Source organism: Streptomyces sp. NPDC012935 (assembly GCF_042900345.1).
Taxonomy (GTDB): Bacteria; Actinomycetota; Actinomycetes; order Streptomycetales; family Streptomycetaceae; genus Streptomyces.
On sequence record NZ_JBIBBC010000004.1, the window covers coordinates 269,819 to 327,489 of the forward strand.

At 71.0% G+C, this 57,671-nt stretch carries 47 protein-coding genes and 2 tRNA genes; 17 read left to right on the forward strand and 32 right to left on the reverse strand.

Annotation, left to right across the window (positions count from 1 at the left end):
* The 4 genes from ACFY5C_RS13065 to ACFY5C_RS13080 form a co-directional block, all read left to right on the forward strand.
* Positions 1–236: PhoH family protein (locus tag ACFY5C_RS13065; protein WP_389443818.1), on the forward strand; the 236-nt coding region annotated here is incomplete at its 5' end.
* Positions 237–251: 15 nt separating this feature from the next.
* On the forward strand, positions 252–749 hold the full coding sequence (gene ybeY, locus ACFY5C_RS13070; protein WP_004001382.1) for an rRNA maturation RNase YbeY: 498 nt from the start codon (positions 252–254) through the stop codon (positions 747–749).
* Entirely contained in the window at positions 746–2,053 is a 1,308-nt protein-coding gene (locus ACFY5C_RS13075; RefSeq protein ID WP_389443820.1) for a hemolysin family protein, read from the forward strand. The genes ybeY and ACFY5C_RS13075 overlap by 4 nt, the downstream gene beginning before the upstream one ends.
* Before the next feature lie 20 nt (positions 2,054–2,073).
* A complete protein-coding gene (locus ACFY5C_RS13080) occupies positions 2,074–2,433 on the forward strand; it encodes an MmcQ/YjbR family DNA-binding protein (RefSeq protein WP_362382373.1) in 360 nt (119 codons plus the stop codon).
* On the opposite strand, the gene ACFY5C_RS13085 is transcribed toward ACFY5C_RS13080, so the two are convergent.
* Positions 2,395–3,852 carry an MFS transporter gene (locus tag ACFY5C_RS13085; protein ID WP_389443822.1) on the reverse strand — a complete coding sequence of 486 codons (1,458 nt, stop codon included), beginning with the start codon at positions 3,850–3,852 and terminating at the stop codon, positions 2,395–2,397. The genes ACFY5C_RS13080 and ACFY5C_RS13085 overlap by 39 nt on opposite strands.
* Positions 3,853–4,009: 157 nt before the next feature.
* Here ACFY5C_RS13085 and ACFY5C_RS13090 point away from each other — a divergent pair, with 157 nt between their 5' ends.
* Both ACFY5C_RS13090 and ACFY5C_RS13095 read left to right on the forward strand, forming a co-directional pair.
* The gene (locus ACFY5C_RS13090; protein ID WP_389444133.1) at positions 4,010–4,831 is read left to right on the forward strand and encodes a helix-turn-helix transcriptional regulator; all 822 of its coding nucleotides are present in this window, start codon (positions 4,010–4,012) and stop codon (positions 4,829–4,831) included.
* Between the two features lie 28 nt (positions 4,832–4,859).
* Positions 4,860–5,213, forward strand: a complete 354-nt coding sequence (locus tag ACFY5C_RS13095; RefSeq protein WP_389443824.1) for a cytidine deaminase — start codon at positions 4,860–4,862, stop codon at positions 5,211–5,213.
* A gap of 58 nt (positions 5,214–5,271) precedes the next feature.
* On the opposite strand, the gene ACFY5C_RS13100 is transcribed toward ACFY5C_RS13095, so the two are convergent.
* On the reverse strand, positions 5,272–5,661 hold the full coding sequence (locus ACFY5C_RS13100) for a nuclear transport factor 2 family protein (RefSeq protein ID WP_389443826.1): 390 nt from the start codon (positions 5,659–5,661) through the stop codon (positions 5,272–5,274).
* A 112-nt stretch (positions 5,662–5,773) separates the two neighbouring features.
* Here ACFY5C_RS13100 and ACFY5C_RS13105 point away from each other — a divergent pair, with 112 nt between their 5' ends.
* Positions 5,774–6,577 carry a VOC family protein gene (locus ACFY5C_RS13105; RefSeq protein ID WP_389443827.1) on the forward strand — a complete coding sequence of 268 codons (804 nt, stop codon included), beginning with the start codon at positions 5,774–5,776 and terminating at the stop codon, positions 6,575–6,577.
* A 371-nt stretch (positions 6,578–6,948) separates the two neighbouring features.
* Here ACFY5C_RS13105 and ACFY5C_RS13110 read toward each other — a convergent pair whose 3' ends face one another.
* The 3 genes from ACFY5C_RS13110 to ACFY5C_RS13120 all read right to left on the reverse strand — a co-directional run bounded on the left by ACFY5C_RS13110 (position 6,949) and on the right by ACFY5C_RS13120 (position 10,511).
* Positions 6,949–8,106 carry a carbohydrate kinase family protein gene (locus ACFY5C_RS13110; protein ID WP_389443829.1) on the reverse strand — a complete coding sequence of 386 codons (1,158 nt, stop codon included), beginning with the start codon at positions 8,104–8,106 and terminating at the stop codon, positions 6,949–6,951.
* Positions 8,107–8,328: 222 nt separating this feature from the next.
* Complete coding sequence (locus ACFY5C_RS13115; protein WP_389443831.1) at positions 8,329–9,618, reverse strand: glucarate dehydratase family protein; 1,290 nt, start codon at positions 9,616–9,618, stop codon at positions 8,329–8,331.
* A complete protein-coding gene (locus ACFY5C_RS13120) occupies positions 9,615–10,511 on the reverse strand; it encodes a 5-dehydro-4-deoxyglucarate dehydratase (protein ID WP_389444135.1) in 897 nt (298 codons plus the stop codon). Before ACFY5C_RS13120 ends, ACFY5C_RS13115 begins: the two co-directional genes overlap by 4 nt.
* A 210-nt stretch (positions 10,512–10,721) precedes the next feature.
* On the opposite strand from ACFY5C_RS13120, the gene ACFY5C_RS13125 reads away from it, so the two are divergent.
* Positions 10,722–11,504 (forward strand): IclR family transcriptional regulator, encoded by a 783-nt coding sequence (locus ACFY5C_RS13125; protein ID WP_389443833.1) that lies wholly within the window; start codon positions 10,722–10,724, stop codon positions 11,502–11,504.
* A 370-nt stretch (positions 11,505–11,874) separates the two neighbouring features.
* Positions 11,875–13,119 carry an MFS transporter gene (locus ACFY5C_RS13130; protein WP_389443835.1) on the forward strand — a complete coding sequence of 415 codons (1,245 nt, stop codon included), beginning with the start codon at positions 11,875–11,877 and terminating at the stop codon, positions 13,117–13,119.
* A gap of 9 nt (positions 13,120–13,128) precedes the next feature.
* On the opposite strand, the gene ACFY5C_RS13135 is transcribed toward ACFY5C_RS13130, so the two are convergent.
* From ACFY5C_RS13135 to hrcA, 10 genes are all read right to left on the reverse strand, one after another.
* On the reverse strand, positions 13,129–14,121 hold the full coding sequence (locus ACFY5C_RS13135) for an adenosine deaminase (RefSeq protein ID WP_389443836.1): 993 nt from the start codon (positions 14,119–14,121) through the stop codon (positions 13,129–13,131).
* 20 nt (positions 14,122–14,141) lie between these two features.
* Positions 14,142–15,047, reverse strand: coding sequence for a ribonuclease Z (locus ACFY5C_RS13140; RefSeq protein WP_389443838.1), 906 nt, complete (start codon positions 15,045–15,047; stop codon positions 14,142–14,144).
* Between the two features lie 12 nt (positions 15,048–15,059).
* Entirely contained in the window at positions 15,060–15,413 is a 354-nt protein-coding gene (locus ACFY5C_RS13145) for a histidine triad nucleotide-binding protein (RefSeq protein WP_389443840.1), read from the reverse strand.
* 262 nt (positions 15,414–15,675) lie between these two features.
* Positions 15,676–18,906 (reverse strand): S41 family peptidase, encoded by a 3,231-nt coding sequence (locus tag ACFY5C_RS13150; protein WP_389443842.1) that lies wholly within the window; start codon positions 18,904–18,906, stop codon positions 15,676–15,678.
* Between the two features lie 75 nt (positions 18,907–18,981).
* Complete coding sequence (locus ACFY5C_RS13155) at positions 18,982–19,539, reverse strand: hypothetical protein (RefSeq protein WP_389443844.1); 558 nt, start codon at positions 19,537–19,539, stop codon at positions 18,982–18,984.
* A 90-nt stretch (positions 19,540–19,629) separates the two neighbouring features.
* Positions 19,630–20,022, reverse strand: a complete 393-nt coding sequence (locus ACFY5C_RS13160; RefSeq protein ID WP_389443846.1) for a VOC family protein — start codon at positions 20,020–20,022, stop codon at positions 19,630–19,632.
* An 18-nt stretch (positions 20,023–20,040) separates the two neighbouring features.
* Positions 20,041–20,796, reverse strand: coding sequence for a 16S rRNA (uracil(1498)-N(3))-methyltransferase (locus ACFY5C_RS13165; RefSeq protein ID WP_389443848.1), 756 nt, complete (start codon positions 20,794–20,796; stop codon positions 20,041–20,043).
* On the reverse strand, positions 20,793–21,878 hold the full coding sequence (locus tag ACFY5C_RS13170) for a nitronate monooxygenase (protein WP_389443850.1): 1,086 nt from the start codon (positions 21,876–21,878) through the stop codon (positions 20,793–20,795). The genes ACFY5C_RS13165 and ACFY5C_RS13170 overlap by 4 nt, the downstream gene beginning before the upstream one ends.
* Before the next feature lie 167 nt (positions 21,879–22,045).
* Entirely contained in the window at positions 22,046–23,182 is a 1,137-nt protein-coding gene (gene dnaJ / locus ACFY5C_RS13175; RefSeq protein ID WP_383611045.1) for a molecular chaperone DnaJ, read from the reverse strand.
* A complete protein-coding gene (hrcA, locus tag ACFY5C_RS13180) occupies positions 23,183–24,199 on the reverse strand; it encodes a heat-inducible transcriptional repressor HrcA (RefSeq protein ID WP_328881715.1) in 1,017 nt (338 codons plus the stop codon).
* A 162-nt stretch (positions 24,200–24,361) separates the two neighbouring features.
* On the opposite strand from hrcA, the gene ACFY5C_RS13185 reads away from it, so the two are divergent.
* Positions 24,362–25,099, forward strand: coding sequence for an MBL fold metallo-hydrolase (locus tag ACFY5C_RS13185; protein WP_389443858.1), 738 nt, complete (start codon positions 24,362–24,364; stop codon positions 25,097–25,099).
* Between the two features lie 42 nt (positions 25,100–25,141).
* Entirely contained in the window at positions 25,142–25,957 is an 816-nt protein-coding gene (locus tag ACFY5C_RS13190) for a DUF3097 domain-containing protein (RefSeq protein ID WP_389443859.1), read from the forward strand.
* Here the strand turns inward: ACFY5C_RS13190 and ACFY5C_RS13195 are convergent.
* From ACFY5C_RS13195 to ACFY5C_RS13205, 3 genes are all read right to left on the reverse strand, one after another.
* Entirely contained in the window at positions 25,935–26,489 is a 555-nt protein-coding gene (locus ACFY5C_RS13195; protein ID WP_389443861.1) for a Uma2 family endonuclease, read from the reverse strand. The genes ACFY5C_RS13190 and ACFY5C_RS13195 overlap by 23 nt on opposite strands.
* Before the next feature lie 82 nt (positions 26,490–26,571).
* Entirely contained in the window at positions 26,572–27,804 is a 1,233-nt protein-coding gene (gene hemW / locus ACFY5C_RS13200; protein WP_389443863.1) for a radical SAM family heme chaperone HemW, read from the reverse strand.
* Positions 27,805–27,854: 50 nt separating this feature from the next.
* Entirely contained in the window at positions 27,855–29,798 is a 1,944-nt protein-coding gene (locus tag ACFY5C_RS13205; protein WP_389443865.1) for a SpoIIE family protein phosphatase, read from the reverse strand.
* 102 nt (positions 29,799–29,900) lie between these two features.
* Here ACFY5C_RS13205 and ACFY5C_RS13210 point away from each other — a divergent pair, with 102 nt between their 5' ends.
* Both ACFY5C_RS13210 and ACFY5C_RS13215 read left to right on the forward strand, forming a co-directional pair.
* Positions 29,901–34,046: a HAMP domain-containing protein gene (locus tag ACFY5C_RS13210; RefSeq protein ID WP_389443867.1), complete on the forward strand. Its 4,146-nt coding sequence runs from the start codon at positions 29,901–29,903 to the stop codon at positions 34,044–34,046.
* Between the two features lie 12 nt (positions 34,047–34,058).
* Positions 34,059–34,625, forward strand: a complete 567-nt coding sequence (locus ACFY5C_RS13215; RefSeq protein WP_389443869.1) for a two-component system response regulator — start codon at positions 34,059–34,061, stop codon at positions 34,623–34,625.
* A 92-nt stretch (positions 34,626–34,717) separates the two neighbouring features.
* Here the strand turns inward: ACFY5C_RS13215 and ACFY5C_RS13220 are convergent, their stop codons facing one another.
* Entirely contained in the window at positions 34,718–36,592 is a 1,875-nt protein-coding gene (locus ACFY5C_RS13220) for an AMP-dependent synthetase/ligase (protein ID WP_389443871.1), read from the reverse strand.
* A gap of 241 nt (positions 36,593–36,833) precedes the next feature.
* On the reverse strand, positions 36,834–38,702 hold the full coding sequence (lepA, locus tag ACFY5C_RS13225) for a translation elongation factor 4 (RefSeq protein WP_389443873.1): 1,869 nt from the start codon (positions 38,700–38,702) through the stop codon (positions 36,834–36,836).
* A gap of 220 nt (positions 38,703–38,922) precedes the next feature.
* Here lepA and rpsT point away from each other — a divergent pair, with 220 nt between their 5' ends.
* Positions 38,923–39,189: a 30S ribosomal protein S20 gene (gene rpsT, locus ACFY5C_RS13230; protein WP_383611074.1), complete on the forward strand. Its 267-nt coding sequence runs from the start codon at positions 38,923–38,925 to the stop codon at positions 39,187–39,189.
* Positions 39,190–39,373: 184 nt separating this feature from the next.
* On the opposite strand, the gene ACFY5C_RS13235 is transcribed toward rpsT, so the two are convergent.
* From ACFY5C_RS13235 to leuS, 9 genes are all read right to left on the reverse strand, one after another.
* The gene (locus tag ACFY5C_RS13235; protein WP_389443875.1) at positions 39,374–39,772 is read right to left on the reverse strand and encodes a nuclear transport factor 2 family protein; all 399 of its coding nucleotides are present in this window, start codon (positions 39,770–39,772) and stop codon (positions 39,374–39,376) included.
* 64 nt (positions 39,773–39,836) lie between these two features.
* Positions 39,837–40,826, reverse strand: coding sequence for a DNA polymerase III subunit delta (gene holA / locus ACFY5C_RS13240; RefSeq protein ID WP_389443876.1), 990 nt, complete (start codon positions 40,824–40,826; stop codon positions 39,837–39,839).
* Between the two features lie 597 nt (positions 40,827–41,423).
* A complete protein-coding gene (locus ACFY5C_RS13245; RefSeq protein WP_389443878.1) occupies positions 41,424–41,669 on the reverse strand; it encodes a hypothetical protein in 246 nt (81 codons plus the stop codon).
* A gap of 79 nt (positions 41,670–41,748) precedes the next feature.
* Complete coding sequence (locus ACFY5C_RS13250) at positions 41,749–42,588, reverse strand: arylamine N-acetyltransferase (RefSeq protein ID WP_389443880.1); 840 nt, start codon at positions 42,586–42,588, stop codon at positions 41,749–41,751.
* 4 nt (positions 42,589–42,592) lie between these two features.
* Positions 42,593–44,899: a ComEC/Rec2 family competence protein gene (locus tag ACFY5C_RS13255; protein ID WP_389443882.1), complete on the reverse strand. Its 2,307-nt coding sequence runs from the start codon at positions 44,897–44,899 to the stop codon at positions 42,593–42,595.
* Between the two features lie 605 nt (positions 44,900–45,504).
* Positions 45,505–46,335 carry a helix-hairpin-helix domain-containing protein gene (locus ACFY5C_RS13260; protein ID WP_389443884.1) on the reverse strand — a complete coding sequence of 277 codons (831 nt, stop codon included), beginning with the start codon at positions 46,333–46,335 and terminating at the stop codon, positions 45,505–45,507.
* Between the two features lie 665 nt (positions 46,336–47,000).
* On the reverse strand, positions 47,001–47,846 hold the full coding sequence (locus tag ACFY5C_RS13265) for a DegV family protein (RefSeq protein ID WP_389443886.1): 846 nt from the start codon (positions 47,844–47,846) through the stop codon (positions 47,001–47,003).
* Between the two features lie 92 nt (positions 47,847–47,938).
* Positions 47,939–48,730, reverse strand: coding sequence for a hypothetical protein (locus tag ACFY5C_RS13270; protein WP_389443888.1), 792 nt, complete (start codon positions 48,728–48,730; stop codon positions 47,939–47,941).
* A gap of 169 nt (positions 48,731–48,899) precedes the next feature.
* Complete coding sequence (gene leuS / locus ACFY5C_RS13275; RefSeq protein WP_389443889.1) at positions 48,900–51,782, reverse strand: leucine--tRNA ligase; 2,883 nt, start codon at positions 51,780–51,782, stop codon at positions 48,900–48,902.
* 613 nt (positions 51,783–52,395) lie between these two features.
* On the opposite strand from leuS, the gene ACFY5C_RS13280 reads away from it, so the two are divergent.
* Positions 52,396–53,619, forward strand: coding sequence for a cytochrome b/b6 domain-containing protein (locus tag ACFY5C_RS13280; RefSeq protein WP_389444137.1), 1,224 nt, complete (start codon positions 52,396–52,398; stop codon positions 53,617–53,619).
* Entirely contained in the window at positions 53,616–55,226 is a 1,611-nt protein-coding gene (locus ACFY5C_RS13285) for an NADH-ubiquinone oxidoreductase-F iron-sulfur binding region domain-containing protein (protein ID WP_389443891.1), read from the forward strand. The genes ACFY5C_RS13280 and ACFY5C_RS13285 overlap by 4 nt, the downstream gene beginning before the upstream one ends.
* A gap of 115 nt (positions 55,227–55,341) precedes the next feature.
* Here the strand turns inward: ACFY5C_RS13285 and ACFY5C_RS13290 are convergent.
* Positions 55,342–55,414: transfer RNA gene (locus tag ACFY5C_RS13290), tRNA-Ala, on the reverse strand.
* 125 nt (positions 55,415–55,539) lie between these two features.
* On the opposite strand from ACFY5C_RS13290, the gene ACFY5C_RS13295 reads away from it, so the two are divergent.
* On the forward strand, positions 55,540–56,781 hold the full coding sequence (locus ACFY5C_RS13295) for a glycosyltransferase 87 family protein (protein ID WP_389443893.1): 1,242 nt from the start codon (positions 55,540–55,542) through the stop codon (positions 56,779–56,781).
* Here ACFY5C_RS13295 and ACFY5C_RS13300 read toward each other — a convergent pair.
* Positions 56,760–56,993: a hypothetical protein gene (locus ACFY5C_RS13300; protein WP_003976229.1), complete on the reverse strand. Its 234-nt coding sequence runs from the start codon at positions 56,991–56,993 to the stop codon at positions 56,760–56,762. The genes ACFY5C_RS13295 and ACFY5C_RS13300 overlap by 22 nt on opposite strands.
* A 438-nt stretch (positions 56,994–57,431) precedes the next feature.
* A tRNA-Ala gene (locus ACFY5C_RS13305) sits at positions 57,432–57,504 on the reverse strand.
* Between the last annotated feature and the right edge of the window lie 167 nt (positions 57,505–57,671).

The window sequence follows — 57,671 nt, forward strand, 5'->3', positions numbered from 1 at the left end:
GTGACGTCACCCAGGTCGACCTCCCGGACGGCACCAAGTCCGGTCTGCGGCAGGTGCAGGACATCCTGGACGGCGTCGACGACGTGCACTTCTCGCGGCTGTCGTCCCACGATGTCGTCCGGCACAAGCTGGTCGGCCGTATCGTCGACGCGTACGAGAAGTTCGACAACACGCACGGCACCCAGAACGGCACGCACAAGGGCCGCGGCGGCAAGGCCGGGCACAAGGGGAAGTAGAGAACACGCGCGACCATGTCGATCGACGTCAACAACGAGTCCGGAACCGAGGTCGACGAGCAGGCGATCCTCGACATCGCCCGCTACGCCCTCGCGCGGATGCGCATCCACCCGCTCTCCGAGCTCTCGGTGATCGTCGTGGACGCCGACGCCATGGAGCAGCTTCACATCCAGTGGATGGACCTGCCGGGTCCGACGGATGTCATGTCCTTTCCGATGGATGAGCTGCGACCGCCTTCGAAGGACGACGACGAGCCTCCGCAGGGGCTCCTCGGTGACATCGTGCTGTGCCCCGAAGTCGCCGCCAAGCAGGGGGCCGAGGCGCCCACGCAGCACTCCATGGACGAGGAGCTCCAGTTGCTCACCGTCCATGGCGTGCTGCATCTGCTCGGGTACGACCACGAGGAGCCCGACGAGAAGGCCGAGATGTTCGGCCTGCAGGCCGCCATCGTGGACGGCTGGCGTACGGAGAAGGGCCTGACCGGCCCCTCCCCGGCCCCGACCGTGTCATGAGCCTCCCCCTCGTCTCCGGCGCGATCGCCCTGGTGGTCGTCGCCTGGCTCGCCGCCTGCGCGGAGGCGGGCCTGGCGCGCGTCTCCAGCTTCCGCGCCGAGGAAGCCGTACGCAGCGGGCGCCGCGGCAGCGAGAAGCTCGCGCTCGTCGCGGCCGACCCGACCCGCTATCTGAACGTGGCGCTGCTGGTGCGCGTGGCCTGCGAGATGGCCGCCGCCTCGCTCGTCACCTACGCCTGCCTCCAGGAGTTCGACAGCACCACCGAGGCGCTGCTGGTCGCGATAGCGGTCATGGTGCTGGTGTCGTACGTCGCCGTCGGTGTCTCCCCGCGCACCATCGGCCGCCAGCACCCGCTGAACACGGCGACGGCGGCGGCGTACGTGCTGCTGCCGCTCGCGCGGATCATGGGGCCGATCCCCCCTCTGCTGATCCTCATCGGCAACGCGCTCACCCCCGGCAAGGGCTTCCGCCGCGGCCCGTTCGCCTCCGAGGCGGAGCTGCGGGCGCTGGTCGACCTCGCCGAGAAGGAGTCGCTGATCGAGGACGAGGAGCGCCGCATGGTGCACTCGATCTTCGAGCTGGGCGACACGCTGGTGCGTGAGGTCATGGTCCCGCGGACCGACCTCGTCGTCATCGAGCGCTACAAGACCATCCGCCAGGCCCTCACCCTCGCCCTGCGCTCCGGTTTCTCGCGTATCCCGGTCGTAGGGGAGAGCGAGGACGACGTGGTCGGGATGGTGTATCTGAAGGACCTGGCCCGCAAGACGCACATCTCCCGGGACGCGGAGAGCGAGCTGGTGTCGACGGCGATGCGGCCCGCCGTCTTCGTACCGGACACCAAGAACGCCGGTGACCTGCTGCGCGAGATGCAGAAGGAGCGCAACCACGTCGCCGTCGTCATCGACGAGTACGGCGGCACCGCCGGCATCGTCACCATCGAGGACATCCTCGAGGAGATCGTCGGCGAGATCACCGACGAGTACGACCGTGAGCTGCCGCCGGTGGAGGAACTCGGCGAGGACCGCTACCGCGTCACCGCCCGCCTGGACATCACCGACCTCGGCGAGCTGTACGGCCTCGACGAGTACGACGACGAGGACGTCGAGACGGTCGGCGGGCTGCTGGCGAAGGCACTCGGCCGCGTCCCGATCGCCGGTGCGTCGTCCCTGGTCGAGCTCCCGGACGCCCGGGAACTCCGCCTGACCGCGGAGGCGTCGGCCGGTCGCCGGAACAAGATCGTGACCGTGCTCGTGGAGCCGGTGGGTCCGGCCGGCCACCTGGGCGAGAAGACCAGGGCCGAGTGACGGAGTGACGGAGTGACGGAGTGAACCCTCAGGAGCTGCGTGCGTTCTGCCTGTCCTTCAACGCGACCGTGGAGGACTTCCCGTTCAACCCGGAGACCTCGGTCTTCAAGGTGCTGGGCAAGCTCTTCGCCCTGACGAACCTGGACGCCCGGCCCCTGACGGTCAACCTCAAGTGCGACCCGGAGGACGCGGTCCGCCTGCGCGGCGAGTATCCGGGGCTCATCGTCCCCGGCTATCACATGAACAAGCGGCACTGGAACACGGTGACCGTCGACGGCGAGCTCCCGGACCGTTTCGTCCGGGAGCTCGTCGAGGACTCGTACGACCTGGTCGTGGCGGGCCTACCGAGAGCCGACCGGCTCCGCCTCGACCGCCCCTGAGCCACTCTCCCTCCGCAGGCCGACGGCGATCAGGACCGCGGCGACCAGGACGATCGCCGCGTCGAGCGCCAGCACGGTGCGGGTGCCGGAGAGCAGGTCACCGGAGGTCGTCGCGAGGACACCCAGCAGCGGGATGCCGATCGTGATGCCGACCTGCTGGGTCGAGGTGACCAGGCCGGTGGCCAGACCCTGCTCCTCGTCGGGGACGCCGGAGGTGACGGTCAGGCCGTAGGAGATGATCGCGCCCAGGTGGAACATGCTCGCCAGCGAGACTGCGGCCGTGACGAGCCAGACGGACCAGACGTGCGCGTTCAGGAACAGCAGGGCGACACCGAAGGCACCCTGGCCGGCGAGCGAGACGACCAGGATGCGGCGCGCGCCGAGACGGCTGATGAACCTCGGCGTGAGCGAGCCGGCGATCACCGACATGACGCCCTGCACGCCGAAGACCAGGCCCGTCTCCCAGGCCGACAGCCCGAGCACTTCCTGCAGGTACAGGGTGAGGACGAAGACCACCGTCGACATCATCGAGAAGGTGACCAGACCGCCCAGGTTGCCCCATGCCACGGTGCGGCGGCGCAGCATGGGCAGGGAGACGAGCGGTGACTCGGTGCGGGACTCGACGACCACGAAGGCCGCCAGGAGCGCGAGGCCCGCGATCAGGGTCGCGATGACGTCGGCGCGGGCGAAGCCGTGGTCGGCCGCCGTCGTGAGGGCGTAGATCAAGGACAGCAGACCGCCGGTGACGGTGATCGCGCCGGGCACGTCCAGGTGCGGGCGCTGCGGGGTGCGGGACTCGGGCAGCAGGCCGGGCGCGAGCGGCAGCACGACCAGGGCGAAGACGGCGAGCAGGCCCATCGTGGAGCGCCAGCCGAGCGCGTCGGTCAGGACGCCGCCCGCGACCACGCCGATGGTGAAGCCGAGGGACATCAGCGTCCCGGAGATGCCGAGGGCGCGGTCCCGGGCGGGGCCTTCGGCGAAGGTGGTGGTCAGCAGGGACATGCCCGTCGGGACGATGAGCGCGGCACCGAGACCCTGCAGGGCGCGTCCCGCGAGGAACGACGCCGGGTCCCATGCGAACGTCGCGAGCACCGAGGCCGCGGCGAACAGGGCGAGTCCGGCGAGGAACAGTCTGCGGCGGCCGTACAGGTCGCCGATGCGGCCGAAGAGGAGCAGGAAGCCGCCGGACGGCAACGCGAACGCCGTCACCGCCCACTGCAGCGCCGAGGGGCTCATGCCGAGGTCGGCGCCGAGGACGGGGAGGGCGACGTTCAGGACGGAGAAGTCGAGCGCGACCATGAACTGGGCGGCGCACAGGACGAACAGGACGAGTTTGTCGCGCGTCGACATCCGGGGGGACCGGGGGGTGCCGAGCGGTGGGGTGGGAGTGGCAGGGGGATTGGTGGTGTCGATCGCCATGGGCAAGAGCCTGCGGGCACCGGAATAGCCGTGGGGAGCGGGAAGTTGTCCTGGTGGTGGCACCACCAGCCACCGGGATGAGGGGGATCCGTACGTGTCCGACGTGTCCGGGAGCGCGCTGAAGAGTCATCGGCGGCGCGAGCTGCGCGAGTTCCTGATGAGCAGGCGGGCCCGGGTGACACCGGGCGAGGCGGGGCTTCCGGACGGCGGGGCGCGGCGCCGTACGCCGGGGCTGCGGCGCGAGGAGGTCGCCGTGCTCGCCGGAGTGGGCGCCTCCTGGTACCAGTGGCTGGAGCAGGGGCGGGACATCTCCGTGTCGCCGCAGGTGCTGGACTCGGTGGGCCGGGTGCTGCGGCTGAGCAACGCCGAGCGCCGGCATCTGTATCTGCTGGCCGGCCTGAATCCGCCGGCCCCCGAAGTGGCGCCCGAGAAGCGGGACATGTGCGACGGGCTGCGGCGGCTGATCGACGCGTGGATGCCGTATCCGGCGCACATCATGGACCGGTACTACAACGGCGTGCTCTACAACGACGCCGCCGCGACCGTGCTCGGGATGCGGCCCGGCAAGCGGTGGAACTGCCTGATCGACTTCTTCACGGACCCGATGTACCGGTCGCGTTCGAGGAGTTGGGAGCAGAACGCCCGCACGGTCGTGGCGCAGTTCCGTGCGCTCTGCTCGGCCTCTCCCGACGACGAGGGCTTCCGTTCCGTGCTGGCCGAGGCGAAGGCGTCCAGCCCGGAGTTCACCGCGCTGTGGGAGCGGCGCGACATCGAGGACGCCGGGCAGATCCGCAAGGAACTGGACCATCCGCTCGTCGGGCTGCTGTGCATGGAGTCGAGCGTGATGCAGATGCCGGTGCGGCCCGACCTGTCGATCGTCCTGCACACGCCGCTGGACGAGGCGAACACGGCGGCGAAGCTCGAGTGGCTGGCCTCCCCGGAGGGACGGCGCGGGGCCATGTACCCCGTGGCCGGTTAGCGCGGGCGCCGCTACGTATGCTCAGGTCATGACCGAGAACAGCGCGCTCGACCCCGAGGACCGCAAGATCGTCACCCTGGCCCGTTCCGCACGGGCCCGCAACGGTGTGCCCGAGGGTGCGGCCGTACGGGACGAGACCGGCCGTACCTATGTCGCCGGGACGGTCGCCCTGGACTCCCTGAAGCTGAGCGCGCTGCGGACTGCGGTGGCGATGGCGGTGGCGTCGGGGGCGAAGTCGCTGGAGGCGGCGGCGGTCGTGACGGAGGCCGAGGAGGCCTCGGACGAGGACCGCGCGGCGGTACGGGACCTCGGTGGACCGCAGACGCCGGTGCTGGTGGCGGGACCGGACGGGGCGGTGCGTACGACGGTGACGGCGGGCTGAGGGTTCAGAACGCCCTCGCCGTCCCGGAGATTCGGGAGGCCCTCGCTCTTCCGGGAGTTCAGGTCCGGGCCGCCGGGGTGATGTGGCTGAGCACGCAGCGCCAGCGGTCGTCCCGCCGTACGAAGACGTCTGTGGTCCACTCGTCGGCGTCGAAGCGCTCGCCCTTGTAGTGGGCGGTGTTCGTGATGCGTGCCGTCACGACCGCCGAGTCGCCGTGCATGCGGATCCTGGGCTCGCCGACAAGTCGGAACGACGAGTGGGTCAGCTCGCCGGACTCGACGAACGACAGAAACTGCTCCCTGGTCGAGATGCCCGACTCGGAGACGATGGCCCAGTCGTCGGCCATGAAGTCGGCGATCCGCGCGGGGTCGTTGGAGACCATCGCCGCCGCCCAGTCGTGCGCGACGGCGGCGAGGGCATGTCGGTCGTGAGGCTCGTCGTCCCTCATGGCCGGATCGTAACCAGAGCCGGCGGGCACGGCACCCCGTCGCGCCACGACGGGCGGTTGTCAGTGCCGGGTGTCACGCTGAGGTCATAGCGGCTCTGCGAAGGGACTCGTCATGATCACCACTGACCTCGCGCCCGGCTCCCCTTGCTGGCTCGACCTCGGCGCCCCCGACGTCCGGGCCGCCGCGGCCTTCTACGGCGCGGTGCTCGGCTGGGAGTACGAGTCCATGGGCGAGGGCGGCGACATGGAAGGCGGCATGTTCAAGAAGGACGGCAAGATCGTCGCCGGGCTCGGCAAGCTCACCGAGGAGGGCGCCCGCTCGGCCTGGATGATCTACTACGCCGTCACCGACGCGGACGCCACCACGCAGGCCGTGGAGCGCGCGGGCGGCACGGTGCGGGTGCCGCCGCGGGACCTCGACGACTGGGGTCGGATGGCGCAGTACGACGACCCGCTGGGCGGCCAGTTCGCCGTCTGGCAGCCCGGGAAGCAGGGTGCCTTCGAGCTGGCGGACGAGACGGGTTCGCTGTCGTGGACGGAGCTGTACACGACGGACGCCGCGGGCGCGAAGGAGTTCTACAGCGGTGTCTTCGGCTGGCAGTTCAGCGACATGCCGATGCCGGGTGGCGGGGGCGGCGCGTACACCCTCATCACCCCGGCCGGGCAGCCCGAGGAGCGCATGCAGGGCGGCCTCATGGAGCTCCCCGTGGAGAACCTCGTACTGGCGGGCGGGCGGCCGTACTGGCACCCGGTCTTCAACGTCACCGACTGCGACGCCGCGGTCGCCAAGGTCACCGAGAACGGCGGCAGCGTGCAGATGGGGCCGGATGACGCGGAGGGCGTCGGCCGGCTGGCGGTGTGCGTGGACCCGTCGAACGCGGACTTCGTGGTGCTTACGCCGGCCACGCCCAGCTGATCCGGCCGCGGGAGGGCCCCACGCGCGGGAGGCGGCGCGGGTCCTGACCGTCGTCGGTCCTGGCCGTCGTCGGTCCCGGCCGGCGCGGCCCCAGCCGTCGTCGGTACCAGCCGTCGTCGGTCCCAGCCGTGGTCGGCCTCGGGCGTCGTCGGTCCCAGCCGTGGTCGGCCTCGGGCGTCGTCGGTACCAGCCGCCGTCGGTCCCCGGCCGTCGTCGGTCCCCGGCCGTCGTCGGTCCCAGCCGTCGTCGGCCTCGGGCGTCGTCGGTACCAGCCGTCGTCGGCCTCGGGCGTCGTCGGTCGCGGCCGCCGTCGGTCCCGGCCGTCGCCGGTCCCAGCCGTCGTCGGCCTCGGGCGTCGTCGGTCCCTGTCGTCACGCCGACCGGCGGAATCCGATCGTCGGCACCGCCCGCCGCAGCGGCCAGGGGCTGCCCTGCTCCTGCGGCACCAGGTCGGCCAGGAACGCGTACCGGCGCAGGGCCTCGGGGTCCTGCCGGTCGAGGGACTGGACCTGACGCCACCAGGCGCCGATCTCGGCCCAGCCGGGGGCTGAGAGGGAGCCGCCGAACTCCTGGACGGACAGGGCGGCTGTCAGGCCCGCGAAGGCCAGCCGGTCGGCAAGCGGCCAGTCGGCCAGGGTCCCGGCGACGAAGCCGGCCACGAAGACGTCACCGGCGCCGGTCGGGTCCAGGGCCTCCACGGCGATCGCGGGGACGACAGCTGTCTCCCCGGTCCTGCTGTCCACCGCGTACGCGCCCTCCGCGCCGAGGGTGACCACCGCGACCGGGACGTGCTCGGTCAGGGCGTGGGCCGCCTCGCGCGGGCAGTCGGCGCCGGTGTACCGCATGGCCTCCTGCGCGTTCGGCAGGAACGCCTCGCAGTGTTCCAGGTCTGCCAGCCCTGCCAGGTCCCACGCCCCCGTGTCGTCCCAGCCGACGTCGGCGAAGATCCGGGCACCCTTGCGCGCGGCCTGCGCGATCCAGGGCGCACGTGTGCCCGGCACCAGGGAGGCCACGGCGGCCCGCGCGCGGGGCGGGCAGTCCGGCGCCGGTTCCTCCGGTGGCGGCTCGTGGCCGTGGGAGACCATCGTGCGCTCCCCCTCGTACGCCATCGAGACCGTCACCGGCGAGTGCCAGCCCGGCACCGTGCGCGACGGCGAGAGGTCGATGCCCTCGCCGTGCTCCAGCGCGTCCCAGCAGTACTCGCCGTAGTGGTCGTCGCCGAAGGCTGCCGCGAGCGACGTCTTCAGGCCGAGGCGGGCCAGGGCGGTGGCCATGTTCGCCACGCCGCCGGGGCTCGAACCCATCCCGCGCGCCCAGGACTCCGTTCCACGGACGGGGGCGGAGTCGAGGCCGGTGAAGATGATGTCGAGGAAGACCGTGCCCGTGAGATACACGTCCCACGGTGGGTCGGCGGCCGTGCGCAGGCCGGCGAGGGGGTCGACCTGGGTCCGGCGGTACGGCCCCCCAGCTCTGGACGACGGCCTCTGGGGCGAGGCTCCCTTTCCGGTCGGCGCGGTGGGCGTGGTCACGGTGCGCTCCCTGACGTGGTGCTGATCTGGCCAGTCTGCACCACACCACTGACAACGCCACCGCGATCTTGCCAGAGCCCCTCCCGGTCCCGTCCCGCGCCCTTCCGCGCCCCCACTGCGCCTCTCCCGCGCCTCTCCCGCGCCTCTCCCGCGCCTCTCCTGCGCCTCTCCTGCGCCCCTCCTGCCCCTCGTGAACGACCTACCGAGGCGGTCGGCGAGGTGCTACCAGCGCGGCACCGAAGGCGTGACCCAGCCGGGCTCGGCGACCCGCATCGCAGCCGCGTCGTCGCGGTCCCGCAGCGAGCCGTCGTCATCCAGCCACCGCCGGTGCAGCTCCGCGAGCCGGTCGCGGTCCAGCTCGACGCCCAGGCCGGGCGCGTCCGACACGGCGACCCTGCCGCCCTCGAAGGTCAGGCGCTCGGTGAGGACGTCCTCGGACTGCCAGGGGTAGTGGGAGTCGCAGGCGTGGTGGAGGTCCGGGACGGTCGACGCCACATGGGTCATCGCGGCCAGGGAGATGCCCAGATGGGTGTTGGAGTGCATGGACACCCCTACGCCGAAGGTGCGGCAGATCGAGGCCAGTTGCTGGGTGTTGCGCAGCCCGCCCCAGTAGTGGTGGTCGGAGAGCACGACCTGCACGGCGTCCTTCGTGAAGGCCTCCTTGATCTCCGCGAACGTCGTCACGCACATGTTGGTCGCCAGCGGCACCCCGGCCTGCGCGGCCACCTCGGCCATACCGGCCGTACCCAGCGTCGGATCCTCCAGGTACTCCAGGACGTCCCCGAGCTCCCGCGCCACCTTCAGCGAGGTCTCCACGGACCAGGCCCCGTTGGGGTCGAGGCGCAGGGGGTGGCCGGGAAACGCGTCCGCGAGCGCCCGTACGGCGGCGATCTCCTCGTCCGGCGGGAAGACACCGCCCTTGAGCTTGAAGGAGGTGAACCCGTACCGCTGTGTGAACCTCCGCGCCTGCTCGACGACCCCGGCCGGGTCGACCGCGGCACCCCAGTCGTCCTTCTCGGCCGCGACGCCGACCGGGTGACCGGCCCACTTGTAGAAGAGATACGCGCTGTACTCGACCGCGTCCCGCACCTTGCCGCCGAGCAGGGCGTGCACGGGCAGCCCGAGTGCCTTGCCGAGGGCGTCGAGGCAGGCGACCTCGAAGCCGGAGACGACGGACAGCCGCAGCTTGTCGGCGGTCTGGACCCCGCGCAGCCCGCCGACGTCGACCTGTCCGGACACCCGGGACCGGTCGACGGCCACCTCGTCCGCGACGACGAACAGCCCGTTGAGGTCACTGACTTGATGACCGATCAGTTTCTGCGCGAACGGCCGGGCGAGCTCCAGGTACTTGGTGTCGCCGTACGTCTCGCCCACCCCCGTGATCCCGTCGGCCGTCACGACCTCCACGATCAGGCGGGGCGTGTACGGCTGATGGATGCCCTGGGTGTTCAGCAGCGGCGGGTCGGCGACCAGGATGGGCGTCAGACGGACATCGGTGATCGTGAGGTTCACAGGGCGGCTCCTACGAGTCCGAGTCCGGTGGCGAGGAGAGTACGCAGGTCGGCCAGGTCACCGGCCGACGGGTCGGTGAGCGGGGCGCGTACGGGGCCGACGGGGCGGTCGCGCAGCCGTGCCGCCGCCTTGACCAGTGACACGGCGTATCCGGGCACCCGGTCGCGGAGCTCGACGAGCGGGACATAGAAGTCGCGCAGCAGCTTGTCGGCGGTGCCGTGCTCGCCACCCTGGAGTGCGGCGAAGAAGGCGTTCGCGATCTCGGGGGCGAAGGCGTGGACGGCGGAGGAGTAGGCCGGGACGCCGACGGCGGCGTACGCGCGGGCCTGGATCTCGGCGGTGGCGGCCCCGTTGAAGAAGAGGAAGCCCTCGGGGGCGGCGAGGGTGAGGCGCTGGAGGCGGTCGAGGTCGCTGTGGCCGTCCTTGAGGCCGATGACGTTCGGGATGCGGGCGATCCGCTGCAACGAGTCGGCGGTGAAGGCGACTTGACCGCGCTGGTAGGCGATGAGCGGGAGGCGGGTGCGGGCCGCGATGTGCTCCAGCTGGGCGACCAGTCCGTCCTGCGGGGCGGCGACGAGGTAGTGCGGCAGGACGAGGAGGGCGTCGGCGCCGGCCTCCTCGGCGATGTGCGCGAACCGCGCGGCCTGCGCCCAGCCGTATCCGATCCCGGCGACGACCGGCATCCGTCCGCCCGCCTCCTCGACGGCGATGGAGACGACCTGCCGGTACTCGTCCTCGTCCAGCGAGAAGAACTCACCCGTGCCACAGGCGGGGAAGACCGCGCCGGGGCCGGTGGCGACCTGGGCGGCGACATGGGCGCGGAGGCCGTCCGGGTCCAGCGAGCCGTCCTCGTGGAAGCTCGTGAGGGGGAACGACAGCACGCCGTGCGCCATGCCGTCCCGCAGACGCCGGGTCGTGTCGGTTTCGAGGCTCACCTTGTCCGTATCGACGCTCACCGTTGCATCTCCCCATGTAGATGTCATCCACGTATGAGAATTGAGATTAGATACGCGAACCCCGACCGTCAATGCCACGGTCGACCCGAGGCGCTTTCCAGGGCCCTTTCCGGGGCGTTTACGAGGTGCTCCGATTACCATCGCCCCATGTCAGAGACAGGCGGCGTCCGTGAGGTGAAGTCCGCGGCGCGCACGGTGGAGTTGCTGGAGCTCCTCGCCGCGCGCGGCGACCGTCCTGCTCGCCTCCAGGAGCTGGCCGACGCACTCGAAGTGCCGCGCAGCTCCATGTACGCGCTGCTGCAGACCCTGATCTCCCGCGGCTGGGTCCGCACGGACGTCACCGGCTCCCTCTACGGCATCGGCATCCACGCCCTGCTCACCGGCACCAGCTACCTCGACTCCGACCCGCGCGTACGCGCCGTACGCCCGTATCTCGACGAGGCGTCTCAGGCGCTGGGCGAGACGATCCACATGGCGCGGCTGGACGGCCGGGACGTTGCGTATCTGGCGACGCGCGAGTCGCACGAGTACCTGCGGACGATCAGCCGGGTCGGGCGCCGGCTCCCCGCGCACGCGGGAGCGCTGGGAAAGGCGCTGCTCGCCGAGCGCCCGGACGACGACCTTCCCGAGGGCCCGTACGAGCCCCTCACCCCCCGCACCCACACCACCCGGGACTCCCTCGCCGCCGACCTCGCCGAGGTGCGGGCGCGCGGCTACTCGATCGACCGCGAGGAGGGCGTCCCCGGCATCGTCGGCTTCGGCTTCGCCCTGCGCTACGACTTCCCCGCCCAGGACGCGATCAGCTGCTCGGTGCCGGTGGCGCGACTGTCGGCGGGGCATGAGGAGCGGATCGTCGCGGTGATGCGGGAGATCAGGGCGAAGATCGAGGCGACGGCTCCTGCGGCGGGCGGGGCGGTGCACTGGCGTTAGCGCCGGCTCACATGGCACCCGGCGTGAGCGGCACCTGGCACCCGGCGTGAGCGGCACCGCCTCGCTGGGGGCAGCCGCCCCAGACGGGCTGGATCGCCTGACCCAGCGCCGAGAGCGGCCACCGGGGATCGGGATGGGCTGCCTCGCCCCCGGCTCCCGGACGAGCGGAAATGACTGGCCCGGCGCCATCAGGAAAGCCCTCGTTTACCCGGCCTTCCCCACCCCAAACGCAACGTGCGCCAGATCACACCCCCCGCGCTTCTTCTCCGAACCATGTGCTTGATACAAATTCTTCGCGCGTTCCTGTCCGTCGACGGCCTGCGCTCCTCCCCCTCTTGAGCCGCTCCTTTCGCATGCCCTGGGAACGCCCGTGTTCGCCCCTCGCACCACTGCCTGGCCCCTCGTCGCCCTTTTCACGGCCGGGTACCTCGCTCCGTATCTGCTGCCGACGGTCGTCGGCAGGCTCGACTCCGGTCTTCCGCTGTCCCCCACCCAGGCGGGCGCCGTCGGCAGCGCACTGCTGCTGAGTTCGGCGTCGGCCGGCTTCCTGCTGGCCTCGCGCGTCGAGCGGATCGGCGTACGCAGGCTGGCCCGCATCGGCCTCACCCTCGCCGTCCTCGGCTACGGCGTGGCAGCGCTCGCGCACGCCGTGCCGTCCGTCGTCCTGGGCGTCGTCGTCGGCGGCTTCGGATCCGGTACGGCCACCGCGGTCGCCGCCACCCGCATCGCCGCCCAACCCGACCCCCACCGGGCCACCACGCTCGGTCTCCTCGGTGTCTCCGCCCTCGCGGGCGGCGTCTACCTGACGGTGCCGCACCTCGGTCCGGGCCATGGCCAGCCGCTGGCCGCGATCGCGCTCACCGCGCTCGCCGTGTGGCCGCTGACGGGCCGGCTCCCGGCCGCCACGGCCACGTCGCACCAGCCCGGCTGGGACGGCTCCGGTCTCCCCCACCTGCGCCACGGCCTGACCCTCGCCGCCTGCATGCTGTGCTGGTCGCTCGCCCAGAACTCCCTCTGGGGCGTCAGCGGCCGAATAGGCCTGACGCAGGCACAGTTGACCGAGACCACGGTCGGCGCGGTGTTCGCCGTGGGGCTCGGCGCGGGCCTGCTGGGCGTGACCGGGGCGGGTGCGCTCGGCCCCCGCCTCGGCAAGGCGCTGCCCATCGGCGCCGGTACGGCACTCATCGCGGCGTGCATCGCGCTCAGCGCGTCCGCCACCGACCTGACGACCTTCGCGACCGGCGAGATCGCCTGGAACACCTTCTACCCGATCGTCCTGTCGTACCTCATCGGCCTCGCCGCCTCCCTCGACACCCGCGGCCGCTGGGCCGTCCTCGTCGGCTCGGCGTCGTCGCTGGGCACGGCTGCGGGCCCGCTGACCGGGAGCGTCCTGTCGGCGCAGGCCGGGTTCCCGGCCATGGGCGCGGTCCTCGCGGTCGGGCTCCTGGTCGTCGCCGTACCGATGACGGCGGTGGCACTGGGCCGGCGGAGCGGGCGGACGGTCGAGGTCGCGGAGAGCCTCGAGACCGTCGAAGTCGTCGAGGTCGTCGAGATCCCCCTGGACACCGCCGAGGCCAACCCGGCAGCGCCCGACCGCCTCACCGCGGCCACATAGCCGCTCCGGCTACCCGAACTCGTAAGCCTCGACCTCGGCCAGGTACCGCGCCCGCAGCTCCTCGTCGTCCTCCAGGAAGGAGGCGAGGAACGAGTTGCGGGCGAGCTCGCGGAGCCGTTCGTCGGTGAGGCCGAGGGCATGGCGTACGGCGTCGAAGTTGTCGCCGGCGTACCCGCCGAAGTAGGCCGGGTCGTCGGAGTTGACCGTGCAGTGGAGCCCGGCGTCGAGCATGGCGGGCAGCGGGTGGTCGGCGAGGACGTCGACGGTCCGCAGCCGTACGTTCGACAGCGGGCACAGCGTCAGCGGCACCCGCTCCCGCACCAGCCGCTCGACCAGCGCCGGGTCCTCCATGCAGCGCAGCCCGTGGTCGACGCGCTCGACGCCGAGGACGTCGAGGGCCTCGGTGATGTAGGCGGGCGGGCCTTCCTCGCCCGCGTGCGCGACGCGTCGCAGACCGAGCGCTGCGGCGGCCTCGTAGACCTCGCGGAACTTCACCGGCGGATGGCCGACCTCGGCCGAGTCGAGGCCGACGCCGGTGATCCGGTCGAGATACGGCTCGGCGGCGCGGAGCGTGTCCATGGCCGACTCGGCGGAGTCGTCGCGCAGGAAGCACATGATCAGCCGGGTGGAGACCCCGTGGTTCGCCTCGCTGCTCCCCAGCGCCCGCCACAGCCCCTCGACGACAGTGCCCAGCTCCAGGCCCCGCTTGGTGTGCGCCTGCGGGTCGAAGAAGATCTCCGCGTGCCGCACGCCCTGCGCGGCGGCGCGGGCGAGGTAGGCGTTCGCGAGGTCCTCGAAGTCCCGCTCGGTGCGCAGGACGGCCATGAGCTCGTAGTACAGATTCAGAAAGGACTGGAGGTCCTCGAACTGATAGGCCTTGCGGAGCTCGTCGGTGTCCAGGTACGGCAGCTCGACGCGGTTGCGCGCAGCCAGTTCGAAAGCGAGCTCGGGTTCGAGGGTGCCTTCGATGTGGAGGTGCAGTTCTGCTTTGGGGAGGGGCATCGAAGCATCGTACGGCGGTGTTATCGCCGTTTCGGAAGTGGCACCCGCAGCAGGTCGTGCGCGACAGTCAGCTCCCCGTCGAACCCCGCGGCCCGCGCCTGCCGCTCGAACTCGTCCGGCTCGGAGTAGCGCTGGCTGAAGTGGGTGAGCACGAGATGCCGTACACCGCAGTCGAGCGCGACGCGGGCGGCCTGACCGGCGGTCAGGTGACCGTGCTCGACGGCGAGTTGCACGTCCTCGTCCAGGAAGGTGGACTCGATGACGAGCATGTCGCAGCCGTCGGCGAGGGTGTACACGCCGTCACACAGCCGTGTGTCCATGACGAAGGCGAACCGCTGCCCGCGCCGGACCTCACTGACGTCGTCGAGCGAGACCCCGTCCAGCACCCCCTCGCGCTGGATCCGTCCGACGTCCGGCCCCTTGATGTCGTGCGCGGCGAGCCGTTCGGGCAGCATGCGGCGGCCGTCGGGCTCGACGAGGCGGTAGCCGTACGACTCGACGGGGTGCGAGAGCCGCACGGCTTCCAGATTGTGGCCGCCGGTGGCGGCGATGACGCCGTCCTCGCTGATCGGGGCCTCGGCGATGTCGACGGTCTCGCGGTAGGCGGTGGCATACCGCAGCCGGTCGAAGAAGCGCTGCCCGGAACGCGGGTAGTGGGCGGTGACGGGATGCGGAACCTTGTCGAGGTTGATCCGCTGGATGACCCCGGCCAGTCCCAGCGAGTGGTCCCCATGGAAGTGGGTGATGCAGATCCGGTTCAGGTCGTGCGCGGCCACCCCGGCACGCAGCATCTGCCGCTGCGTGCCCTCGCCGGGATCGAACAGGATTCCCTGTCCGTCCCACCGCAGCAGATACCCGTTGTGGTTCCGGTGCCGGGTGGGGACCTGGCTCGCGGTGCCGAGGACCACCAGTTCACGTACGGACACGGCTGCTACGACCTATCCGGGGGGCCACTGCATGCCGCGCCCGCCGAGGATGTGGGCGTGCGCGTGCCAGACGGTCTGGCTGGCGCCGGCGCCGGTGTTGAAGACGATCCGGTAGCTCTCCAGCTTTTCGTCGTCGGCGACGGCGCCGGCCTCCCGCAGCACGTCCGCGGCGAGGGCCGGTTCGGCGGCGGCGAGGGCGGCGGCGTCCTTGTAGTGCGCCTTGGGAATGACCAGGACGTGGGTGGGCGCCTGGGGGTTGATGTCCCGGAACGCGACGGTCGTCTCCGTCTCCCGGACGATCGTCGCCGGGACGTGCCCCTCGACAATCTTGCAGAACAGACAGTCGTCCTGCGGCTCGCCTGCCATGAGGGTTCCCTCCGGGAGTTGGGCGCGTCGTTACGGGAGGCATCGTATCGTCGTCGGCCGCAGGTGATCGGTTGCCGGTCACGGGGGGTGCGGAACGTCGGAACTGAAGCGGGCGGCTGCCGGACAGGAGCGTCGCGACGGCGAGGCTGCCCCAGAGGGCGGCCGGGCCGCGGGGTGCGAGCGCGGTCTGCCGGGCGCACCGCCCGCCTCGGGTCGGCAGCGCCGGCGGTCTGCCTCAGGTCCGCAGCGTCGGCGGTCTGCTTCAGGTCGGCAGCGCCGGCGGTGTCTTCGCGGGCCGTTCCTCCAGCCCCGCCAGCGCGATCCGGATCGCCTCGTCCAGCTGGGCGTCCCGCCCCGCCGCCCAGTCCTGGGGCCGCTGGAGCACCTCCACGTCCGGGTCGACGCCGTGGTTCTCCACGTCCCAGCCGTAGCCCTCCAGCCAGATGGCGTACTTCGGCTGGGTGATGAGCGTGCCGTCGACCAGGCGGTAGCGGCTGTCGATCCCGATGACACCGCCCCACGTCCGCGTGCCCACGACCGGGCCGAGCCCCAGCGCCTTGATGGCGGCGTTCACGATGTCCCCGTCGGAGCCGGAGAACTCGTTCGCCACCGCCACGACGGGTCCGCGCGGGGCGTCCGCGGGATAGCTGTACGGCCGCATCCCGCGCGGCAGTTCCCAGCCCACGATCCGCCGGGCCAGTTTCTCGACGACGAGCTGCGAGGTGTGCCCGCCGCCGTTCTCCCGCACGTCCACGACGAGCCCTTCACGTGCCACCTCGACGCGCAGGTCGCGGTGGATCTGGGCCCACCCGGGCGCCTGCATGTCCGGCACATGGAGATAGCCCAGCCGGCCGCCGGACTTCTCGTGGACGTAACCGCGCCGGTCCGCCACCCATGCGTGGTAGCGCAGGGGCTGTTCGTCCGCGATCGGGACCACGACCGCATGCCGTACGTCTCCGCCCCCGGCCGGCGAGATCGTCAGCTCCACCGCCTTGCCCGCCGTGCCGACGAGCAGCGGGCCGGGCCCGGTCACCGGGTCCACCGGCGTGCCGGCCACGGCGACGATCGCGTCCCCGGCGCGCACGGCGACCCCGGGCGCGGCCAGCGGCGCCCGCGCGTCGGGGTCGGAGGTCTCCGAGGGCAGGATCCGGTCGATCCGCCAACTTCCGTCCGCGTGGCGGGAGATGTCGGCGCCGAGCAGTCCCTGCCGGGCCCCGCTGCCGTACCCGCCGCTCGGGGCGACGTAGGCGTGCGAGGTGCCGAGCTCGCCCTGCACCTCCCACAACAGGTCCATCAGGTCGTCGTGGGTGGCCACCCGGTCGAGCAGCGGGCGGTAGCGGTCCAGCACCCCGGACCAGTCGACCCCGCTCATGTCCGGCCGCCAGAAGTGGTCCCGCATGATGCGGCCGGTCTCCTCGAACATCTGCCGCCACTCCGCCGACGGGTCGACCGTCTGCCGTACGCGGCTCAGGTCGACGGTGATGTTCGTGTCGCTGTCGTCGTCGCCGGAGGCCCGCCGGTCGCTCGGTACGACCTTCAAGCGATCGCTCGTCCAGAGCAGCACCCGCTTGCCGTCGCCGCTGACCTCGAAGTCGTCGGCGTCGTCGGCGAGATGCTCGATGCGCCGCTGGACGAGGTCGTAGCGCTCCAGCTCGGTCTTGGGCTCGGGGTCGTCCGGCGTGGCCCGGGAGGCACCCAGGGCCCCGCGCACGGGGTGCCGCAGCCACAGCACGCCGTCCTTGGCGGTCCGCAGGGTGGTGTAGCGGGCCGCCTCGACCGGGAAGGGCACGATCCGGTCGGCGAGGCCGTCGAGGTCGATGCGCGTGGTCGGGGTGCCCTCGCTGTCGGGCGTCTCGTCCTTGTCGGGCGCGTCGAAGGGGCGGCCGTGCCGCTGCGGGCCGAAGGGGGACGGGGTGGTCGCGGCGAGGGTGATCAGGTGCGGGCGCGAGCCGACCACGAACGCGAGGTCGAAGACGTGCTCGTCGTAGACGGGGTCGAAGGCCCGCGTCGACAGGAACGCCAGGTGCTTGCCGTCCTGCGTGAACGCCGGCGCGTAGTCCTGGAAGCGCAGCGGGGTCGCCTCGGACACCGACAGGTCGGTGGTGTTGGCGAGCTTGAGCTGAGACAGCGGGCGGGGGCCGGGGTGCGACCAGGCGAGCCAGGCCGAGTCGGGCGAGAAGACCAGCCCGGAGACGTCCCCGTCCGCGCTGCGGTCCACCTCGCGCACCTCGCCGGTCTCCCGCTCGACGAACAGCACGCGGCCGTCGTGCGCGGCGACCGCGGCCCGGCTGCCGTCGGGCGCCATGGCGAGTTCCAGGACGCGGCCCAGTTGCCCGGCGCCGAGCCTGCGCGGGGTGGCTCCCGGCGCGAGCCCGGTCGCGGGCGCGAACTCCAGCGCGTCGTCGCCCTCCGCGTCGGTCACCCACACCACCCACTCCTCGCCCTCCGCGCGGAAGGTGCGCGGCAGCCGGGCGCGCACCCCCGGCTCGGCGGCGAGCGCACGGGCGGGGCCGGAGCGGTGGGTGACCCAGTGCACGGCGCCCCGGACGGAGACGGCGCTGCCGCGCGCGGTGTGGTCGGGCGCGGCCTCCCCGAACGCGCGCGCGGCGTTCAACGGGTACGTCTGCCGGTCGGTGCGCTGCCCGCCGAGCCGGATGTCGAGCCGGCGCGGCTCGGCGCCGTCGAGGTCGTCCAGGAGCCACAGTTCACCGGCACATGCGTGTACGACGCGGGTGCCGTCGCTCGCGGCGTGCCGGGCGTAGAAGCCGTCGACCGGCGTGTGCCGCCGCAGGTCGGACCCGTCGGCCAGGGACGAGTACACGGCTCCCACACCCTCGTGGTCGGAGAGAAAAGCGACCCTCTCCCCCACCCACATCGGGTACTCGACGTTTCCGTCCAGCTCCTCGTGCAGCCGTACGAACTCCCCGTCGCCCTCGGCCTCGATCCACAACCTCCCCGCCGTACCGCCCCGGTAGCGCTTCCACCGGGCCGCTTCCAGCCCCATGGGCGCGGACGCGAGCAGCAGCCGAGGCCCGTGGACGACATCGGCGACGGGCCCGTACGGCAGGGTGGTGGCCGGTCCGCCGTCGAGCGGGACCGTGTGGGCCCAGGTGCGGCGGCTGCCCGCCTGGCCCTGGGTGCTGATCGCGAGGACCTGGCCGTCGGGCGTCCAGCCGCGCACCCTGGTCTGCCCGCTGCCCCAGTGGGTGAGGCGCCTGGAGGGGCCGCCGTCGACCGGCGCGATGTGCACCTCGGGGGCGCCGTCGCGGGTGGAGGTCCAGGCGACGGTCGTACCGTCGGGCGAGATGCGCGGCAGGGAGACCGGCACGTTGTCGGCGCTGACCCGCCAGGCCCGGCCGCCGTCGAGGGGGGCGAGCCATACGTCGTCCTCGGCGGTGAAGGCGACCAGGTCGCCGTGCAGATGCGGATACCGCAGATATGACGGCGCGGGGACGGGGGCCGAAGTCGAAGCAGGCGTCGCGGACTGTGTCACGCGATCACCCTAGGCAAGAGCGGCGCCCGCGAACAGGTCTTTGGATCACTTGCCCCAACTCCCGCCGGGAGCCGGTCACTTGCCCTCCGGCCAGCAGTTCGGGTGCTGCTTGCAGTAGACGGTCTTGGTGACGGTCACCGTGACGGTCGGGCCGGGTTGCTGTCCGCCCCCGGACGGGTTGACGGGCGAGGGCGTGGCGTCGCAGTCGCCCAGCCCGTTCACGTGGAACCACTCCTTGCCATCGATCTTGGCGACGAGGTCCCCGCGCACACAGGAACCGCTGACGGCCCGGGTGATCCGGCCCGTGACGACAATGTCCTTGCCGTCCTTGGTCTCGCCCTCGCAGTCGACCTTGACGACGGCGTTCTCACTGGCGGTCGGCGAGCTGCCGTTGCCGCCCCCGTCGTACGAGCCCGTGCAGTTGAGCCACTGCACGTCGGCCTTCTGCCGCTCCAGCTCGTCGGTCACGGTCTGATCGGTCGTGAACGCCACGGTCGCCGAGCTCAGCCCACTCGGATCACAGCCGACCACCGAGCCGACGGCGACGACGGCGAGCCCCGCCACGGCAGCCACCCGCGCACGACGCCCGGGACGCCGGTGGACGCGGGACCGAACCCTCCTGAATGCCCCCATGGGACCGCAGCCTGCCACTGTCCCGGCCGCCGCGGTAGAGCGCATACGGCCACTCCTGCTCGCGCACGTCACGGCGGGAGGCGGTCGCTCTCAGGTGCGCAGCAGCAGCCATTCCTGAAGCTCCACCAGGTTCCCCTCCGGGTCCTTGAGGTGGGCGACGCGCATGCGGTCGGTCAGCGCAGTGGGGTCGTGGAGGAGGGTCGCTCCGCGTTCGGTGATCTGTGCGCAGTAGGTGTCCAGATCGTCGACGCGCAGGACCACCAGCGAACGATGTCCCCTGGCCTCGTCGCCGAGTTCGCCCACGACCTCGGCCATCACCGCCCGGTCCTGAAGGGCGATGCCCGCCGAACCGGTTGCGGGGCTGAACTTCTCGTAGGGCCCGTTCGTCGCGCCCGACTGCGGCTTGAGGCCGAGGACCTCGGCGTAGAAGCGGTAGCAGGCGGCGAAGTCGCCGACCAAAAGCCGTACTTGGGCGAGTTCCACGGCGGACGTCCCTCCTGGTCAGGACCAGCGGCCGGTGCGGCCGAGGAGCAGTGCCGTCGCCGCGGTTCCGGCGGTGGAGGTACGCAGGACGGTTCGGCCCAGACGGTACGCCTTCGCGCCCGCCTCCTCGAAGAGGGCGAGTTCCCCGGGGGCCAAGCCGCCCTCGGGGCCGACGACGAGCACGATCTCGCCCTCGGCGGGCAGTTCGGCCGTCGCGAGCGGCTCGCTGCCGTAGTCGCGCTCCTCGTGCAGTACGGCGGCGAAGTCGGCGTCGGCGAGCAGCGCCGCGACCTGCTTGGTCGTGGCCGCCTCGGCGACCTGCGGGAAGCGCACCCGGCGCGACTGCTTGCCTGCCTCGCGTGCGGTGGCCCGCCACTTGCCGAGGGCCTTCGCCCCTCGCTCGCCCTTCCACTGGGTGATGCACCGGGCGGCCGCCCACGGCACGATCGCGTCGACGCCGGTCTCGGTCATGGTCTCGACGGCCAGTTCACCGCGGTCGCCCTTGGGGAGGGCCTGGACGACGGTGATACGGGGCTGTCCCGCTGGTTCCTCGGCCACCGCACCCGCGCCGACGACCAGCCGGTCCTTGCCCTCGGCCGCCTTGACGACCCCCTCTACCCAGCGCCCGAGCCCGTCGGTGAGGACGACCTCCTCGCCGGCCCGCAGCCGCTTCACCGAGACGGCGTGCCGCCCCTCGGGACCGTCGAGCACGTACTCGCCGCCGGAGAGGTGGCCCCGCTCCAGCGACTCGACGACGAACACCGGCGCCGTCATCCGAGAGCACCCCCCTTGCGCGCCGCCGACAACGCTGTCGTCGCGGCGTCCAGCTCCGCGACCAACACCTCCACCAGCTGCCCGGCGGGCAGGTCGCGTGCCATGCGGTGCCCCTGCCCCGCCCACAGGGCCATGCCCTGCGCGTCACCGGACGCGGCGGCCTTCTTGCGCAGCGGGGAGGTCAGGTGGTGGACCTCGGGGTAGGCGGCGGGGGCGTACGGCCCGTGCTCGCGCATGAAGCGGTTGACCAGGCCGCGGGCGGGCCGGCCGGAGAACGCGCGCGTCAGTTCGGTCCGTACGAACAGGGGGTTGGTCAGCGCCTGCTTGTGCAGGGCGTTGGCGCCGGACTCCTGGGTGGCGAGGAAGGCGGTGCCGAGCTGGGCGGCACTGGCCCCGGCCGCGAGGACGGCGGCGATCTGGCTGCCGCGCATGATGCCGCCGGCGGCGACGAGGGGCAGGCTGACGGTCTCCCGGACCTGGGCGAGGAGGGAGAGCAGCCCGATGCCCGACCGGTCCGTCTCCGGGTTGTCGCGATGCGTCCCCTGGTGCCCGCCGGCCTCCACTCCCTGCACGATCACGGCGTCGGCACCGGCCTGCTGCACGGCGAGGGCCTCGTCCGGGGTGGTGACGGTGACGAGGGTGAAGGTTCCGGCGCGGCGCAGGGACTCCAGCACATCCGGCTTCGGCACCCCGAAGTGGAACGAGACGACCGGCACCGGGTTGTCGAGCAGCACGGCCAGCTTGGCGTCGTACCCGTCGTCCCGCCCGCTGTCGCGGTCCCCCAGCTCGGTCTCGTACCAGGCCGCCTCACCGGCGAGCTGATGCGCGTAGACGTCCACTGCCGCGGCGTCGGCATACTCGGGCTGCGGCATGAACAGGTTGACCCCGAACGGGCGGCCCGTCAGCCCGCGCAGCTGCTTGATCTCCTGGTACATCCCGTCGGCGGTCTTGTACCCGGCGGCGAGAAACCCCAGCCCACCGGCCTCGGACACGGCAGCGGCGAGCTGCGGAACGGAGACGCCGCCCGCCATGGGGGCCTGCACGATCGGATGGGGGAAGAGATCGGTCAGCGCGGAGGACATGACGGCATGTTGTCACGTCCTCCGAACAAGTCCGAATCGGCCCGGTGCCGCGGCAACGGGCCGGGGAGAATCAGCCCGTCCGGCGTTCGAGGACGAGGCCCGTTCAGGGCCGGGCGGGGGGCTGAGGGCGGCAGCCCCCAGCCACGGCGAGCAACCCCCGCGCACCGTCAGCGCCCGTTGAACGCGTCCTTCAACCGCGAGAACAACCCCTGCTGCCCGGGCTGGAACTGCCCTTGCGGCCGCTCCTCGCCCCGCAGCTTGGCCAGCTCGCGCAGCAACCGCTCCTGCTCGGGGTCCAGCTTGGTCGGCGTGGTGACCTCGACGTGGACGATGAGATCGCCGCGCCCGCCACCGCGCAGATGCGTCACACCGCGTCCGTGCAGCGGAATCGACTGACCCGACTGGGTGCCGGGCCGGATGTCGACCTCCTCGAGGCCGTCCAGCGTCTCCAGCGGCACCTTCGTGCCGAGGGACGCCGCGGTCATCGGGATCGTCACCGTGCAGTGCAGGTCGTCGCCGCGCCGCTGGAAGGTCGAGTGCGGCAGCTCGTGGATCTCGACGTACAGGTCACCGGCGGGACCGCCACCGGGGCCGACCTCGCCCTCGCCGGCGAGCTGGATCCGGGTGCCGTTGTCGACACCGGCCGGGATCTTGACCGTGAGCGTCCGACGGGACCGTACGCGTCCGTCGCCCGCGCACTCGGGACACGGCGTGGGAACGACCGTCCCGAATCCCTGGCACTGCGGGCAGGGCCGGGACGTCATGACCTGGCCCAGGAAGGACCGCGTCACCTGCGACACCTCACCGCGACCGCGGCACATGTCACACGTCTGGGCGGAGGTGCCGGGGGCAGCCCCCTCACCGTTGCAGGTGTTGCAGACGACGGCCGTGTCGACCTGGATGTCCTTCGTCGTGCCGAAGGCCGCCTCGTCGAGCTCGATCTCCAGCCGGATCATCGCGTCCTGGCCCCGACGGGTGCGCGAGCGCGGGCCGCGCTGGGACGCCGTACCGAAGAAGGCGTCCATGATGTCCGAGAAGTTCCCGAAGCCACCCGCACCGAAGCCGCCGGCTCCCGCGCCGCCCGCCTGGGACAGCGGGTCGCCGCCGAGGTCGTAGACCTGCTTCTTCTGCGGGTCCGACAGCACCTCGTAAGCGGCGTTGATCTCCTTGAACCGCTCCTGGGTCTTCGGATCCGGGTTGACGTCCGGGTGCAGCTCGCGCGCGAGCCGCCGGAAGGCCTTCTTGATCTCTTCCTGCGACGCGTCGCGGCGCACGCCGAGAACGGCGTAGTAGTCCGTGGCCACTTACGACTCCGCCAGGATCTGTCCGACGTACCGTGCCACTGCGCGTACCGCTCCCATCGTTCCCGGGTAATCCATGCGGGTCGGTCCGACCACGCCGAGCTTGGCTACTGCCTCGCCGCCCGAACCGTAGCCGACCGACACGACAGACGTTGAGTTGAGTCCCTCGTAGGCGTTCTCGTGACCGATGCGTACGGTCATGCCCGAATCCCCTGCCTCGCCAAGGAGTTTGAGGAGCACGACATGCTCCTCGAGGGCCTCCAGGACGGGCCGGATGGTGAGGGGGAAGTCATGTCCGAAGCGGGTGAGATTGGCGGTGCCGCCGATCATCAGCCGCTCTTCGTTCTCCTCGACGAGTGTCTCCAGAAGGGTGGAGAGCACGGCCGAAACGGTGCCGCGGTCCTCTATGTCGAAGGCCTCCGCGAGGTCCTCGACGAGCCTCGGCACATCGGTGAAGCGCCGCCCCGCGACCCGGCTGTTGAGCCGCGCGCGCAGATCCGCGAGCGAGGCCTCACCGAAGGGCGCGGGACAGTCGATCATCCGCTGCTCGACCCGTCCGGTGTCCGTGATCAGCACGAGCATCACACGCGCGGGCGCGAGCGAGAGCAGCTCCACATGACGGACGGTGGACCGGGTCAGCGACGGGTACTGCACGACGGCGACCTGCCGCGTGAGCTGCGCGAGCAGCCGCACGGTGCGCGCCACGACGTCGTCGAGGTCGACGGCGCCGTCGAGGAAGTTCTGGATGGCGCGCCGCTCCGGCGGGGTCATCGGCTTGACGCCGGCGAGCTTGTCGACGAACAGCCGGTAGCCCTTGTCGGTCGGGATGCGCCCCGCGCTGGTGTGCGGCTGGGCGATGAACCCCTCGTCCTCCAGGGCCGCCATGTCATTGCGGACGGTCGCCGGGGAGACCCCGAGGTTGTGCCGCTCGGTCAGCGCCTTCGACCCGACCGGCTCCTCGGTCCCGACATAGTCCTGGACGATGGCGCGCAAAACCTGAAGCCTGCGTTCACTCAGCAACCGCGCACACCTCCAGAAGTCGTCCCCTTGACATCTCGCCTGGCACTCTGCGCTGGTGAGTGCCAACCGTCCCCGGCCAGTGTACGGCGGTGGGGTACGCCCCGGGCAAGGCCGGTCCTGCACCACCATGCCCGACGGTGGTGTCTTGGTTAGCGTCGCCGTATGACGGTGACTTGGGAAGAGCTCGGGTGGGAACGGCTGGCGACCGGGGTGGGCAGGTGCCGGCTTCCGGGCTGGGACTGCACCGCGGGGCTGGTCGTGGGCCGGGACACGGCGCTCGTGATCGACGCCGGGTCAAGCCTCGGGGAAGGTGTGCGGTTGCGTACGCAGGCGCAGTGGCTCGCGGGTCACCGTGTGACTCATCTCGCGCTGACCCATCCCCACTTCGATCATGTCTTCGGGGCGGCGGCGTTCGCCGGGGCGGAGGTGTACGGCCCGGTGGGCATGGACACGGTGTTCGCGCACGAGCGGGCGGGACTGCGCTCGGACGCCGTGGGCAACGGCCTGGACCCGGACGCCGCCGACGAGGCTCTGGACGCCCTGGTCCGCCCCCGCCACCAGGTGAGCGGCGAGTGGACCCTCGACCTGGAGGGCGGCCGCCAGGTCCTGCTCGCGAACGTCGGTCCGGCCCACACGGCCCACGATCTGGTCGTGCTGGTGCCGGGCGCGGCCTCCGGCGATCGGGAGGTCGTCTTCTGCGGCGACCTGGTGGAGGAGTCGGGCGAACCCCAGGCGGGCCCCGACGCCGTACCGTCGCACTGGCCGGCCGCCCTGGACCGCCTGTTGGACCTGGGCGGCGAGGACGCGCTGTACGTGCCCGGTCACGGAGCGGTGGTGGACGCGGAGTTCGTGCGGCGCCAGCGCGACGCCCTGGCGGCCCGCTTCGGCGTGTCGCCCTGATCCGCGAGACGTACCCGCGGCGCTTCTCCTATCGTCATCCGAATGCGCCAGTACTCCCCGGACCTGACCCCGCCCTGGAAGAAGCCCAAGCCCGCCCCCGAGGTACCGGCGGACCCGGGCCTGGTCGTGGAGGAGCCGGGCACGGGTTTCTGCGGCGCGGTGATCCGCTGCGAGGCGGGCACGGTGACGCTGGAGGACCGCTTCGGCAAGCACCGGGTGTTCCCGCTGGAGCCGCGGGGGTTCCTGCTGGAGGGCAAGGTCGTGACGCTCGTACGCCCGACGTCCTCCGCTCCCGCACGTCCCAGCCGTACGGCGTCCGGCTCGGTCGCCGTCCCCGGCGCACGCGCACGTGTGGCCCGCGCCGGCCGGATCTACGTGGAGGGCCGCCACGACGCCGAACTGGTCGAGAAGGTCTGGGGCGACGACCTGCGCATCGAGGGCGTGGTCGTGGAGTACCTGGAGGGCGTCGACGACCTGCCGTCGATCGTGGCCGAGTTCGCCCCGGGCCCGGACGCCCGCCTCGGGGTCCTGGTGGACCACCTGGTGCCCGGCACGAAGGAGTGGCGGATCGCGGAGTCGGTGACCAGCGAACACGCCCTGGTCGTGGGCCACCCGTACATCGACATCTGGGAGGCGGTGAAGCCGTCGGCCCTGGGCATCGAGTCCTGGCCGCGCGTCCCGCACGGGCAGGACTGGAAGACGGGGGTGTGCCGGGCACTGGGGTGGCCGTCGGAGAACACCGGCGCGGTGTGGCAGGCGATCCTGAAGCGGGTGGGGTCCTACAAGGACCTGGAGCCGGAGTTGCTGGGGCGGGTGGAGGAGCTGATCGACTTCGTTACGGGTAGCGGTGGGGCCTGACGTTGCTGAAGGTGCCGAATCCGGTGGTGTCGACTTCGAGACCGAGACAGTCCATCGGGACCGGGCAGCCGAACTTGCTCATCCGTTGCACGTGGTACTCGGCTTCCTCGCCACTGCCCTTCGGCTCGGCGAACAGCACACAGTGCGCCATGATCGGGTCGATGATCAGGTAGGCGGGCACGCCGCTCGCGGCATAGATCGCGCGCTTGACCCCGTAGTCGCGCTCCACGCTGGTTTCGGAGACGACCTCCACCAATGCCGTGACCACCGCCGACGGCACGTATGTCCCTTGATCCGGACCGGCGCCTCGCTCGGTCACCACCACATCGGGAACGGGTGCGCTGACGAAGTCGAGCATGTCGACACACTGGGTCTGAAGCGGATACCAACGGTTGCGGGGAATCTGGTCCACCGTCTCCGTGACGTTGCGGTTGTTCACCAGACCAGAGTTACGCGACATCACGATCTCGCCTCGCAGAAGCTCGGCCCTGACGCCCTCAGGCGGCTCCAGCCCCTCGAAGAACTTGATCATCGCGCGATCGTTCACAGCGGCACCCTACGAATCGGTGCGCCGCCCAATGGTGCCTCTGCGTCCGATTCACCCACCGGAGTGATCAGTCCACCAAATCCCTGACCACCGCATCCGCCAGCAACCGCCCCCGAAGCGTCAGCACCGCACGCCCTTCCCCGTACGGCCCCTCCTGAAGCAGCCCCTCCCCCAGCGCCCGCCGAGCAGCCGCGAGCCCCTGCTCCCGCAGCAGCTCCAGCGGCACCCCCTCCAGCAGCCGCAGCTCCAGCAGGATCCGCTCGACCCTCCTGTCCTCCTCGGACAGCAGCTCGCGCCCGGCCCCCGGCGAGCGTCCCGCCGCCAGTGCCGCCGCGTACGCGCCCGGATGCTTCACGTTCCACCAGCGCACGCCGCCCACGTGCGAGTGGGCGCCCGGACCCGCGCCCCACCAGTCGGCGCCCCGCCAGTACAGCTCGTTGTGCAGGCAGCGGCCCGCCTGTGAGGTCGCCCAGTTGGAGACCTCGTACCAGTCGAAGCCCGCCTGCGACAGCACCGAATCCGCGATCAGGTACCGGTCCGCGTGGACGTCGTCGTCCGTCATCGGGACCTCGCCCCGGCGGATGCGGCGGGCCAGCTGGGTGCCCTCCTCGACGATCAGGGCGTAGGCGGACACGTGGTCCGGGCCGGCGCCGATCGCCGCCTCCAGCGAGGCCCGCCAGTCGTCGTCCGACTCGCCCGGTGTGCCGTAGATCAGGTCCAGGTTGACGTGCTCGAAGCCTGCCGCGCGCGCCTCCGCCACGCACGCCTCGGGACGGCCCGGGGTGTGGGTGCGGTCCAGGACCTTCAGCACGTGCTGCTTCGCGCTCTGCATGCCGAAGGAGAGCCGGTTGAAGCCGCCCTCGCGCAGGGTGGCCAGATACGCCGGGTCCACCGACTCCGGGTTCGCCTCCGTCGTGATCTCCGCGTCCGGTGCCAGCCCGAACTCGTCACGGATCGCCCCCAGCATCCGTACGAGATCGTCGGCGGCCAGCAGCGTGGGCGTACCGCCGCCGACGAAGACCGTGCGGACCTCGCGCGGGTCGTCGCCGAGGACCTTGCGGGCCATGCGGATCTCGTCGACGAGGGTCTCGGCGTAGTTGTCGCGGGACGCCAGCACTCCGCCCGTGCCGCGCAGCTCGGTCGCCGTGTAGGTGTTGAAGTCGCAGTAGCCGCAGCGGGTCGCGCAGTACGGGACGTGCAGGTAGAAGCCGAGAGGGCGGTCGGCGGACCCGGCGAGGGCGGACGCGGGGAGCGTGCCGTCGTCGGGGACGGGCTCGCCGTCGGGGAGTGCGGAAGGCATGGGTTCTATTGTCCAGCACGCGCGGGTGCCCGCCGGAACCGAGAGAACCGCTACTCGGCCTGGAGCACCAGCAGCGCCAGATCGTCCTCCGGCGGACGGCCGCTGAACTCGTGCACGAGCCTGCGGATCCGCTCCGCGATCAGCTCGGCGTTCAGCCCCGCGCACCCGGCGAGCGCGGTCGCGAGGCCGTCGCCGTCGTCGAACTGGCTGGAGCCGCTGCGCCGCTCCGTCACTCCGTCGGTCACGCACAGCAGGGTGTCCCCGGAGCGCAGCTCGAAGGTCTCGCTGGTGTACGTGGCGTCCTCGACGACCCCGAGGAGGGTCTGCGGATGCGCCGCGGTGTGGACCTCGCCGCCGGCGCCCAGCAGCAGCGGCAGCGGGTGTCCGGCGGAGGCGAGGGTGCAGCGGATGCCGCCGTCGAAGGGGGTGAGTTCGCCGTAGAGGAGGGACAGGAAGCGGGTCTGCGGGCCGTCGCCCGGCGCCGGCGGGACCGGCCCGACGAGGGCGCGCGCGGCGGCGTCGGCGGCCTCCGTGGCGTCGTCGAGGAGTAGCTGGTTGAGACGGTCGAGGACGTCGGCGACCCGGTAGCCCTCCCGGGCGAGGAGCCGCAGCCAGGGGCGTGCGATGCCGATCACCACGGCCGCCTCGGGGCCCTTGCCCTGGACGTCCCCGATGGCGAAGCACCAGCGGCCGTCGCCGGCCGGGAACAGGTCGTAGAAGTCGCCGCTCGGACCGCCCTTGTCGCACGGCTCGTACACCAGCGCGCTGGCCACGCCGGGGATCTCCGCGACGGCACCGGGCAGCAGTCCGCGCTGCAGGACCCGGCTGATGGTGGCCTGCCGGGCGTACTGGCGGGCCGCGCCGATGGCGAGCGCCACCCGGCGGCTGAGGTCCTCGACGAGCCCGGTGACCTCGTCGGGGAAGCGCAACAGGTCGGCCCGCCCGATGACCAGCGTGCCCAGCGGGCGGCCCCCGGCGATCAGGCGGTACGCGAGCGCCGTGCCGCTCATCCCGCGCGCGCCGAGCGCCTCACCTGGCCAGGGGTAGGCGACCGGACCGGTGCGGTGGTCGTCGGCGGGAAGCGGCGGCTCCTTCTCCAGGGCCTGGCGCAGCTCCTCGATGAGGTTCTCGGAGCCGTGCCAGACGCGGGCCAGCCGCGGCCCGGTCCCGGCGGCGCCGTCCGCCCCCCAGCCCGCCCCTCCCCCGGCCTCGCCCGATCGTGGGTATCCCCAGCGCCCGGCGACCTCGTCCTCCAGCCACACCGCACACCAGTCCGCGAGCCGCGGCACGATCAGCTGGCCGGCGAGCGCGGCGACCAGGTTCTCGTCGAGCTGCCCGGCGAGCAGGTCGGAGGCCTCGGCGAGGAAGGACAGAGCACCGCGGTTGAGCCAGTCGGTCTCCCGCTCGGCGCGCTGGGGCTCGGGGGCGAGGATCTCGGCGACGCGCAGCCCGCGCTCCAGCGCGCGCTCCTCGGCGTACACCTCGATGTCGTCCTTGGCCGCCACGGGGTCCTCGGCGGGCAGCCGCGCCCACACGGTCTTGGAGCCGGTGCGATAGGTGACGCCCCAGGACTCGGCGAGCCGGGACACCAGCCGCAGGCCGCGCCCGTACTCCGGAGTCTCGTACGGCGCCTCGACCTCACCGTCGCGCGGGGCGCGCGAGGGATGGTGGTCCAGGACCTCGACGACGAGGGCGCCGGCGTCCTCCAGCCGGCAGGTGAGCTCCAGATCGGTGCCGGCGTGCACGACGGCGTTGGTGACCAGCTCGCTGACGGCCACGACGGCGTCGTCGACGAGTCGGGCGCTGAGGTGCTCGGTGCCGGGGAGCCCGGAGGCGGCCCATTCGGTCAGGGCGTTGCGCACGAGGGTGCGGGCGGAGCCCGGGGAGATCGGACTGCCGGGGAGGGTGGCATGGGTTTCCGCGCCCACGCCTCCGGGCGCAGGCGCATCAGAGGCACGGGAAACGGTCTCCCGTTGCGCCGGAATGGCCCCCATGGACAGCTCCCCGAACGGTTCGGACGAATACGCCTCAGTCGACGCCGACAGAGTGACAGACTGGCCACGCCCATAAGCACCGAGTTACCGAAGTGGGCCGCCATGAGTGAGAACCGTGCTACGCGTGTGCTCGAAGACGGACAGAAAGACGGTCAGATTCGAGCATCGGAACTGCGCCCGCTGCTCGCCGCGATGACCGCGGCGAGGGACGGCGACTTCCGGAGGCTGCCGGAGACCGGTGAGGGAGTGGTGGCCGAGCTTACGGCGGTCTTCAACCAGATCATGGACCGGAGCACGCACTTCAACCGCGAAGTGCAGCGCGTCAAGAGGGAGTTGGTCCGGCACGGCAGGCTCGACGAGCGGCTCTCGGCGAGCCCGGGCCCCGGTGACTGGACGACCCGCGTCAACGACGTCAACCAGGTGCTCGACGCTCTCGTCGCCCCGGCGGCGAACGCGACGCGCGTGCTCGACGCGGTGGCCGGCGGTGACCTGACCCAGCGCGTCGATCTGCATGACGGCAGCCGCCAGTTACGCGGCGACCTGCGGCGCCTCGGCCGCGCCGTGAACAAGATGGTCGACCAGCTCTCCCTGTTCACCGGTGAGGTCACTCGCGTGGCCCGCGAGGTCGGCACCGAGGGCCGGCTCGGCGGGCGGGCCAAGGTGCAGGGCCTGTCGGGCAGTTGGCGGGACGTGACCGAGGCCGTCAACACGATGGCGTCCCGGCTGACGGCGCAGGTGCGCGACATCGCCCTGGTGACCACGGCGGTGGCCCGCGGCGACCTGACCCGCACGGTCACCGTCGAGGCGACCGGCGAGCTGCTCGAACTCAAGCTGACCGTCAACACGATGGTCGACCAGCTCTCCGCCTTCGCCGACGAGGTGACGAGGGTCGCCCGCGAGGTGGGTACGGAAGGGCAGCTGGGCGGACGCGCGCAGGTGCGCGGCGTCTCCGGGGTATGGAAGGACCTCACCGACAACGTCAACTTCATGGCGTCGAACCTGACCTCCCAGGTCCGCAACATCGCCCAGGTGACGACCGCCGTCGCCAACGGCGACCTGAGTCAGAAGATCACCGTCGACGCCCAGGGCGAGATCCTCGAACTCAAGTCGACCATCAACACGATGGTCGACCAGCTCTCCGCCTTCGCCGACGAGGTGACGAGGGTCGCCCGCGAGGTGGGCACGGAAGGCAACCTCGGCGGGCGGGCCCAGGTACGCGGCGTCTCCGGCGTATGGAAAGACCTCACCGACAACGTCAACTTCATGGCGGACAACCTGACTTCCCAGGTCCGCAACATCGCCCTCGTCTCCACCGCCGTCGCCCAGGGCGACCTGGGCAAGAAGATCACGGTGGAGGCGAAGGGCGAGATCCTGGAGCTGAAGTCGACCATCAACACGATGGTGGACCAGCTCTCCGCCTTCGCCGACGAGGTCACCCGCGTCGCCCGCGAGGTCGGCACCGAAGGAAACCTCGGCGGTCAGGCCCAGGTACGCGGCGTCAGCGGCGTCTGGAAGGACCTCACCGACAACGTCAACTTCATGGCGCTGAACCTAACCTCGCAGGTCCGCAACATCGCGCAGGTGACGACCGCCGTCGCCAACGGCGACCTGTCCAAGAAGATCACCGTCGACGCCCGCGGCGAGATCCTCGAACTCAAGGACACCGTCAACACGATGGTGCAGCAGCTGCGCGCCTTCGCCGACGAGGTCACCCGCGTGGCCCGCGAGGTCGGCACCGACGGCCGGCTCGGCGGCCGAGCCCAGGTGCTGGGCGTCTCCGGGGTCTGGCGGGACCTGACCGACAACGTCAACTACATGGCCGACAACCTCACCTCCCAGGTGCGCAACATCGCCCAGGTCACCACCGCCGTCGCCAACGGCGACCTCTCCAAGAAGATCGACGTGGACGCGCGCGGCGAGATCCTGGAGCTGAAGACCGCCATCAACACGATGGTCGACACCCTCTCCTCCTTCTCCTCCGAGGTCACCCGCGTGGCCCGCGAGGTGGGCTCCGAGGGCCAGCTCGGCGGCCAGGCCCGGGTGGAGGGTGTGTACGGCACCTGGAAGCGCCTGACGACGAACGTGAACGAGCTGGCGTCGAACCTGACCACCCAGGTCCGCGCGATCGCCGAGGTCGCCTCCGCGGTGGCCCAGGGCGACATGTCCCGCTCGATCACGGTCGAGACGCGCGGCGAGGTCGCCGAGCTGAAGGACAACATCAACCTGATGGTGGCCAACCTGCGCGAGACGACCCGCGCCAAGGACTGGCTGGAGTCCAACCTGGCCCGCCTGGCCGCCCTGATGCAGGGCCACCGCGACCTGATGGAGGTCGCCGACCTGCTGCTGCGCGAGCTGACACCGCTGGTGAACGCCCAGTACGGCGCGTTCTTCCTGGCCGACCCGGACGAGGAGAGCGCCGCGCTGCGCACCACGGTTCCCACGAAGGGGCTGGCCTTCATCGCCGGATACGGCTCGGCCCAGGGCACGACCATCGAGACCGGCGGCCTCCCGGTGCACGGACTGGTCCGGCAGGCGGCCCGGGAGAAGAAGCGGATCCTGGTCGAGGAGGCGCCACCGGACTACATCAAGATCAACAGTGGGCTCGGCGAGGCGGCTCCCAGCAGCGTCGTCATCATCCCGATCCTCTTCGAGGACAAGCTGCTCGGCGTGATCGAGCTGGCGTCGTTCTCCCGCTTCTCCGATGTGCACCTGGCGTTCTTCGACCAGTTCGTGAACACCATCGCCGTCGCGATCAACACGATCATCGCCAACTCCCGTACGGAGTCGCTGCTCGGCGAGTCCCAGCGCCTGGCCATGCAGCTCCAGGAACGCTCTGACGAACTGCAGATGCAGCAGGCCGAGCTGCAGCGCTCGAACGCCGAGCTGGAGGAGAAAGCAGCGCTCCTGGCGACGTCGTCGCAGTACAAGTCGGAGTTCCTGGCGAACATGTCCCACGAGCTGCGGACCCCTTTGAACTCTCTGCTGATCCTGGCGAGGCTGCTCTCCGACAACCCGGACGGCCATCTCTCCGACCAGGAGGTCCAGTTCGCGACGACGATCCACCGCTCGGGCTCGGACCTGCTCCAGCTGATCAACGACATCCTGGACCTGTCGAAGATCGAGGCCGGCCGGATGGACGTACGGCCGAAGAAGCTGCCGCTCATCAAGCTGCTGGACTATGTCCACGCCACCTTCCGCCCGCTCACCCTGGACCGGGGACTCGCCTTCGAGGTGGCGGTCGGCGAGGACGTACCGCGCGAGATGTACTCGGACGAGCAGCGCCTCCAGCAGATCCTGCGCAACCTCCTCTCCAACGCCATCAAGTTCACCGCCTCGGGCAAGGTCGAGCTGCGCGTGAACCGATTGAAGGACCCTGAGCACCACTACGTCCTCGAGGGCGACGAGGTGATCGCGTTCTCGGTGTCCGACACCGGCATCGGCATCGCCGCGGAGAAACTCCCGGTGATCTTCGAGGCGTTCCAGCAGGCCGACGGCACGACCAACCGCAAGTACGGGGGCACGGGCCTCGGCCTGTCCATCAGCCGTGAGATCGCCGGCCTGCTGGGCGGCCGTATCGTCGCCGAGAGCGAGCCGGGCAAGGGCTCCACTTTCACGCTGTACGTCCCGGTCGTCAGCCCCGGTCACTCCGCCACCGGCCCGGTGCCCGAGGACCGGTCGCTGCCGGTGCCGGAGCAGCTGTCCGCCGAGACGTTCTTCTCGACCGCCCACGACGCGGACGATTCCTGGCCGACGCCGACCAAGCTGGAGGCCTGGCAGATGGGCCGGGCGGGGCAGATCCTGCCGGGCCGGCGGGTGCTCATAGTGGACGACGACATCCGCAACGTCTTCGCGCTCACCCACGTCCTGGGGCGGGTCGGCATGCCGGTCCTGTACGCGGAGAACGGCCGCGAGGGCATCGAGACACTGGAACGCACCCCGGACGTCGAACTCGTCCTCATGGACATCATGATGCCGGAGATGGACGGATACGAGACGATCTCCGCCATCCGTCGCACCCCGCGCTGGACGGACCTGCCCATCGTCGCGCTCACCGCGAAGGCCATGCCCGGAGACCGGGAGAAGTCCATCGCGCGGGGTGCCAACGACTACGTACCGAAGCCGGTGGACGTGGATCAGCTGCTGACCGTCGTCTGCGACCTCCTGGACCCCGAGGTCGCGGACAGCACCGTAGTACCGGAACCGAGCGCTTCCGAAGAGGAAGAGGTTCCGCCGACCATCACCGAGTGAGGCCACTTGATCATGAGCGCTGAGGCAACGACCGACGAGCGTGCCGGCATCCTCCTGGTCGACGACATGGAGGACAACCTGATCGCGCTGGAGGCCGTACTGGGGTCCCTCAACGAGCCGCTCGTCCGCGCGCGTTCGGGCGAGGAGGCGATGAAGGCGCTGCTGCGGCAACGCTTCGCCCTGGTGCTGCTCGACGTCCGCATGCCGGGCATGGACGGCTTCGAGACCGCCTCCAACATCAAACGACTCGACCAGACCAAGGACGTCCCGATCATCTTCCTGACCGGCGCCGAGGACGACCCGGGCTACGCCTTCCGCGGCTATGCGACAGGCGCGGCGGACTACCTGACCAAGCCGTTCGACCCATGGGTGCTACGCGCGAAGGTGACGGTGTTCCTGGACCTGTACCGCAAGAACAGGCAGCTGGAGCGTCTGCTGAGCCGCGAGCACATCCACAGCAAGCAGCTGAGCGCTCAGTTGGCGGCACTGGAGGAACAGCTCTCCGAGGACACACCCCTGAACCTGACGGACCTACGCGCCAGGGTCCACGAGATACGTCGGCTGGTCGGAAAAGGGTGAACGGGCCGACCTGAAGGGGCGCGGGGAACTGCGCGACAAGCCACGACGAACCCGCAGCCGCCAACGGTCCCCGCCACCCCTCCGGTCGCGCGCTACGCCTCCCGCGTTCCCGCGTACATCTCCTCGATCAGCCCCTTGTACTCCCGCTCGACGACCGGCCGCTTCAGCTTCAGGCTCGGCGTGATCTCCCCGTGCTCCACATCGAGATCCCGCGGCAGCAGCCGGAACTTCTTGATCGTCTGCCACTTCTGCAGCCCTGCGTTGAGCTGCCGCACATACCCGTCGACCATCTCGACGGCGGCCGGCGAGGCGACGATCTCCGCGTACGACTTCCCGCCGAGCCCGTTCTCCTCGGCCCACGCCACGATCGCGACCTCGTCCAGCGCGATCAGCGCCGTGCAGAAGTTCCGGTCGGCACCGTGCACCAGGATGTTGGAGACGTACGGGCACACCGCCTTGAACTGCCCCTCGACCTCGGCGGGCGCGATGTACTTGCCGCCCGAGGTCTTGATCAGGTCCTTCTTGCGGTCGGTGATGCGCAGGTACCCGTCCGGGGACAGCTCCCCGATGTCACCGGTGTGGAACCAGCCGTCGGACTCCAGGACCTCGGCGGTCTTCTCCGGCAGCCCGTGGTAGCCCTCCATGATGCCGGGGCCGCGCAGCAGGATCTCCCCGTCGTCGGCGATGCGCACCTCCGTGCCGGGCAGCGGCTTGCCGACCGTGCCGGTGCGGTAGGCCTCGCCCGGGTTCACGAAGGACGCGGCCGAGGACTCCGTGAGGCCGTAGCCCTCCAGGATGTGGATGCCGGCGCCGGCGAAGAAGAAGCCGATCTCCGGGGCGAGCGCGGCGCTGCCGGACACGCACGCCCGCAGGTTGCCGCCGAAGGCCTCGCGGATCTTGGCGTAGACGAGCGTGTCGGCGACCTTGTGCTTGGCGGCGAGTCCGAAGGGCGCGGAGTGGGTGCCGGTGCGCCGGAAGTTGTCCTGGGTGACCTTGGCGTACTCGCGGGCGACCTCCGCGGCCCACTGGAAGATCTTGTACTTGGCGCCGCCGCCCGCGCGGGCCTTGGCGGCGACCCCGTTGTAGACCTTCTCGAAGATGCGGGGCACGGCCGCCATGTACGTCGGCTGCACGACCGGCAGATTCTCGATGATCTTGTCGACGCGGCCGTCGACCGCGGTGACGTGACCGACCTCGATCTGACCGGAGGTGAGCACCTTGCCGAAGACGTGCGCGAGCGGCAGCCACAGATACTGCACGTCCTCGGCGCCGACCAGCCCGGTCGCGGCGATCGCCTTCGCCATGTACGACCAGTTGTCGTGCGGCAGCCGCACGCCCTTGGGGCGGCCGGTGGTGCCGGACGTGTAGATCAGGGTGGCCAGCTGGTCCTTGGTGATCGCACCGACCCGCTGCTTGATCAGCTCGGGGTCCTTCTCCAGCCGGGCCGCACCGCGGGCCTCCAGCTCGGCGAGGCTGAGCACCCAGTCACCGGTCTCGACGCCCTCCGCGTCCACGGCGATGACGTGTGTGAGGTTCGGCAGCTCGGCGCGCTTCTCCAGCGCCTTGGCCACCTGGGCCGCGTCCTCGGCGATGAGGACCCGGCTCTCGGAGTCCGCGAGGATGAACGCCGACTCCTCTGCGTTGGTCTGCGGATAGACCGTGGTGGTGGCCGCGCCGGCGCACATGATGCCCAGGTCGGCGAGGATCCACTCGATCCGGGTCGAGGAGGCGAGGGCCACGCGCTGCTCGGGCTGGAGGCCCAGTTCGATGAGCCCGGCCGCGATGGCGTAGACCCGTTCTGCGGCTTGTGCCCAGCTCAGCGACTTCCAGTCGTCCGCGCCCTGCCCCGCGGCCGACGGCACGGGATAGCGGTACGCCTCGGCGTCAGGCGTGGCTGTCACGCGCTCCAGGAAGAGGGTCGCCACGCTCGGCGGACGGTTCTCGATCAGTGTCTGTGTGTCGCTCACGACATCCTCCGGGGACCCGCGACTGTGCGGCTGACGTGCGGCTGGTTCCACTCGCGTTGTTTAACTCGCGAGTAACTATCGAGCAGGGATCAGGGTAAAGGCCGACAGCCCACTGCGTAAGGGCCTGCGCCCTGTCACTTCCTCCAGAGGGTCACACGGCGCGCGCAAAGGGGCCCGTCGCGCTTTCGTACGACGGACCCCTGATGCGGCGATTTGCCGGGCCACCTGGTGCTACCTGCGGTTACTTCTTGGCCTTGCCCGAACCCGCGCTGTCATCACTGCTCAGTACGGCGATGAAGGCCTCCTGCGGAACCTCCACGGAACCCACCATCTTCATCCGCTTCTTGCCTTCCTTCTGCTTCTCCAGCAGCTTGCGCTTACGGGAGATGTCGCCGCCGTAGCACTTGGCGAGGACGTCCTTGCGGATGGCGCGGATGGTCTCTCGGGCGATCACCCGGGAGCCGATGGCGGCCTGGATCGGCACCTCGAAGGCCTGCCGCGGGATCAGCTCGCGCAGCTTGGCCACGAGCCGCACGCCGTACGCGTACGCCGCGTCCTTGTGCGTGATCGCGGAGAAGGCGTCGACCTTGTCGCCGTGCAGCAGGATGTCGACCTTGACCAGGCTGGAGGTCTGCTCGCCGGTGGGCTCGTAGTCCAGCGAGGCGTACCCGCGTGTCTTCGACTTCAGCTGGTCGAAGAAGTCGAAGACGATCTCGGCGAGGGGAAGCGTGTAGCGGATCTCGACCCGGTCCTCGGACAGGTAGTCCATGCCGAGGAGGGTGCCGCGCCGGGTCTGGCACAGCTCCATGATCGAGCCGATGAACTCGGTCGGCGCGAGGATCGTGGCGCGTACGACCGGCTCGTACACCTCGTTGATCTTGCCCTCGGGGAACTCGCTCGGGTTGGTGACGGTGTGCTCGGTGCCGTCCTCCATGACCACCCGGTAGACCACGTTGGGCGCGGTGGCGATGAGATCCAGCCCGAACTCGCGCTCCAGCCGCTCGCGGATCACATCGAGGTGCAGGAGCCCCAGGAAGCCGACGCGGAAGCCGAAGCCGAGGGCCGCGGAGGTCTCCGGCTCGTAGACGAGCGCGGCGTCGTTGAGCTGGAGCTTGTCGAGGGCCTCGCGCAGCTCCGGGTAGTCGGAGCCGTCCAGCGGATACAGACCGGAGAAGACCATCGGCTTCGGGTCCTTGTATCCGCCGAGCGCCTCCTCGGCGCCCTTGTGCTGGCTGGTGACGGTGTCACCGACCTTGGACTGGCGGACGTCCTTCACACCGGTGATGAGATAGCCCACCTCGCCGACGCCGAGGCCGTCGGCCGACAGCATCTCCGGAGAGTTCGTCCCGATCTCCAGCAGCTCGTGCGTGGCGCCGGTGGACATCATCCGGATCCGCTCGCGCTTGTTGAGCTGGCCGTCGATGACACGGACGTACGTCACGACACCGCGGTACGAGTCGTAGACGGAGTCGAAGATCATCGCGCGGGCCGGAGCGTCCTTGACGCCGACCGGGGCGGGGACCTCGCGGACGACCTTGTCGAGCAGGGCATCGACGCCCAGGCCCGTCTTGGCGGACACCCTGAGCACGTCGCTCGGCTCGCAGCCGACCAGGTTGGCGAGCTCCTCGGCGAACTTCTCGGGCTGCGCGGCCGGCAGGTCGATCTTGTTCAGCACGGGGATGATCGTGAGGTCGTTCTCCATCGCCAGGTAGAGGTTGGCGAGAGTCTGGGCCTCGATGCCCTGGGCGGCGTCGACGAGGAGAACGGTGCCCTCACAGGCGGCCAGCGACCGCGAGACCTCGTACGTGAAGTCGACGTGCCCCGGGGTGTCGATCATGTTGAGGATGTGCGTCTTGCCGGAATCGTGGGTGGGAGCCCACGGCAGCCGCACCGCCTGGGACTTGATCGTGATACCGCGCTCACGCTCGATGTCCATCCGGTCGAGGTACTGAGCACGCATCTGCCGCTGCTCGACCACACCGGTCAGCTGGAGCATCCGGTCGGCGAGCGTGGACTTGCCATGGTCGATGTGCGCGATGATGCAGAAGTTGCGGATCAGTGCCGGGTCGGTACGGCTCGGCTCGGGCACATTGTTAGGGGTCGCGGGCACGCAGGGTCCTGTCTCTTGAGGCGCCTTATGCCTCGGGTCGGATCTATACGTAGGTTCCATGGTCCCATGGGCGGCGACCGGCGACCGTTTTGGGCTGTCGGCCGGGCCACTGGTAGCCTGGGTGGCTGTGTCTCATGCCCTCTCAGCACGAGGCACACTCCAGAAAATCACCGGTACGGGTCCTACGGGGCCCCGTGCCAGAACCTGAAAAGGCTCATCAGTGGCGAACATCAAGTCCCAGATCAAGCGGATCAAGACCAACGAGAAGGCCCGGCTGCGCAACAAGGCCGTCAAGTCCTCCCTGAAGACCGCGATCCGCAAGGCCCGTGAGGCCGCTGCCGCGGGTGACACCGAGAAGGCCACCGAGTACCAGCGCGCTGCCGCGCGTCAGCTCGACAAGGCCGTCTCCAAGGGCGTCATCCACAAGAACCAGGCCGCCAACAAGAAGTCGGCGCTTGCTTCGAAGGTCGGCGCTCTCAAGGGCTGACACTTGATTTGATCGCCGGAGGGAATCGAGCGGGCCCTCTCTCATCCGCTCCCGTCCGGCACCCCGAGCCTGTACGCGGCCTGCGTTCGCCACGCGGGTACGGGCTCAGCAGCTTGAACCGAAGGCCCCGGCCACCGTCCTTCCCCAGGACGGTGGCCGGGGCCTTCGGTATGGACGGCCGGTGTCAGCTCCAGAAGTCGTTGGCCTTGTCGATGTCCTCGACGCACTCGTCGAGATCGGTCATCTTGTCGCCGACGATCCTGAAGACGATGCCTCCGCTCTCGTCGATGTGCCTGTCGCCCCGGTCCGCGGTGAAGCGATGTACGGACATGGCGTGCCCGCGGCCATCGACGAATATGCCGCGCAGCTCGACCTGGAACGACCCGCCCGTCTCCGAGTAGAGCCGGCCGTAGTACCCGTCAAGGATCGAGTCGATTCCTTTGAAGTCCCCCGAGAGCGGGTGGGAGCCGGGCACGTGGTGGGTGCAGTCTCCGGTCATCATGCCGCGCAGCGTGTCCATGTCTCCGCGCTGGAAGGCTTCGTAGCCCTTGCGGACGAGAGCAGTGTGCGGGTGTTCAGCCATGACGGTCGCCACCTTTCCGATCCGGCGATATACGGCTGATACGCCCGATTCTCCTCTTCTCGCGCTAGCCACGCCCCCGGGACCGCGCCGCCCGCGCGATCGTCACGACCGCCTTCTCCAAGGCGTACTCCGGGTCGTCCCCGCCGCCCTTCACACCGGCGTCCGCCTCGGCCACCGCGCGCAACGCCAGCGCGACTCCGTCGGGCGTCCACCCCCGCATCTGCTGGCGCACGCGGTCGATCTTCCAGGGCGGCATGCCGAGCTCACGTGCCAGGTCGGCGGGACGGCCGCCCCGGGCCGAGGACAGCTTTCCGATGGCTCTGACGCCCTGCGCGAGCGCACTGGTGATCAGGACGGGCGCCACGCCTGTCGCCAGCGACCAGCGCAGCGCCTCCAGCGCCTCCGCGGCCCGTCCCTCGACCGCCCGGTCGGCGACGGTGAAGCTCGACGCCTCGGCGCGGCCGGTGTAGTACCGCCCGACCACCGCCTCGTCGATGGTCCCCTCGACATCGGCGACCAGCTGACTCACCGCGGACGCCAGCTCCCGCAGATCACTGCCGATCGCGTCGACGAGCGCCTGACAGGCCTCCGGCGTCGCGGACCGCCCGGTCGCCCGGAACTCCTGCCTGACGAACGCCAGCCGGTCCGCCGGCTTGGTCATCTTCGGGCAGGCCACTTCCCGCGCCCCCGCCTTGCGCGCGGCGTCGAGCAGCTTCTTGCCCTTCGCCTGCCCGGCGTGCAGCAGCACGAGGGTGATCTCCTCGGCCGGCGCGCCCAGATACGCCGTCACGTCCTTGATCGTGTCGGCCGACAGGTCCTGCGCATTGCGCACGACCACGACCTTGCGCTCCGCGAACAGCGACGGACTGGTCAACTCGGCCAACGTGCCCGGCTGCAACTGCTCCGGAGACAGATCCCGCACATCCGTATCGGCATCAGCGGCCCGGGCGGCAACCACCACCTCCCGCACAGCCCGGTCGAGCAGCAGCTCCTCCTGGCCCACGGCGAGCGTCACGGGGGAGAGAAGGTCGTCATTCGCAGATTTCCTGGCCATCGCGACAAGGATGGCACGGGCCACTGACAGTGGACGCCGACGGGACTGTCGGGGGCGGGGGGGGCGGTCAGAGGGGGGCGGGGAGGCCGGGAGGCCGGGAGGCCGGGAGGCCGGGAGGCCGGGGACAGGATGCCGTCAGGGGCCGGAGGCAGGGCGCCGGTCAGCCCGGGGGCAAGGTGGCCGCCAGGCCGGAGGCCGGATGCCGGTCAGCCCGGGGGCAGGGTGGCCGCCAGGCCGAGGGCAGGACGCCGGTCAGCCCAGGCGCAGGGTCGCCGCCAGGCCGAGGGCAGGACGCCGGTCAGCCCAGGGGCAAGGTGGCCGCCAGGCCGAGGACAGGACGCCGGTCAGCCCAGGCGCAGGGTCGCCGCCAGGCCGAGGACAGGACGCCGGTCAGCCCAGGGGCAGGGTGGCCGTCAGGCCGAGGACAGGACGCCGGTCAGCCCAGGCGCAGGGTCGCCGCCAGGCCGAGGACAGGACGCCGGTCACCCCAGGCGCAGCGTGGCCGTCACGCCGGGGGCAGGACGCCGGTCAGCCCAGGGGCAGGGTGGCCGTCAGGCCGGGGACAGGGTGCCGGTCAGGCCGGGCACTCCGGTCCGGCTACGGCTCCTCCCGCCACCCGTCCCACTCCCCCACGAACTCGTCCAGCTCACCCGGGTCGAGCCGCCCCGCCTCGTCCCGCAGCACCACCAGCCACTGCGCGTCCTCGGCATCGTCCTCCCCGGCCAGCGCATCGCGCACAAGCCGCGGCTCCTCGTCGGTCCCGAACCGCTCCCCGAGCGCGCCCGCGACCTCCTCCGCCGCGTCACGATCGGGCAGCACCAGCACATGTCTCACATCGCTCACGGAGCAATTCTCGGGCACCGAAGGGACACGACTGTGCGCCGGGTCCGCGCACCCGCCCAGCCCCGAGCCTCCTGCCGGATCAGCCGTCCCGGTTGGGCTTGCGTACCGTCGGCACCCGGTCCAGTTCGATCCCGAACCGCTCCCGGTACACCCCCAGCACCTCCTCGTCCGTCCCCAGTTGCCGCTCCTCACGTGTCCCGTCGGCCGCCGTCGCCTTGAACGTGCGGCCGCTGAGGGTGATCCGCCCGCCCTCCTTCGTCACCCGCGAACACACCAGCGACTGCGTGAAGTGCGAGCCCGGCGAGGTGCTGTGCCACCACGCCCCGGCCACGAAATCGGCGAGCGCCCGCGGCCGCCGCTCCAGCCGGTACTCCGCCCTGCCGTCCATGGCGACCTCCAGGTCCGCCGCCTCCTCCGCGTCGTGCCCGCCGCGCACCCCCGCCGCGTCCGGCCCCGCCTCGACGATCCGGAACACACCCGCCGGGTCCACCTGCTCCCCCCGTGTATCGAACGCGAGCGGATAGTGGCTGTGCGCCCCGAACCCGACGTCCGCCAGCCACGTGCCACCGTCCACCGTCCGCACCTTCAGCGCCATGTGGTCGTAGGGAATCCCGACCTCGTCCTCCTTCACATGGACCCGCCCCGCGAGCAGCGTCACATCGAAACCCAGCGCGCCGAGCAACACCCCGAAGGCCCCGTTCAGTTCGTAGCAGAACCCACCCCGTCGTGCCCCCACCACCTTGTCCAGCAGTCGCTTCTCCTCCAGAACGATCTCTTCGCCCAGGTGGATCGAGAGGTTCTCGAAGGGCACGGTCTGCAGATGGCGCAGATGCAGCTCGCGCAGCACGTCCACGGTGGGCCAGGCGGGGTGCTCGACCCCCAGTCGGCGGAGATACGCATCAACCTCAACGGAATCCATGCCCTCAGTCTCCCGCCACCCGCAGCTCCGCGCCCGTACCGGCGACCGCCAGCGCCCCGTCCTCGTCCGTCCGCAGCACCACGGCTCCCTGCGCCCGCAGCCCCGCGAGGGTGCTGGGAGCCGGATGCCCATACGGGTTGTCCTCACCACAGCTGATCAACGCCAGTCGGGGCGCCGCCCGGCGTATGAGCTCCGGGTCCTGGTACGCCGAGCCGTGATGGGCCACCTTGAGCACGTCCACGCCACCCAGCAGCGCCCCAGCCGGCGATCTCAACAGCGCCCGCTGGGCCGGGGGTTCGAGATCCCCGAGCAGCAGGAGCCGCAGCCCGGCCGAGCGGACGAGCAGAGTGACACTGGCGTCGTTCGGACTCTCCGGGGCCATTGCCGGGTGTGCCGGGTGAGTGGGCGGCGGCCAGACCACCTGCCAGCTCAAGTCGCCGGTACGCCGCTCCTCCCCGGCGGCGGCCCGCGTCACGGGGATGCGTCGGGCGGCCGCCTCCCTGCGCACGAACTCCACCTGGTCCACGGGCGCTTCGTGCCCCGTCGTCTCGATCGCACCCACGGCGCGACCACGCAGGACGCCGGGCAGGCCCGCCACATGGTCGGCATGGAAGTGCGTGAGCACGACAAGCGGAATCCGGGTGATGCCGAGCGTGCGCAGGCACCGGTCGACCAGCGTCGGATCGGGGCCGGCGTCCACGACCACGCCCGTCCCGTCACCCGCCGCGAGCACAGTCGCGTCGCCCTGCCCCACATCGCATATCGCGAACCGCCACCCGGGCGGCGGCCACCCCGTGACCACCCTGGTCAGCGGCGGCGGCTGCACCACCACCAGCAGGAGGAGTGCCCCGCAGACACCGCACCACCAGGGGTGCCGCAGCAGCCGGCGACCGGCAAGCAGGGCGACCACCGTGGCGAGGGCGAGCAGCGCCGCCCCGGTCCAGCTGCCGGGCCAGTCCACGCCCGCGCCGGGCAGCGCGGCGCCCGTCCGAGCGACGTCCGCGATCCAGCCGGCCGGCCAACCCGCGCACCAGGCCAGCACCTTGGCCACCGGCATCACCAACGGCGCCGTCGCCAGGGCGGCGAAGCCCAGCACCGTCGCCGGTGCGATCGCGAACTCCGCAAGCAGATTGCACGGCACCGCCACCAGGCTCACCCGAGCCGACAGCACCGCCACGACCGGCGCGCACAACGCCTGCGCTGCCGCCGCGGCCGCCAGCGCCTCGGCCAACCGCGGCGGCACCCCGCGCCGTCGCAACGCCGCGCTCCAGCGGGGCGCGAGGGTGAGCAGGGCACCCGTGGCCAGGACGGAGAGCAGGAAGCCGTAACTGCGGGCCAGCCACGGGTCGTACAGCACCAGCAGCAGTACGGCCGTCGCCAGCGCCGGAATCAGAGTTCTGCGGCGTCCGGTCGCCAGGGCGAGCAGCGCGACGGCTCCGCAGGCGGCGGCCCGCAACACGCTCGGGTCCGGTCGGCACACGACGACGAACGCGAGGGTGAGCGCCCCTGCGAGCAGCGCGGTCGTCCGCAGGGAGATGCCGAGGCGTGGCGCGAGGCCACGGCGCTCGGCGAGCTGAGCCAGACCCGGCGGGCCGATGAGCAGCGCAAGGATGATCGTGAGGTTGCTGCCGGAGACGGCGAGCGTGTGCGCGAGGTCGGTCTCCTTGAACGCCTCGTCCAGCTCCGGGGTGATCCGCGAGGTGTCCCCCACGACCAGCCCCGGCAGCAGCGCCCGCGCATCCGCCGGCAGTTCCTCGGTCGCCTCCCGCAGCCCGGCCCGCAGCCGCCCCGCCAGCCGCTGCACCCCCGACGGCTCCCCCACGACCTCCGGCACCGCGGGGTTCCGTACCCGCAGCACGGCCGCGACCCGTCCCCCGTCCCCGAGGGCGGGCGCAAACCGTGCGGTCACCCGCAGCCGGGTGGAGGGGAGCAGCTCCAGCCAGGGCGAACGCCGGGTGCCGGAGGACTGCGACGCCCGTTTGACGTCACCGGACGTACCCCACCCCGTGTCGACGATCATCAGCACCGGCGCCCGCGTCACCATCGCCGTGCCGTCACCGTCCTCGACGCGTCGTACATCGGCGTTGATCAGCACGGACGTCGGCGCCATGTGATTCCCTCTGACCCGAGGTCGGGTGAGCCGGGGGTCGGAAGTGACCTCGACCTCGGCGGTCACGGTCGCGTACTCCTGCGCCAGCTCGGGCACCGGCCCACGTCGCAGGTCGGCCCCGTGCAGCCCGGCGGACACGGCCGCCGCGGCGACACAGAGCAGCACGGCGGCGACCGAGCTTCGCGGCCGACTGATGCGCACGGTAGTGAGGCTCGGCCTGCGCGGCCGGGTGGCCTGTCCGGCCGGGGAATCCGGACCGGTGCCGGGCCGGTGCTGGGGGCCTGTCGGACGCCCAGGACGCCTGGCGTGACGCCCGGGCTCGATCGGAGGGTCGTCCTCGCTCGGACGCTCGGCCGCGGTCAGACGCTCGGGCGCGCTTGGACGCACGGGCGCAATCGGACGCTCGGGCGCGGTCAGAGGCCCTGGCGTGGCCGCACGGCCAGCGCCACCGCCATCGGAAAGCCCGCTTTCAACGCCCCTGCCACCAGCAGGCCGGTCTCCAACAACCCTGCCATCGGTAAGCCAACCTCCCACGCCCCTGCCGCCGGTGACCCGGCCGCCCCTCCCTCGCCGCACCACCAGCAGCGCGCCTGCCGCAAACAGACAGACAACCGCCGCCCCGACCGCCCACCCCTCAGGGATGCCCAGCATCAGTGCCGCCGTCGCCCAGGCTGCGAGCGCGGGTGGGACGAGTCGGAGGTCCGTCGGTCCTTCCTGACGGGGGTGGGAGGCGCCGAGCCGGCTGCCGGACGCGGCGTGGACGGCGGCGCGAGAGCGCGCGGGGTCGGCTGTACGGACATCGTGGGTCATGGCCGCACGAGGTTCCGTAGATCGGCGAAACGGCGGTCGCCGATGCCGTTGACCTCGCGCAACTCGTCCACCGAGCGGAAGCCGCCGTGCTGGGTGCGGTAGTCGATGATGTGCTGGGCCAGGACCGGGCCGACGCCCGGGAGGGTGTCGAGCTGGTCCACAGTGGCGGTGTTGAGGGCGACCGGAGCGCTGGGTGCCGCCCCCGCGCCCGCCGCACCGCCCGTGACCGTGCCCGCACCCGCGCCGGGAGCGGCCCCGGACGCGGCGACCGGACCCCCGACGATCACCTGCTCACCGTCCACCAGGAAGCGAGCCCGGTTGAGGCTGTCGGTCTTCGTGCCCGGACGCACCCCACCGGCCGCGCGCAGGGCGTCGACGACCCGCGAGCCCGCGGGCAGGCGGTGGATGCCCGGTTCGCGCACCTTTCCACTGACGTCCACGACGATCTCGGCCGCCGCCGTGGCCTCGGCGCCGGACGCACCGACAGCCGATGACGTACTCGACCCGCTCATCCCGCCCTGTTGCTGCCCTCCCTGCTGCTGTCCACCCCGCGGGTCTCCCCCGTACGAGGCCGCCGCCCGCACCACCTCCGGCGCCCGCACGGACTGCGTCCGCCCGGACCAGAAGTGCTGTACGGCGAACCCTGCGGCGAGCACGAGCACCACGGTGAGCGCGACCACGCTCCGCGGCTCCAGCCCACACCTCGTCTGCAACCACACCGGCATCCGCTCCCGCAAAGCCAGCCCGGCCCGCGCCCGCCACTGCCCGCCACCAGCACCAGCACCAGCACCAGCACCAGCACGGGCATCATCAGCCCCGTCATCCACGACGGCACCCGCGTCACCAGCTCCCTCACCCGCACCGGAATTCGGCACGTCCGCGCCCAGCACCCCATTCCCGCGCGGGACATCGGGGGAGCCCAGCAGCCCACCGGCACACGGGACATCGGAGTGCAGCAGCCCATCGGCCCACGGGACCTCCGAGCCGCACGGCCCATCAGCGCGCGGGCCACCGGACCCCGGCAGCCCGACTGTTCCAGGGACATCCGCCCGCGTCGCCCCCGCAACCCGCGGAGCACCCTCCAGGTCCGCACCCGGCTCCCCAGGGCCAGGACCCGCACGCCAAGCGGTCCCCTCATACGCATCCCGACCCGTCGGCGGCCCTGCCCCCGACTCCCCCCACTCACCGGCCCGTTCGGCGAAAATCACCTCCGCCCGGCGCCGCAGCTCCTCCGCTCGCGCGGACGCACGGCGCGGCCGTGCCCGCCCCGGTGCATGCATGTGTCGCCGTCGGCGGGCGCGGACGTCGGAGTGAGGGCCTCGGCCCGGGCCGCTGGTGGCCGCCGTGGTGCGTGTACGTGATCGAAGTGCCATGCGACGAGGATCGGACACCTCGGCACACTCGCGATGATCTTGCTCAATTCCAGGGGATTACCCGCAAGTTGTGGATATCTCCGCCACCCACACGAGTGACTCACCCGCCAAGAGGGCCCTCAGCGAGGCGAAACCACAACCCCCAACAGTCCAGGCCCCGTATGCGCCCCGATAACCGCCCCGACCTCGCTCACATGCAGATCGGCCAGCCCCGGCACCCTGACCCGCAAACGATCCGCCAGTGCCGACGCCCGTTCGGGGGCGGAGAGGTGGTGGACCGCGATGTCGATCTGCGCGCTGCCCGCCCGGTCGGCCGCGATCTCCTCGAGGCGGGCGATCGCCTTGGAAGCCGTCCGTACCTTCTCCAGCGGGCCGATCCTGCCGCCTTCCAACTGCAGCAGCGGCTTCACCGCGAGCGCGGAGCCCAACAGCGCCTGGGCGGCGCCGATGCGGCCGCCCCGGCGCAGGTAGTCGAGGGTGTCGACGTAGAAGTAGGCGGCCGTGGCGCCGGCCCGCTTCTCCGCGGCGGTGACGGCCTCGTCCACCGTGCCACCCGCCTCCGCCACCTCGGCCGCCGCGAGCGCGCAGAAGCCCAGCGCCATGGCGACCATCCCGGTGTCCACCACCCGCACCGGCACCGGCGCCTCGCGCGCCGCGAGAACTGCCGCGTCGTAGGTGCCGGAGAGCTCGGCGGACAGGTGCAGGGAGACGATGCCGGTGGCGCCGGACTCGGCGACCTTGCGGTAGTGCGCCGCGAAGACCTCGGGGCTGGGGCGCGAGGTGGTGACAGGGCGTCGCTTCTGCAACGCCTGAGCCAGGGATCGGGTCGAGATCTCGGTGCCCTCGTCCAACGCCTGGCCGCCGACGACCACGGTCAGGGGCACCGCGGTGATGCCGTGGCGCTCCATCGTCCGCTGCGGCAGGTAGGCCGTTGAATCAGTGACGATCGCGACATGGCGGGACATGAGCTGGAGGTTACCTGGCGTAGCGCCCGGGCGGCAGTCCGACCCCGCTCACCTGGGACTGCCTTGACCGATCAGCGCGAGCACGACCGGGCTCAAGTCGTGCTCTCGGGACGGGGTTTCTTCTGCCACGGGTACGTCGGGCGCGGGGCTGCCGGGCTGATGGCGGGCCGGGTCGGCTCCTCGGCCCGCTGCGACTGAGGTGTGTCCGGCCAGGTCTGCTCGGCCGTCGCGGCGGTCTCGGCGGCCGGGGCCTCCGGCCACGGGGGCGGCGTGGACGACGGACGTTCCGACGGCGGGGTCGAGGAGGCAGAAGAGGAGGAGGACGAGGACGGGGACTCCGTCGTCTGCCAGTGCCGCAGGGCCCCCGCCTCCAGGTCGATCTGCGCGCTGAGGGTGTCCATGTCGTCGGCGGCGAAGCGGCGGGCCCGGTCGCGGGCCGCCCACCGCAGCGCGTCCGCCGACTTGACGACGCGCTCCGTGCGCTCGCGAAGGTCGGGCAGCCGCTCGGCAAGGGTCGCGCGGTCCGGTTCGGACTCCAGGCGCCGCATTTCGGCGTCCAGTTCGTGCCCGTGCGCGCTGAGGCGTTGGAAGAGTCCGAGGGACTCCTTGAGCGACTCGTCCTCGCTCACGCCCGCGTGCAGCGCGTCCTGGGTGGCCCGCATGGAGGTGCGCAGCTTCAGCCGCAGCTGGGCGAGCTCGCCGGCCGCGCCCGGCTGGGCGAAGGACTTGGCCCGCAGGGTGCCGTCCTCGACCGTGCGCCGGGCATGGGTGATGGTCTCGTCGACGCGGCGCTTGGCGGCCCCGACCACCTTCACCGTGGCGTACACGCCCAGCACGACGAAGAGCACGAATAGCAGTGCGACGACTGCGATCACTGCTTCCACGAGCTCCTCCTCCGACCGGTCGCGGCACACACCGCGTCACTCCTCAACGGTAAACGCAGCAGGCAGGCCCGGAGTTCCAGAAGAACCCCGAACCTGCCCGTAGGGGATCACCCCGAGCGGACGTCAGCCCCGGCCGAACCTCCGATTCGCCGGTCGCTCGCGCCTACGCCTACGCCGGAACGATGTTCACCAGCTTCGGCGCCCGCACGATCACCTTGCGGATCCCGGCGCCGTCCAGCGCCGCCACGACCTTCTCGTCGGACAGCGCCACCTTCTCCAGCTCCTCGTCGGAGATCGTGGGCGAGACCTCCAGGCGGGCCTTGACCTTGCCCTTGATCTGCACGACACAGGTCACGGTCTCGTCGACGACATACGCCGGATCGGCGACCGGGAAGTCCCGGTGCACCACCGAGTCGGTGTGCCCCAGCCTGCGCCACAGCTCCTCGGCGATGTGCGGGGCCAGCGGCGCGGCCATCAGCACCAGCGCCTCGGCGACGGAGCGCGTCAGAGGGCCGCCCGCCTTGGTCAGATGGTTGTTCAGCTCGGTGACCTTGGCGATCGCGGTGTTGAACCGCATGCCCTCCAGGTCCCCACGCACCCCGTCGATCGCCTTGTGCAGCGCACGCAGCGTGTCCTCGTCGGGATCGGCGTCCACCACCGTCACGGCACCGGTCGTCTCGTCGACGACGTTGCGCCACAGCCGCTGCAGCAGCCGGAACTGGCCGACCACCGCGCGCGTGTCCCACGGCCGGGACACGTCCAGCGGGCCCATCGCCATCTCGTACAGACGCAGCGTGTCGGCGCCGTACTCGGCGCAGATCTCGTCCGGAGTGACGGCGTTCTTCAGGGACTTGCCCATCTTGCCCAGCAGCCGGGAGACCTTCTCGCCCTGGTAGTAGTACGCGCCGTCGCGCTCCTCCACCTCGGCGGCCGGCACCGCGATGCCGCGGCTGTCGCGGTACACGTAGGCCTGGATCATGCCCTGGTTGAACAGCTTGTGGAACGGCTCCGCGGAGGAGACATGTCCCAGGTCGAACAGGACCTTGGACCAGAAGCGCGCGTACAGCAGGTGCAGCACGGCGTGCTCCGCGCCGCCGACGTACAGGTCGACGCCGCCGTGCGGCTGGCCCTCACGCGGACCCATCCAGTACTGCTCGATCTCGGGGTCGACCAGCTTCTCGCTGTTGTGCGGGTCCAGGTAGCGCAGTTCGTACCAGCAGGAACCGGCCCAGTTGGGCATGGTGTTGGTCTCACGCCGGTACCGCTTCGGACCGTCGCCCAGGTCCAGCGTGACGTTGACCCAGTCCTCGTTGCGCGACAGCGGCGTCTCGGGCTGGGTGTCGGCGTCGTCCGGGTCGAAGGTGCGCGGCGAGTAGTCCTCGACCTCGGGCAGCTCCAGCGGCAGCATCGACTCGGGCAGCGCGTGGGCGATGCCGTCCTCGTCGTAGACGATGGGGAAGGGCTCGCCCCAGTAGCGCTGGCGGCTGAACAGCCAGTCGCGCAGCCGGAAGTTGACGGTGCCCTCGCCGACACCGGACCGCTCCAGCCACTCGGTGATGCGCTCCTTGGCCTCGGCGACGCCCAGGCCGTCCAGGGAGATGTCCCCGTTGGAGGAGTTGATGATCTTCGCGTCGTACGACGTGAAGGCGTCCTCCCACGTCGAGGTGTCCGTACCCCGCCCGTCCGTCGGCTCGACGATGCAGACGATCGGCAGCTCGAAGGCGCGCGCGAACTCGAAGTCGCGCTGGTCACCTGCAGGAACGGCCATGATCGCGCCGGTGCCGTAGCCCATCAGGACGTAGTCGGCGATGAAGACGGGGACCTGCTCGCCGTTGACCGGGTTGGTCGCGTACGAGCCGATGAAGACGCCGGTCTTGTCCTTGGCCTCGGCCTGCCGCTCGACGTCGGACTTGGAGGCGGCCTGCGCGCGGTAGGCGGCGACGGCCTCGGCCGGGGTCGCGTGACCGCCGGTCCAGACGTCGTGGGTGCCCTCGGGCCAGGCGTCCGGGGTGAACTTCTCGACCAGCGGGTGCTCGGGCGCCAGCACCATGTAGCTGGCGCCGAACAGGGTGTCGGGGCGCGTGGTGAAAACAGTGATGCGCTCGCCGTCCACGGGAAAGTCGACGCGGGCACCCTCGGAACGGCCGATCCAGTTGCGCTGCTGCAGCTTGATGGCCTCGGGCCAGTCCAGCTCGTCCAGGTCGTCCAGCAGCCGGTCGGCGTAGGCGGTGATCCGCATGTTCCACTGGCGCAGCTTGGCCTTGAAGACCGGGAAGTTGCCGCGCTCGGAGCGGCCTTCGGCGGTGACCTCCTCGTTGGCCAGCACGGTGCCCAGGCCGGGACACCAGTTGACCGGCGCGTCAGAGGCGTACGCCAGCCGGTACTCGCCCAGGATGTCCGCGCGCTCGGCGACGCTCAGCTCGCTCCACGCACGCGTGCCGCCGTCAGCGGCCGGTACCGCACGCTCACCGGACTCGAACTCGGCGACCAGCTCCGAGATCGGACGGGCCTTCTTCGCCTCACCGTCGTACCAGGAGTTGAAGATCTGCAGGAAGATCCACTGGGTCCACTTGTAGTAGTCCGGGTCGATCGTGGCGAACGACCGGCGCTTGTCGTGGCCCAGACCCAGCCGGCGCAGCTGGCTCTGCATGTTCTTGATGTTGGCCTCGGTCGACACGCGCGGGTGCGTGCCGGTCTGCACGGCGTACTGCTCGGCGGGCAGGCCGAAGGCGTCGAAGCCCAGTGTGTGCAGGACGTTGTGACCGGTCATGCGCTGGAAGCGCGCGAAGACGTCGGTGGCGATGTAGCCCAGCGGGTGACCGACGTGCAGGCCCGCTCCGGAGGGGTACGGGAACATGTCCATGATGAACTTCTTGGGCTTGGCGACCAGCTCGGGGTCGCCCGCCAGGTCACCCTTGGGGTTCGGCGCCGCGTATGTGCCCTCGACGTCCCAGAAGTCCTGCCAGCGTGCCTCGATCTCGGCCGCCATGGCGGCCGTGTAGCGGTGCGGCGCGGCCACCTCGGCGGTGGCAGCGGAGTTCGTCTCGCTCATGATCCTCAAAGCTCCATCGATCGTCTCTGCAAGCGGCTGCAGTTCTCCGGAAACGAAAAATCCCCTCGCACAGGAGGGGACGCCGCGCCGATTCCGACCATCCGATTCGCCCGGTGGTCGGGACTGATCAGCGCGGCCCGCTAAGCAGAAGGCGTACGGCACGCATGGCGTCAGGGTACCGCAGCGCCCGAGCGGGTCGCGACGGACTTCCGCGGGGCGCATGACGGGGCTCACGAGGGGGCTCACGCATGAACAACCGCGCCCCCGATTCCGTACCTGAGAGTTGTGAAGACCTCGAAAAGTTGAATAACGCTCAACTGTTACCTGGCGTAACAGTCGCTAAGGGACAACACACGCCCCGCGCAGCCCGTAGATAACAACGCAATAACTCAAACGCCGTACTCCCCGGTATGGAGCCACTTAGAGTGCGGCAGCGGGACCGCCTTCCCGAACCGTTCGGAGTTGCCCCCATGAACCCTCGTCCCCACAGCAGCCCGCCCCTCAGGCCGGATCGCCCGGCCCGGGGGGCGTCGGTCGCTCACACTCGGTCACCCATACCCCTCATCGCGTTTTCGGGAGGCATGCCGTGACGACGGATCCAAACGACAGTGTGATGGACGACGCCTTCTTGGAGTTCCTCAACTTCGGCGCCGGCGTGCTGTCCCTCGTCTGTCTCACCTGCTCGGTGATCTGGGGGCTCGTCGCCCAGGACCGGATGATCCTGAACACCCGGCAGCGGCTCATCGCGCAGGCCATCCACCGAGTGACCGCTGTGGCGTCGATCGCGTTCCTCCTGGTGCACATCGGTGTGAAGCTGGCACTGGAGCACGCCAGCCCGATCGCCGCGCTGATCCCCTTCGGCCTGGTGTTCGCCGGCGGCAGCGAGATCCCGGGCAGCGCCTTCCTCATCGGCCTGGGCACCCTGGCCGCCATGCTCATGATCTTCGTCGGCGTCACCGGCGCGCTGCGCAACCGCTTCGCGTCCCCGGCGCCCGTCGCGGCGCGCTGGCGGATGATGCACATGCTGGCCTACCCGGCCTGGTGCGCGGCCCTGCTCCACGGACTGTTCGCCGGCCGCCCGGCGGCGACGTTCTTCATGGTGTGTTACGAGCTGTGTGTGGTCGCCGTCGCCGCGGCACTGGCCCTGCGCGCGGCACCGCGCCCCTTCAAGCGCAAGGTCGCCGACCGGCTCGCCCAGATCATCGGCAACGAGCCCGCGGGCCGCGAGGGCCTGGAGGAGAGCCGCGCCAGGGCGGCGTCCAGCTCCTCGCTGCCGGGCTACGAGAGCCGGCGCCCGGCGCGCGACGAGCGCCCGGGCCGCCTGCCCGGCATGCCCTCCCAAGCCCCCTCGGCAGCGGAGACCACCGGCGGATTCGCCGCCGCCTACCGCGCCGTGTCACCCCGCTCCGGCGGGCAGCAGCAGCCCTATGCGTCCGACCGGACCGCACGCATGGACCTGCCCCTGGACATGCAGCCGACGGAGGCGATCCCGCGCGTGGACGGCGGCGGCAGCACCTCGGGCAGTTGGCCGATCCCGTCCCCACCGCCGGTCGGCGAGGCGCCCCCGTCGGCCTACGACCCGCTCAACGACACCGGATACAACATCCCCATCTACGACAATTCGGGCACCCCGAACTATGACTCGGGGGCTTCGGGCTACGGTTCGAGTGATGTGTACGACACCGCTGAGACAAACGCCGTCTTCGGTACGTACAACCAGAACGACACGTACAACAACAGCGGTCCCGCCACTGAAACTTTCCCCGGTGCCTCCTACGACTTCGACGCACCGGGTTCGGGCGAACCTTGGAACACGCCTTCCGGAGGCTTTAAGTGAACGAGGCCCTGCCCGACGTACCAGAAGTCCGCGTAGTCGGTCTTCCGCAGCTCACGTCGGGCTTCGACCTTGTCGAAAGACTTGATCTGCCCATGCACCTGAAGGTGCACGGGCCGCTCGAACCGATGGGCGGCGAGCAACTCGCGAAGCTCGCCGAGAACATCAACCTGAAGGGCCGCGGCGGCGCGGGCTTCCCCTTCCACAAGAAGCTGCGCGCGGTCGCCGAGTCCGCGATCAAGCGTGGCGTACGGCCGGTCGTCGTGGTCAACGGCAGTGAGGACGAACCGGCCTGCCGCAAGGACACGGTGATGATCAACCGTGCCCCCCATCTCATCCTGGACGGGGCGCTGCTGTGCGCCGAGGCCCTGGGTGCCCGCACGCTCGTGATTGCTGTGACCCGGGAGTCCACCCAGCGCTCCATGGAGGCCGCCCTCTCCGAACGCGGACTCAGCAACAGCCGTCGGTCCGCGCTACGCGCGTTCGTCCAGCGCAACCCGGTGCGCATGGTCACCGGCGCCGCCGCCTCCGTGATCCGCTCCATCGACGGCGGCCCGGCGATCCCGGCCGGCCGCAAGGTCAGCGCCTCACAGAACGGCGTCGGCGGCGCCCCCACCCTGCTGTCCAACGCCGAGACGTTCGCCCAGCTGGCCATCGCCGCCCGCATCGGCCCGGAGCGCTACGGCAACACCGGCCTGTACGACGAGCCGGGCACCGTCATGCTCACGGTCTCCGGCGCGGTCGCCCGCCCGATGGTCATCGAGGTCCCCACGGGAGTGCCGCTGCGGTACGTCCTCCAGCTCGCCGGCGCCCCGCCGGTCCCGCAGGGCGTGCTGACCGGCGGCTACCACGGCAAGTGGATCGACGCGGCGACGGTCAACGAGACGATCGTCTCGCGCAACTCCCTGGACGCGGTGGGCGGCGCGCTCGGCGCCGGCGCGATCCTGCCGATCACTCAGGAGACCTGCCCGCTGGGCGAGTCGCTGCGGGTGGCCCAGTGGCTGGCCGAGGAGAGCGCGGGCCAGTGCGGCCCCTGCTACCTCGGTCTGCCGGCCGCCGCGCGCGGCCTGGAGGACATTCTCAACGGCGGTGGCCCGGCCGCCCTGGAGGCGCTCAAGCAGGTCGCCAAGAACGTGAAGCGGCGCGGCGCGTGTTCGCACCCCGACGGCTCCGCGATGTTCCTGGAGTCGACCATCAAGGCGTTCACGGACGACCTCGCGGCGCATGTCCTCGGCAACGGCTGCGGACGGCCCGTGGAGGGCGTTCTGCCGCTCTTCGAGGGCGGCAGGGCTCCGTCGGGCATCCCGGGCGGCGCCGAGTCCGAGGAGAACGGCCCCAGCCGCCAGAAGATCTACGTCGACTGGACGCTGTGCCGCGGGCACGGCCTGTGCGCGGACATCCTCCCGGAGGTCTTCCAACTGGGCGCCGACGGCTTCCCCACCGTCGCCCAGGCGAAGGTGCCTCGCTACGCCGAGGCCAAGGCCCTGCGCGCGGTGCGCCGTTGCCCGGCCCTCGCCCTGCGCCTGGAAGAGGACACCCGCGCGCAGGAGTCGTCCCGCAACCTGCCGGTCCTCTCCCAGGGCCGCGGCAGGCGGGCGCTGGGTCGCTGAAGCAGGGCACGCACGCGTAGAGGGGCCGCCCACACCGGACGGCCCCTCGTTCGCACAGCTGCGCACCGCACAAAAAAGATCCCGCCGGATCGAACCGATCCGGCGGGATCTGCTGTGGAGCTAAGGAGAATTGAACTCCTGACCTCCTGCATGCCATGCAGGCGCTCTACCAACTGAGCTATAGCCCCTTGCGGCCACGAGGCGGAGCCGCATCTTGACTGCGGCGCCCGGTTTCCCCGGCGGCGACGCCAACATTACCGGTCGACCTCACGGAGCACCAAATCGTTTCCGACCCGGACCGGTACGGCCGCTAATGTCGTACTTCGTGACCGCGATCGCGCCCTCCGCAGTCCGCCGCCGAGCGCCGGTCGCCGTGGGCGCCTGCCTGGTCTCCTTCGCCGCGTTCTGGATGGCTCAACGTGCCGCGCACGTCTCGATGATCGACCTGATGGTGTACCGGGCCGAGGGCGCGACCGTACGCACGGGAGGCGACCTGTACACGCTGCGGGCGACAGCCGCCCGGCTGCCCGCCACCTACCCGCCGTTCGCGGCCTTGCTGTTCACGCCGCTGACCTTCCTCGACACGGCGACGCTGCGCACCCTGGCGACGGCCGGGAACCTCGCACTGCTCGTGGTGTTCGTACGGCAGTCCCTGCGCCTGGTCGGGCACGCGCGCGTGGACAGCGCCTGGTGGGTCGCGGGGGTGGCCGTATGGTGCGAGCCGGTGTGGACAACGCTGCGGTACGGGCAGATCAACCTGCTGCTCGCCGTCCTGGTGCTGTGGGATCTGTCACGCCGCCCGGAGGCCCGCTGGACCGGCGTCGGGATCGGGCTCGCGGCAGCCGTGAAGCTGACGCCGGCTCTGTTCGCGGTGTTCCTGCTCGCCACCGGTGTCGTGGCCCGGCGCCGGCACGGCTGCCGCGGCCCCTGGCTGCGGCACGCGCGCGTGGCGGCCACCTCGTTCGCCGGGGCGAGCCTGTTGGCCGTGGCCGTACTGCCGTACGACTCCTGGCGTTTCTGGACCCGCGTCGTCTTCGCCGCCGACCGCGTGGGGCACGCCGAGGACACCGCGAACCAGGCCCTGCGCGGCGTTCTCGCGCGCCTGCTGCACACTCCGGAGCCCGGGGCCGCCTGGGCGCTCACGGCGGCCGTGGTGGGCGCGACAGGGCTCGGTGTGGCGGTCGCGGCGGAGTTGCGCGGAGGGCGGGCCTGGGCGGTGACCGTCTGCGCGGTGACGGCCCTGCTCGTCAGCCCCGTGTCCTGGTCGCACCACTGGGTGTGGTGCGTGCCGGCGGTCATGCTCCTCGGCACGCACGCGTACCGGCTCGCCGCCCTCGGCTCACTGCTGGCCTTCTCGTCGTACGCGCTGTGGTGGGTGCCACACGGCGCAGGGCGGCACGAACTGCACCAAAACGGAATCGAGTTGATGATGTCTGCCCTGTACGGGATGTTCGGGTGCCTTTTCCTCGTGATCGCCGGGGTCGCCCTCAGGACTCTCAGCGGCCCCGGCCGCGGTCATGCCGTGACGGTCGGTCAAGCCGTCACGAAGGAATAGAAGCGCTTGAGCGTGCAGTGCTCTTCGAGGAGACGGCCGTAGATCGGCTCGCCCTCGAGTTCACGGTAGGTCTCGATCGGGTCGCCCTTTATGATCAGCGCCCGCGCGCATTCCTCGCACCAGTACTGGTAGTCGGGGTTCACCGGTTCCATGTCACGGACGATCGGCGTTCCGCTGCCGCACCAGTCGCACTTTCGCCTGTGTGCACCCATCGATCAGCTCCAGCTGTGGCCGCAGGCCGTGCACACGTAGGAAATTCCGCCGTTGTCCCCAAGGAGCTGGGCGACGTGGACGGAGCCGCAGGAAGGGCAGCTGAGGCGGGTGATCGTATCCCGTGCCAACGCTGCTCCGAAGAGGCCACCGGCCTCTCCGAAGATGCTCGCAGGCATCGCAACTCCCTCCCGTCGGGCCGCGCCCCCTTCGGCCGTTTGATTCTGCCACGGCCGGACCAATACGGTCAGCGACGCCTCAGTACCAGTCCGGACACGGCAGCCTCCGCGGCCGAACGAAGCGTGCGAACACGCACCCCAAAGCGCCTCTTGAGAGGTATACGCCTGCGAGGCCCAAGTGACTCAAGACGGACCCGAACAGTTCGGATACCAGAAGATCCCGCCGATCGAAGCGATCGGCGGGATCTTGTTGTCTCGCTGTGGAGCTAAGGAGAATTGAACTCCTGACCTCCTGCATGCCATGCAGGCGCTCTACCAACTGAGCTATAGCCCCTTGTGCCACGCGGACGAACCGCAGTGGTCTTTCGCCCCGCTCGGCGGGGCGAACAAGAAGAACTTTAGCCTGCGACCTGCCGGAAAGTGAAATCCGGGTCCCGGGCCGCCCCGGCCGGGACCACCGGCGTCAGTCGTCGTCGGCGTCAGTCGTCGTCGGCGTCAGTC

Coding starts and splice junctions, on each gene's coding strand:
- ybeY (WP_004001382.1), top strand. CDS start 252: ATGTCGATCGACGTCAACAACGAGTCCGGAACCGAGGTCGACGAGCAG.
- ACFY5C_RS13075 (WP_389443820.1), top strand. CDS start 746: ATGAGCCTCCCCCTCGTCTCCGGCGCGATCGCCCTGGTGGTCGTCGCC.
- ACFY5C_RS13085 (WP_389443822.1), bottom strand. CDS start 3,852: ATGGCGATCGACACCACCAATCCCCCTGCCACTCCCACCCCACCGCTC.
- ACFY5C_RS13090 (WP_389444133.1), top strand. CDS start 4,010: ATGAGCAGGCGGGCCCGGGTGACACCGGGCGAGGCGGGGCTTCCGGAC.
- ACFY5C_RS13095 (WP_389443824.1), top strand. CDS start 4,860: ATGACCGAGAACAGCGCGCTCGACCCCGAGGACCGCAAGATCGTCACC.
- ACFY5C_RS13100 (WP_389443826.1), bottom strand. CDS start 5,661: ATGAGGGACGACGAGCCTCACGACCGACATGCCCTCGCCGCCGTCGCG.
- ACFY5C_RS13105 (WP_389443827.1), top strand. CDS start 5,774: ATGATCACCACTGACCTCGCGCCCGGCTCCCCTTGCTGGCTCGACCTC.
- ACFY5C_RS13120 (WP_389444135.1), bottom strand. CDS start 10,511: ATGGCGCACGGCGTGCTGTCGTTCCCCCTCACGAGCTTCCACGAGGAC.
- ACFY5C_RS13125 (WP_389443833.1), top strand. CDS start 10,722: ATGTCAGAGACAGGCGGCGTCCGTGAGGTGAAGTCCGCGGCGCGCACG.
- ACFY5C_RS13135 (WP_389443836.1), bottom strand. CDS start 14,121: ATGCCCCTCCCCAAAGCAGAACTGCACCTCCACATCGAAGGCACCCTC.
- ACFY5C_RS13145 (WP_389443840.1), bottom strand. CDS start 15,413: ATGGCAGGCGAGCCGCAGGACGACTGTCTGTTCTGCAAGATTGTCGAG.
- ACFY5C_RS13155 (WP_389443844.1), bottom strand. CDS start 19,539: ATGGGGGCATTCAGGAGGGTTCGGTCCCGCGTCCACCGGCGTCCCGGG.
- ACFY5C_RS13165 (WP_389443848.1), bottom strand. CDS start 20,796: ATGACGGCGCCGGTGTTCGTCGTCGAGTCGCTGGAGCGGGGCCACCTC.
- ACFY5C_RS13170 (WP_389443850.1), bottom strand. CDS start 21,878: ATGTCCTCCGCGCTGACCGATCTCTTCCCCCATCCGATCGTGCAGGCC.
- ACFY5C_RS13185 (WP_389443858.1), top strand. CDS start 24,362: ATGACGGTGACTTGGGAAGAGCTCGGGTGGGAACGGCTGGCGACCGGG.
- ACFY5C_RS13190 (WP_389443859.1), top strand. CDS start 25,142: ATGCGCCAGTACTCCCCGGACCTGACCCCGCCCTGGAAGAAGCCCAAG.
- ACFY5C_RS13195 (WP_389443861.1), bottom strand. CDS start 26,489: ATGATCAAGTTCTTCGAGGGGCTGGAGCCGCCTGAGGGCGTCAGGGCC.
- hemW (WP_389443863.1), bottom strand. CDS start 27,804: ATGCCTTCCGCACTCCCCGACGGCGAGCCCGTCCCCGACGACGGCACG.
- ACFY5C_RS13205 (WP_389443865.1), bottom strand. CDS start 29,798: ATGGGGGCCATTCCGGCGCAACGGGAGACCGTTTCCCGTGCCTCTGAT.
- ACFY5C_RS13210 (WP_389443867.1), top strand. CDS start 29,901: ATGAGTGAGAACCGTGCTACGCGTGTGCTCGAAGACGGACAGAAAGAC.
- ACFY5C_RS13215 (WP_389443869.1), top strand. CDS start 34,059: ATGAGCGCTGAGGCAACGACCGACGAGCGTGCCGGCATCCTCCTGGTC.
- ACFY5C_RS13235 (WP_389443875.1), bottom strand. CDS start 39,772: ATGGCTGAACACCCGCACACTGCTCTCGTCCGCAAGGGCTACGAAGCC.
- holA (WP_389443876.1), bottom strand. CDS start 40,826: ATGGCCAGGAAATCTGCGAATGACGACCTTCTCTCCCCCGTGACGCTC.
- ACFY5C_RS13250 (WP_389443880.1), bottom strand. CDS start 42,588: ATGGATTCCGTTGAGGTTGATGCGTATCTCCGCCGACTGGGGGTCGAG.
- ACFY5C_RS13265 (WP_389443886.1), bottom strand. CDS start 47,846: ATGTCCCGCCATGTCGCGATCGTCACTGATTCAACGGCCTACCTGCCG.
- leuS (WP_389443889.1), bottom strand. CDS start 51,782: ATGAGCGAGACGAACTCCGCTGCCACCGCCGAGGTGGCCGCGCCGCAC.
- ACFY5C_RS13280 (WP_389444137.1), top strand. CDS start 52,396: ATGGACGACGCCTTCTTGGAGTTCCTCAACTTCGGCGCCGGCGTGCTG.
- ACFY5C_RS13295 (WP_389443893.1), top strand. CDS start 55,540: ATGTCGTACTTCGTGACCGCGATCGCGCCCTCCGCAGTCCGCCGCCGA.
- ACFY5C_RS13300 (WP_003976229.1), bottom strand. CDS start 56,993: ATGGGTGCACACAGGCGAAAGTGCGACTGGTGCGGCAGCGGAACGCCG.